45 protein-coding genes and 1 tRNA gene (1 of these 46 running past the window's edge) are annotated in these 57671 nt (G+C 67.6%); 23 read left to right on the top strand and 23 right to left on the bottom strand.

The genetic code is table 11. The annotated features are described in order from the left end of the window. The 3 genes in view from H7290_RS02010 to H7290_RS02000 are tightly spaced (at most 4 nt apart) and all read right to left on the bottom strand, a layout consistent with a single transcriptional unit that may run on beyond the window. Positions 1 to 603 carry the 5' end (the start) of a CDP-glycerol glycerophosphotransferase family protein gene (locus H7290_RS02010; protein ID WP_290512344.1) on the bottom strand. Its footprint begins 1359 nt before the window's first position, so only the first 603 of its 1962 coding nucleotides appear in the window; its start codon is at positions 601 to 603; its stop codon lies beyond the left edge, outside the window. 4 nt (positions 604 to 607) lie between these two features. Continuing rightward, a complete protein-coding gene (locus H7290_RS02005) occupies positions 608 to 964 on the bottom strand; it encodes a hypothetical protein (protein WP_290512343.1) in 357 nt (118 codons plus the stop codon). Beyond that, positions 961 to 3414, bottom strand: a complete 2454-nt coding sequence (locus H7290_RS02000) for a glycosyltransferase family 2 protein (RefSeq protein ID WP_290512342.1) — start codon at positions 3412 to 3414, stop codon at positions 961 to 963. The genes H7290_RS02005 and H7290_RS02000 overlap by 4 nt, the downstream gene beginning before the upstream one ends. A gap of 167 nt (positions 3415 to 3581) precedes the next feature. Between H7290_RS02000 and wecB the strand changes: the two genes are divergently transcribed. Then, complete coding sequence (wecB, locus tag H7290_RS01995) at positions 3582 to 4676, top strand: non-hydrolyzing UDP-N-acetylglucosamine 2-epimerase (RefSeq protein ID WP_290512341.1); 1095 nt, start codon at positions 3582 to 3584, stop codon at positions 4674 to 4676. Positions 4677 to 4702: 26 nt separating this feature from the next. Here wecB and H7290_RS01990 read toward each other — a convergent pair whose 3' ends face one another. Beyond that, on the bottom strand, positions 4703 to 5728 hold the full coding sequence (locus H7290_RS01990; RefSeq protein WP_290512340.1) for a LacI family DNA-binding transcriptional regulator: 1026 nt from the start codon (positions 5726 to 5728) through the stop codon (positions 4703 to 4705). Between the two features lie 89 nt (positions 5729 to 5817). Here H7290_RS01990 and H7290_RS01985 point away from each other — a divergent pair, with 89 nt between their 5' ends. Next, entirely contained in the window at positions 5818 to 6633 is an 816-nt protein-coding gene (locus H7290_RS01985) for a phytanoyl-CoA dioxygenase family protein (protein WP_290512339.1), read from the top strand. A 75-nt stretch (positions 6634 to 6708) separates the two neighbouring features. Here H7290_RS01985 and H7290_RS01980 read toward each other — a convergent pair whose 3' ends face one another. Then, positions 6709 to 8802 (bottom strand): glycosyltransferase, encoded by a 2094-nt coding sequence (locus H7290_RS01980; protein WP_290512338.1) that lies wholly within the window; start codon positions 8800 to 8802, stop codon positions 6709 to 6711. 112 nt (positions 8803 to 8914) lie between these two features. On the opposite strand from H7290_RS01980, the gene H7290_RS01975 reads away from it, so the two are divergent. Next, positions 8915 to 9895, top strand: a complete 981-nt coding sequence (locus H7290_RS01975) for a hypothetical protein (RefSeq protein WP_290512337.1) — start codon at positions 8915 to 8917, stop codon at positions 9893 to 9895. Here H7290_RS01975 and H7290_RS01970 read toward each other — a convergent pair. The 3 genes from H7290_RS01970 to H7290_RS01960 all read right to left on the bottom strand — a co-directional run bounded on the left by H7290_RS01970 (position 9871) and on the right by H7290_RS01960 (position 15306). Next, a complete protein-coding gene (locus tag H7290_RS01970; RefSeq protein WP_290512336.1) occupies positions 9871 to 12441 on the bottom strand; it encodes a glycosyltransferase family 4 protein in 2571 nt (856 codons plus the stop codon). The two genes, H7290_RS01975 and H7290_RS01970, sit on opposite strands and share 25 nt — an antisense overlap. A 105-nt stretch (positions 12442 to 12546) precedes the next feature. After that, positions 12547 to 13332: an exodeoxyribonuclease III gene (locus H7290_RS01965; protein ID WP_290512335.1), complete on the bottom strand. Its 786-nt coding sequence runs from the start codon at positions 13330 to 13332 to the stop codon at positions 12547 to 12549. A gap of 294 nt (positions 13333 to 13626) precedes the next feature. After that, positions 13627 to 15306, bottom strand: coding sequence for a hypothetical protein (locus H7290_RS01960; protein ID WP_290512334.1), 1680 nt, complete (start codon positions 15304 to 15306; stop codon positions 13627 to 13629). A 302-nt stretch (positions 15307 to 15608) separates the two neighbouring features. Here H7290_RS01960 and H7290_RS01955 point away from each other — a divergent pair, with 302 nt between their 5' ends. The 9 genes from H7290_RS01955 (at position 15609) to H7290_RS01915 (ending at position 26890) form a co-directional block, all read left to right on the top strand. Continuing rightward, positions 15609 to 17168, top strand: coding sequence for an amino acid permease (locus H7290_RS01955; protein ID WP_290512333.1), 1560 nt, complete (start codon positions 15609 to 15611; stop codon positions 17166 to 17168). Between the two features lie 28 nt (positions 17169 to 17196). Then, positions 17197 to 18012, top strand: coding sequence for a GntR family transcriptional regulator (locus tag H7290_RS01950; protein ID WP_290512332.1), 816 nt, complete (start codon positions 17197 to 17199; stop codon positions 18010 to 18012). 64 nt (positions 18013 to 18076) lie between these two features. Continuing rightward, entirely contained in the window at positions 18077 to 18994 is a 918-nt protein-coding gene (locus H7290_RS01945) for a phosphotransferase (RefSeq protein ID WP_290512331.1), read from the top strand. Beyond that, positions 18991 to 21477, top strand: coding sequence for an FAD-dependent oxidoreductase (locus H7290_RS01940; protein WP_290512330.1), 2487 nt, complete (start codon positions 18991 to 18993; stop codon positions 21475 to 21477). Before H7290_RS01945 ends, H7290_RS01940 begins: the two co-directional genes overlap by 4 nt. Then, the gene (locus tag H7290_RS01935; protein ID WP_290512329.1) at positions 21470 to 22855 is read left to right on the top strand and encodes a glutamine synthetase family protein; all 1386 of its coding nucleotides are present in this window, start codon (positions 21470 to 21472) and stop codon (positions 22853 to 22855) included. The genes H7290_RS01940 and H7290_RS01935 overlap by 8 nt, the downstream gene beginning before the upstream one ends. Before the next feature lie 112 nt (positions 22856 to 22967). After that, on the top strand, positions 22968 to 24329 hold the full coding sequence (locus tag H7290_RS01930) for an aldehyde dehydrogenase family protein (protein WP_290512328.1): 1362 nt from the start codon (positions 22968 to 22970) through the stop codon (positions 24327 to 24329). A gap of 79 nt (positions 24330 to 24408) precedes the next feature. Then, on the top strand, positions 24409 to 25176 hold the full coding sequence (locus tag H7290_RS01925; protein ID WP_290512327.1) for a 3-oxoacyl-ACP reductase: 768 nt from the start codon (positions 24409 to 24411) through the stop codon (positions 25174 to 25176). A gap of 26 nt (positions 25177 to 25202) precedes the next feature. Beyond that, entirely contained in the window at positions 25203 to 25877 is a 675-nt protein-coding gene (locus tag H7290_RS01920) for a gamma-glutamyl-gamma-aminobutyrate hydrolase family protein (RefSeq protein WP_290512326.1), read from the top strand. 185 nt (positions 25878 to 26062) lie between these two features. Further along, a complete protein-coding gene (locus tag H7290_RS01915; protein ID WP_290512325.1) occupies positions 26063 to 26890 on the top strand; it encodes an exonuclease domain-containing protein in 828 nt (275 codons plus the stop codon). Between the two features lie 36 nt (positions 26891 to 26926). On the opposite strand, the gene H7290_RS01910 is transcribed toward H7290_RS01915, so the two are convergent. The 5 genes from H7290_RS01910 to H7290_RS01890 all read right to left on the bottom strand — a co-directional run bounded on the left by H7290_RS01910 (position 26927) and on the right by H7290_RS01890 (position 31720). After that, positions 26927 to 27766 carry an alpha/beta hydrolase gene (locus H7290_RS01910; protein WP_290512324.1) on the bottom strand — a complete coding sequence of 280 codons (840 nt, stop codon included), beginning with the start codon at positions 27764 to 27766 and terminating at the stop codon, positions 26927 to 26929. Positions 27767 to 27809: 43 nt separating this feature from the next. Then, entirely contained in the window at positions 27810 to 28571 is a 762-nt protein-coding gene (locus H7290_RS01905; RefSeq protein WP_290512323.1) for a 1-acyl-sn-glycerol-3-phosphate acyltransferase, read from the bottom strand. A gap of 10 nt (positions 28572 to 28581) precedes the next feature. Continuing rightward, on the bottom strand, positions 28582 to 29289 hold the full coding sequence (locus H7290_RS01900; RefSeq protein WP_290512322.1) for a lysoplasmalogenase: 708 nt from the start codon (positions 29287 to 29289) through the stop codon (positions 28582 to 28584). Positions 29290 to 29380: 91 nt separating this feature from the next. Further along, on the bottom strand, positions 29381 to 30691 hold the full coding sequence (locus tag H7290_RS01895) for a cation:proton antiporter (protein ID WP_290512321.1): 1311 nt from the start codon (positions 30689 to 30691) through the stop codon (positions 29381 to 29383). 90 nt (positions 30692 to 30781) lie between these two features. Then, complete coding sequence (locus H7290_RS01890) at positions 30782 to 31720, bottom strand: GGDEF domain-containing protein (RefSeq protein WP_290512352.1); 939 nt, start codon at positions 31718 to 31720, stop codon at positions 30782 to 30784. Positions 31721 to 31820: 100 nt separating this feature from the next. Between H7290_RS01890 and H7290_RS01885 the strand changes: the two genes are divergently transcribed. The 3 genes from H7290_RS01885 to H7290_RS01875 all read left to right on the top strand — a co-directional run bounded on the left by H7290_RS01885 (position 31821) and on the right by H7290_RS01875 (position 36742). Next, entirely contained in the window at positions 31821 to 33473 is a 1653-nt protein-coding gene (locus H7290_RS01885; protein ID WP_290512320.1) for an amidohydrolase, read from the top strand. Positions 33474 to 33640: 167 nt separating this feature from the next. Then, positions 33641 to 35320: a SulP family inorganic anion transporter gene (locus tag H7290_RS01880; protein WP_290512319.1), complete on the top strand. Its 1680-nt coding sequence runs from the start codon at positions 33641 to 33643 to the stop codon at positions 35318 to 35320. Positions 35321 to 35353: 33 nt separating this feature from the next. After that, positions 35354 to 36742, top strand: coding sequence for an NAD-dependent succinate-semialdehyde dehydrogenase (locus tag H7290_RS01875; protein ID WP_290512318.1), 1389 nt, complete (start codon positions 35354 to 35356; stop codon positions 36740 to 36742). A gap of 120 nt (positions 36743 to 36862) precedes the next feature. Here H7290_RS01875 and H7290_RS01870 read toward each other — a convergent pair whose 3' ends face one another. Together H7290_RS01870 and H7290_RS01865 are read right to left on the bottom strand one after the other, a co-directional pair. Then, on the bottom strand, positions 36863 to 37165 hold the full coding sequence (locus H7290_RS01870) for a hypothetical protein (protein WP_290512317.1): 303 nt from the start codon (positions 37163 to 37165) through the stop codon (positions 36863 to 36865). 102 nt (positions 37166 to 37267) lie between these two features. Further along, a tRNA-Lys gene (locus H7290_RS01865) sits at positions 37268 to 37340 on the bottom strand. A 486-nt stretch (positions 37341 to 37826) separates the two neighbouring features. On the opposite strand from H7290_RS01865, the gene H7290_RS01860 reads away from it, so the two are divergent. Continuing rightward, positions 37827 to 41126: a fibronectin type III domain-containing protein gene (locus H7290_RS01860; protein WP_290512316.1), complete on the top strand. Its 3300-nt coding sequence runs from the start codon at positions 37827 to 37829 to the stop codon at positions 41124 to 41126. A gap of 107 nt (positions 41127 to 41233) precedes the next feature. Here the strand turns inward: H7290_RS01860 and H7290_RS01855 are convergent, their stop codons facing one another. Beyond that, positions 41234 to 41419: a hypothetical protein gene (locus H7290_RS01855; RefSeq protein WP_290512315.1), complete on the bottom strand. Its 186-nt coding sequence runs from the start codon at positions 41417 to 41419 to the stop codon at positions 41234 to 41236. A 110-nt stretch (positions 41420 to 41529) separates the two neighbouring features. Between H7290_RS01855 and H7290_RS01850 the strand changes: the two genes are divergently transcribed. Then, a complete protein-coding gene (locus tag H7290_RS01850; RefSeq protein ID WP_290512314.1) occupies positions 41530 to 43491 on the top strand; it encodes an amino acid transporter in 1962 nt (653 codons plus the stop codon). A 43-nt stretch (positions 43492 to 43534) separates the two neighbouring features. Here the strand turns inward: H7290_RS01850 and H7290_RS01845 are convergent, their stop codons facing one another. Continuing rightward, positions 43535 to 44545, bottom strand: a complete 1011-nt coding sequence (locus tag H7290_RS01845) for a hypothetical protein (RefSeq protein WP_290512313.1) — start codon at positions 44543 to 44545, stop codon at positions 43535 to 43537. A gap of 90 nt (positions 44546 to 44635) precedes the next feature. Between H7290_RS01845 and H7290_RS01840 the strand changes: the two genes are divergently transcribed. From H7290_RS01840 to H7290_RS01825, 4 genes are all read left to right on the top strand, one after another. Next, positions 44636 to 46072, top strand: coding sequence for an MFS transporter (locus H7290_RS01840; protein ID WP_290512312.1), 1437 nt, complete (start codon positions 44636 to 44638; stop codon positions 46070 to 46072). A gap of 150 nt (positions 46073 to 46222) precedes the next feature. Further along, positions 46223 to 46375 carry a hypothetical protein gene (locus H7290_RS01835; RefSeq protein WP_290512311.1) on the top strand — a complete coding sequence of 51 codons (153 nt, stop codon included), beginning with the start codon at positions 46223 to 46225 and terminating at the stop codon, positions 46373 to 46375. Between the two features lie 87 nt (positions 46376 to 46462). After that, positions 46463 to 47080, top strand: coding sequence for a DUF47 family protein (locus H7290_RS01830; protein ID WP_290512310.1), 618 nt, complete (start codon positions 46463 to 46465; stop codon positions 47078 to 47080). Positions 47081 to 47083: 3 nt separating this feature from the next. Continuing rightward, on the top strand, positions 47084 to 48097 hold the full coding sequence (locus H7290_RS01825; RefSeq protein ID WP_290512309.1) for an inorganic phosphate transporter: 1014 nt from the start codon (positions 47084 to 47086) through the stop codon (positions 48095 to 48097). Between the two features lie 18 nt (positions 48098 to 48115). On the opposite strand, the gene pstB is transcribed toward H7290_RS01825, so the two are convergent. The 5 genes from pstB to H7290_RS01800 form a co-directional block, all read right to left on the bottom strand. Beyond that, positions 48116 to 48895, bottom strand: a complete 780-nt coding sequence (gene pstB / locus H7290_RS01820; RefSeq protein ID WP_290512308.1) for a phosphate ABC transporter ATP-binding protein PstB — start codon at positions 48893 to 48895, stop codon at positions 48116 to 48118. A gap of 17 nt (positions 48896 to 48912) precedes the next feature. Continuing rightward, positions 48913 to 49974, bottom strand: coding sequence for a phosphate ABC transporter permease PstA (pstA, locus tag H7290_RS01815; RefSeq protein ID WP_290512307.1), 1062 nt, complete (start codon positions 49972 to 49974; stop codon positions 48913 to 48915). Further along, entirely contained in the window at positions 49974 to 50918 is a 945-nt protein-coding gene (gene pstC / locus H7290_RS01810) for a phosphate ABC transporter permease subunit PstC (protein WP_290512306.1), read from the bottom strand. The genes pstA and pstC overlap by 1 nt, the downstream gene beginning before the upstream one ends. A gap of 77 nt (positions 50919 to 50995) precedes the next feature. Beyond that, on the bottom strand, positions 50996 to 52105 hold the full coding sequence (gene pstS / locus H7290_RS01805; RefSeq protein ID WP_290512305.1) for a phosphate ABC transporter substrate-binding protein PstS: 1110 nt from the start codon (positions 52103 to 52105) through the stop codon (positions 50996 to 50998). A 148-nt stretch (positions 52106 to 52253) separates the two neighbouring features. Continuing rightward, entirely contained in the window at positions 52254 to 53144 is an 891-nt protein-coding gene (locus tag H7290_RS01800) for an NUDIX hydrolase (protein WP_290512304.1), read from the bottom strand. A 54-nt stretch (positions 53145 to 53198) separates the two neighbouring features. On the opposite strand from H7290_RS01800, the gene H7290_RS01795 reads away from it, so the two are divergent. Next, positions 53199 to 54275, top strand: a complete 1077-nt coding sequence (locus H7290_RS01795; RefSeq protein WP_290512303.1) for a hypothetical protein — start codon at positions 53199 to 53201, stop codon at positions 54273 to 54275. Positions 54276 to 54292: 17 nt separating this feature from the next. Here H7290_RS01795 and H7290_RS01790 read toward each other — a convergent pair whose 3' ends face one another. Continuing rightward, positions 54293 to 56413: an RNA degradosome polyphosphate kinase gene (locus H7290_RS01790; RefSeq protein WP_290512351.1), complete on the bottom strand. Its 2121-nt coding sequence runs from the start codon at positions 56411 to 56413 to the stop codon at positions 54293 to 54295. Positions 56414 to 56504: 91 nt separating this feature from the next. Between H7290_RS01790 and H7290_RS01785 the strand changes: the two genes are divergently transcribed. Then, complete coding sequence (locus H7290_RS01785) at positions 56505 to 57548, top strand: alpha/beta hydrolase (protein WP_290512302.1); 1044 nt, start codon at positions 56505 to 56507, stop codon at positions 57546 to 57548. Positions 57549 to 57671: the final 123 nt, after the last annotated feature.

The raw sequence follows: 57671 nt of genomic DNA, 5'->3' as shown, positions 1-57671 counted from the left end.
GGGCACGGGAGCGTCGAGCTCGAGTCGCAGGGTCCCGGTGGGAAGCTGATCGACCGGGAGGTCCGCCGTGAAGCCGGTCCAGCGCACAGAGCTGTCCTCGTACCGCAGGCGGGGCTCTGTGTGCACCGACAGGCGGACCGCGCCGGCGCGATCGATGACCCTGAGGTCGATGACATCGTCGGGGCGCACCTGTCCCTCGACACCGTCTCTGCGACAGGTGCCGGTCAGGCGAACAGTGTCTCCGCCGTCGACAACATCGACACCGTGGAGGCTGGCGCCGATGCTGCGGAACGGGAGCAGCGCGAGGTAGGCATCGACGTCGGTCACTGCCTCGCGACCCGCCAGCCATGTCCGGTAGGCCACCACGACGGCGTGGTCGTGGGGACCACTCAGCACGAGCAGGGGCACGGCCGGATCGACGAGATCGCACAGCTCGGCGGTCCGGCGCGCGTGGGCGAGGAACTTCGACAGCCCGGGCTCATCGACGCCGTCGTCGGTGAATGTCACGTAACGGGTGGTCGTGAGGTCGAGCTGCCTGGTGACCGACCCGGCGACGTCGCCGGGGGTGACCGCCGCGATGGTCAGGTCGCCGGTGATCTGCACCCGTTCAGTCCTTCGTGCGGGTCTCGTCGAGAGCAGCGAGCAGCTGCTGGCGCACCCTGCTGAGATCGGCGAGGGTGCGGGCCGATGCCTGGTCGACGCGTTGGGCGATGCGGCGTTCGGACTCAGGGACGGCACCACGCTGGTCGAGCACAGCGAGCACCACCACGGCTTGCAGCAGCAGCACCGCGGCAACGGCCCAGCGGGTGTGGTCGGTCATGACAGCGATGAGGCCGACCACGACGAGGATGACCGTCGCCGGCACCACGAGTCGGGTGAGGCTCAGCCTCGACAAGCCCAGCCTCGACAAGCCCAGTCTCGACAGGATGGTGCGCACGCGGGCCTGGGGGGAAGAAGAAGTCATGACGATCGGTCCGCAGTCAGGAGGTGGGCGACGGCCGAGGCGAACGCCTCACCGGAAATTTCATTGTGACAGAACGCGAGTGCGGTTCCCTGCCGCGAGGTGAATGCTGCCGGGTCGCCCCACACCTCGTCGACGATCGACGCCACCGACCGCTCGCCGTAGTAGGTCGCGGCATTGCCGAGCACCGGTCGTAGGCCTTCGTGAACGATCGGCACGCATCCCCGCGACATCGCCTCGAGAACGGGGCGCAGCAGGCTGGCGCCGGCATGTCGTGGCGGCAGGCCGACGTAGAAGTCGCACTGGTCGAGGAACTCCGTGGTGGAGAGCATCTCGGGGGGAAAACCCAGCCAGCTGCGTCCGCCATAGGTGGCGGACCGGTCGGTCGACTCGAGCAGGCGTACGTCGTGGCGGTCGCCTTGCGGCAGGAGGTCGAGCAGGCCACGGCGGTCGGCCCGGTCGGCAGCGAACCGCGAGGAGTCCGAGGTTCCTATCACCGGGCGGTCGGTGTGCAGCCGTGAGGTGAAATGGCTGACCCGGACGGCCTCGGCAAGCAGCGGCTGGTGAAGGTGCCCCGTGATCCCGGCCGACCGGAGGGCCTCGGTCACGTCGCGCGAGGCGGGCAGCCACTCGACGTTGCGATCGAACAGCTCGCGCACGACCCGCTCGACCGCGACGGGATCGTAGGACACTGCGGGCCCGGCGACCACGATCACCCGGCCGGGACGCATGTTCACCGCGCCCTCGACCCGCGTCAGAGCCAACAGGTGCGGGTCGCTCACCAGCAGAGCACGGGGGGTGAGGGAGGCGCCGAGTGGCGCCCACGAGGCGTGGCCGGCGGCGAGGACGTCGAGGATCGCGGCTCGCGGGTAGGTGCGCTTCACTGCGGCGTGCCGCAAGGCCTCCCCGCGGGCGAGGCCGACCCGGAGCCCGGCGTTGGCAAGAGCCTCGATCGCGACGGGCAGGCCGCTGACGTCCACGAGGCCCGCGCGGGTGTCGGCGAGAACGACGACGTCGGGCCGCTCGTCGGGATAGGGCACCCCCTCGAACTCCGGGGGAGCAGGGAAGGCGCGCCCAGCGGGCGACTCCACGACAGGGTCTGCGCCCCTCCTGATGATCTGGCGGTGCCAGTGCCGGAAGCCCGCGTGATACGACACCCGCGCGTCGCGGTGCCAGCCGATGCGGAAATCTGCACGGGACAGTGAGCCGTCAGTGAGCTGGTAGAGGGCAAGGGGCTCCTCGAGCGTGACGACGCTCGCGGCACCGAACACCGCGGCGAGGCGCTCGATGAACTCGGTGTCGGCGGCCTTGCGCATGTCGTCGTAGCGTCCGAGCCTGTCGACCACGAGCTGGCGACGGAAGATCAGCGAGGGCGCGTTCTTCTCGAACGGCTGTGAGCCGACCTTGGTGATGCGCAGGTCTGGGTACAGCCGGATTGCCTTGGACAGGGTGGCCACGAGGGCAGGGTCGCGGTCGAACATCTGCATCTGCCGCTCGACGCGTTCGGGGTGCGACCAGTCGTCGGCGTCCTGGAAGCCGACGAATTCACCGCGGGCCAGTGATACGCCGTGGTTGCGGGCGCGGTAGGCACCGCCGTTGGTAGGCATCCGCACGTACTCGACGCGGTCGTCGAGCGCGCAGGCCTCGGCGAACACCGGTGCGAACTCCTCGGGGCTGGCGTCGTCGACCATGATGACCTGCAGGTTCTTCCACGACTGGGTGACGAGCGAGCGGACAGCGGTGACCAAGCTGGCGGAGGGCGAATAGATCGGCATCACGATGCTGACGAGCGGCCCGTCGACCGTCGCGCGGCGGTCTTCGGCCCCCACGGCGTGCACGCTGTCGAATGGTGCAGCCGGGTCGGCGATGCGCACCGGCGCGATGCCGTGCCTCAGGAAAGGCTCGTCGAAGATCATCTGCCAGTCGTCTGTCGCCTTACCACCGTGGTCGCGCTGGGCGGAGGGTGCGAACGGGTTGGCCAGGTCGGCTGAGATCGCCCATCTGACCCACGGACCAAGACCACGGGTGGTGAGGTGGCGCCGCACGTAGTGAAGGCGGCCGGCCCGCAGGTTGGTCTGGAGGTCGAGGTCGGCGTGCTCGGTGGGGGTGCCGTGGCGACGGGCCACGCGGCGGGCCAGCGCGAAGAGGTCGGCGGCGCGGGCGAGGGCGGCGTCACCGGTGTCGAGCCCGGCGGTGAGGAAGGCCAACGCGTAGAGGCCCGGCGAGCTCAGGGACTTGACGTCGGCGGTGTCGCCTGCTGCGAACGACCGGGCCGCCTGCTGGATGTCGGCGAATGTCTGGGTGCCGCCTGATGCCATGTGGGCGATGAGGTCCTCGCCGCCGGCGTACTCAAAGCGGAGCAGCGTCTTGACGATGGCTGCGGGGGAGACGATGCCCGATGTTGCCAGCGGTACCAGGGTCGGGGGAAGCGCCGCGGCCGTCGTGCTCAGCACCGTTGAATCCACTCCCAGCCCGTTTCCCGGCCCGTTGTTCCCGAAGGAGCCGATCGATGCGGACTTTACCGGACCCGCGCCGCACCCTGGCCGGAGCGCCGACGCTTCGGCGATAACCTTGCGGGGCGATCGCCTCACCGCACCGCAGACCCGACGGGAAGAAGCACATGAGCGAGACCTCCGCGGCACACGTCGTCCACGTGACGGGTGCCCGTCCGAACTTTCCCAAGGCGGCGCCGGTCATCAAGGCGCTGGCCGCCCATGGCATCCGCCAGGTGCTGGTGCACACCGGCCAGCACTACGACCCGGTGATGTCGGAGGTGTTCTTCCAACAGCTCGGCCTGCCCGAGCCCGACGTCAACCTCGGCGTCGGATCGGGCACCCACGCGCACCAGACCGCCAAGGTCATGATGGCGCTGGAGGACATGTTCGTCGCTGAGCCGCCTGCTCTCGTCGTGGTGTACGGCGACGTCAACTCCACAGTCGCCGCCACGTTGGTTGCCGCAAAGCTGCTGATCCCGGTGGCTCACGTCGAGGCCGGTCTGCGCAGCTCCGACCGGACGATGCCCGAGGAGGTCAACCGGGTCGTGACCGATGCCCTCGCCAACCTGCTGTTCACCACCAGCCCCGACGCCAATGTGCACCTCGGCACCGAGGGCATCGCGGCCGACAGGATCCACTTCGTCGGCAACCCCATGATCGACACCCTGCTCTCGAACCTCGACTCGTTCGACGCCGATGCCGTTCGCCAGCAGCTGTCGCTCGAAGGTCCCTACCTCGTTGCCACGCTGCACCGCCCGGCCAACGTCGACGACCCGGGCACCGCGGCGTCGATCGTCAGGGCGTTGCACGCCGCTGCCGACACGACCCGCGTCGTCATCCCGTTGCACCCCCGCGGCCGCGCGAGCTTCGCTGCCGCGGGCCTGATGGACCACCCGGGCGTCACGGTCATCGAGCCGCTCGGCTACGTCGAGTTCATCGGCCTGGTGCGCGGCAGTGTCGCGGTCGTGACCGACTCGGGCGGCGTGCAGGAGGAGACGACGATGCTCGGCATCCCGTGCCTGACGTTGCGCCCCAACACCGAACGTCCGGTGACGATCACCCACGGCACCAACCAGCTGGTGACGGTTGACAACCTGCTCGAGCGACTGCAGCCCGTCATCGACGGTCACGGCAGCGGCGACGGCACGACGCCCCCGCTGTGGGACGGCCATGCCGGCGAGCGCATCGCCACCGTGATAGCCGCGTTTCTCGCGCGCTGAGAGGCACTCGCGGGGCGAGCCGGTGGCTACGGCAGTGGTGACGACCGGCTGCTTTCGCGGATCTCGAGCGTGTGCGCCACGACGACGTTGCGCACGGCACGATGGGGCTCGGTGAGGCGGTCGTCCAGACACTGCAGGCACGACGCTGCGAGTGCGTCCTTTGACGGGGAGACTGTGGTCAAGGACGGGACCGCGTAGCGCCCGTCCTCGATGTCGTCGAAACCCACGAGCGCCAAGTCTCGGGGCACGGCCAGTCCCCGGTCGGCCACGGCTCGCAGGACGCCGAGCGCCAGCTCGTCGGTGAAGCAGAACAGCGCGTCCGGGGGGTTCGAACGATCGTCGAAGAGCTGTGCCACGGCAGCCGCACCGTCCGCTCGGTGCAGTGCCCGGACCGCCACCCCCGCGTGCGCCGACAGACCCGCCTCGTCCATGGCTCGGCTGAAGCCGTCGAACCGCTGTTGCGCCGTGCCGTTGGCCAGATGGGGTTGCAGGCCGACGGCGGCGATGCGCGTGCGCCCGGTCGATATCAGGTGCTCGGTCGCCTGCCGTGCCGCACCCACGTTGTCGATGGCGACATGATCGATGAGGCCGTCGGACTCCCGCTCGCCCAGCATCACCATCGGTACCGCGCCGGGAGCCCGTGCCGACAGGTCGGCCGCCGTGAGAGCCCACGGACTCACGATCATCCCGTCGACCAGCTGGCTGGTGGACCCCTCGACCAGGCGTCGTTCGCGTGCGGCGTCACCTTCGGTCTGGTCGATGTGCACCATCCAGCCACGCTCCGCGGCCAGACGGACGATCGCCGAGGCCAGCTCGCTGAAGTAGGGGGAGTGAACCTCCGGGATGACCAGGCCGATCACCCCCGTCCGCCCGCTCCGCAGCGTTCGTGCAGCCAGGTTGGGGCGGTAGCCGAGGTCGTCGATCGACCGCTGAACGCGTTCGCGCATCGTCGGTGAGACGTGCGCGTACCCGTTGACCACGTTCGAGACCGTGCGCACGGAGACGCCAGCGTGCTCGGCCACCGTACGGAGATTGACGCTGATGGGTCCCACCCGCCTTCTCCTCCGTCGACGGAGGGTTGCGTTCCAGTTTGCAACGTTGCAAACTCATGATAGGTCGAACTCATCGAAAGAGGTATGACATGGACGCCATTGACACGGCAGAGATCTCGCACACCATCTGTACCGACGGCATCATCGGCCGAAGGGGCGCATTCAGCCGGGCGTGGGTGGAGCACCTGGCGGAGGACGTCGACGCAGCCTTCCTCGAGGCGCGGGGTCGAGAGGGCGGCGCCGTCGGCCGCGGACCGCACCGCTACTACGTCGAGATCCACCCTGAGGCTCTGCGCGGATTCACCGAGCTGGTGGCGCATCCGTGGGTCCAGGAAGTCAGCGAGACGATTCTCGGACCCGGGTGGACGGTCGTCGAGGTCGGATTCGATGTGCCCCTGGCCGGGGCGGTCAACCAGCCGTGGCATCGCGACTTTCCGATGCCCGAGGAGACGCGTGCCGAGCGACGGCTGACCTCGCTGGCCTTCAACGTGACCACCGTCGACACCGACGACGACATGGGTCCGTTCGAGATCGCGCCCGGCACGCAGTGGGACGATGACCCGCGGTTCGCCAGCGGCATGTTCCCACCCAAGGAGATGTACGAACGCTATGAGACCCGGGCGGCCCGCAAGTATCCCCGCATGGGGGACATCTCAGCCCGGTCTGCCCTGACGATTCACCGCGGCACGACCAATCACTCGCACAAGTCCCGACCCGTCCTGGTTCTTGGCGTGGACGGCCCGACCGCTGGCAACTCCGAGCACCACGACCTCGCGGTGACCCGACAGTTCTGGGACAGCCTCCCGGCCAACGTCCGGGACCATCTGGCCTGCCCGATCGTCGACGAGCTCACCCCGATCACCCAGAAGCACACGATCGAGGGGCTGGTGATGGGCGAGTCCTGACGTCCCTTCAACGTCACGGTCGAGCGCACGCCAGCAACGAGCACCACACGTGGTCAGGCTCAGGGAGCGTCGAGCCTACGACGCGATGAGAGCCTTCAGCACTGCGATGGCGCCGTCGACGTCACCCAGGTTCGATGAGTGCGCGACGTCGAGCCGGCTGAGGCTGCTGCCCGGCTCGACCACCGCCCAGACGGGCTTGCCCGACCCGGCGTAGTCGCTGATCTTCGAAGGCAGGTAGGGGTTGACCGGATGCGTGTCGGCGGTCCTGGCGTCATTGACGAGCAGGCAGTCGAACAGTGTCGTGAGGTGCAGGAAGTCGAGGTAAGGCACGTAGTGGTTGGCGACGACAGTGTTGTCCATGCCGGCCTTGCGTAGCTCGGTCCGCAGGTCGTCGGGGTCCTTGGTGAAGACGTGCACCTTGAGCTTCGCGCGCGACTCCTGTGGCAGCGCGCGGATCGCGTCGGTGACCTCGGTGAGCCCGCGGGTCGGGTAGAACGCGCCGAAGTAGGCGAGGTGGACGAAGCCCGGCTCGAGCGCGTACTCGACGGTGCTGATCTGGTAGAACTCCGGCGGCAGCGTCGGGTGTGGGGAGATCAGGGTGTGTGCAACGACCCGCTCGCGGAGCGCATCGTCGACGATGCCGGTGAGCATCGTCTGCTGCTGAAGCTCGTTGGTGAACACGATCTCGTCGGCGAGTGCGTAGGCGATGTGCTCAATCCACTGCAGCAGGCCCAGATCCTTGGGCAGCGGATGTCCGGCTGCTTCGAGCCCCTTCTCGATCTCACGGCTCAGGTCGTCGTCATCGCGCTTGCCGGCCTTGCGTGGTCCGCCCTGGATGTTCTCTGACAGCGGGTCGGAGAACTCCGCGATCCAGCTCGTCTCAGGGTGGCGGACCTTGTAGAGCGCTGCGAGGACGTGGGACGACGGCCACATGGCACGGCTGTAGACGGATCGGTAGGTGGTCTGGCGGATCGTTTCCCAGCGCTCGATGGCCTCGATGCCGATGTCGCAGTAGTCGACGACGCCGGCCCAGTTGGAGAACTTCGGCGATCCCTTGATCGACTTGCGGGAGCCGAGGAACGGCTCGACGATGACGGCGGCCGCCGCATCGCGACCGTGGACGCCATCCATGTTGTGCGAGACCACGTCGACGCACACGCCTCGCGCGTGGACGCGACGTGCGGCCACCAGCGCGCTGGTGTTGTTGCTCGGCGGGAAGGCGTAGCAGGTGACGAGATCGCGGGCGCGTCCGCGGTTGAGCGGCTCGAGGACCCATGTGTCGATGCCGCGTGCGGCCATGGCCTGAACCACCCGCCGGTGCTCGTCCGGGTGCTCCGCGAGGTACCGGCCCATCGACACCGCCTGCGACTTGATCGACCGCTGGGCGACCTCGTGGAGGTACTGGGTCGGGTCGTTCGCGATCGGTAGCAGTGCCTCCACGGCGTCGGGTCGCGCCTCGATCGCGGGCTCCCACGGCAGCTCGGCAGGACGGGAGTGCGACCCGGTGCGGAGCGATCGGTAGTACGTCGCGTGGGCGTCGGTCGGCAGCACGGAGATCTCGAGCTCGAACGTGTTGACCAGCTCGTGCCAGTACAGGACGTCGGTCGCGAAGCGAAGGTTCTCGCGAGCCCGCACGGCTCGCCCGTACGGGGTCCAGACGAGCTTCGAGACGTTGAACATCATCGAGGCCGGCGCCGCGATGGGGTGGTCGGTTCTACCGATCGCCTTGGCGAGCGAGCGGTTGATGTACGTGTCGTAGTCGGCGAATCCGGTGCCGTCGGCCTCGACATTGGCGAGATAGGCGTGGGCGATGTGTTCAGGGGCGGCCCGTTCGAAGAGCGCCTCCAGGAACTCCTCGGAGATCTGATCGTCGTCGTCGACCACGGTGAGGTACTCACGTCGGGCCGCCGCAAGGCCGACGTTCATGCTCAGGCCGATGCCTTTGGCCGGTGCTGTGACGACCCGGAGCTCGAGGTCCGGGTGGGTCTCGCGGTAGCGCCGCAGGACGTCGATGGTGCCGTCTGCCGGGCCGTTGGGCACGACCAGCACTTCATACAGATGTTTGTCGAGCGTCTGGGCGCGGATGGAGTCGAGCGTCCTCTCGATGCGGTCGACACCCTGGTAGGTGCGCACCAGGACGGTGACGCCCGCGGTGAGGTCGTCGGGCATAGTCGCGGTCAATGGATGCTCCCAGTTTCACAGGCTTCGGCGACGCCAAGCCTAGACGAGGTGGACTGTAGTCTGAGCACGCCCTGATCCCCACCGCAGAGGACCCAGACACATGGCTGCAGCCACCCCGTCCACGGCGCTCGTGATCGCCGAGAGCACCGAGGCGGCCTACCGCTACGCAACCCAAGACGCGTCCGAGGTCACGATCGTCCTGGCGGGCGACGACGGTTCGGTCGACGTCACGGGCCACTACGATCGGGTCGTCGTGGTGGGCTTCACCAGCGCACCGGCCGTGCTGCGCTCGGTCGTCGACCACGCCTTCGACATCGTCACCGCGGGTGGACGAGTGCTCGTCGGCGGTGCCGCCGGGCAGCTGGCGACAGACGTCACGCCGTGGACGCGTGCCTTCGACCGTGTGCAGGTTGTCACGATCGACAGGGGCTCGTTCCCCTCGGTCGAGGTTGCACCCGGGGCCGGGTCCGACACCGGCGCCTACATCCTTGGCGCGCTCTCCGTGCCCGGTGCCAGCGACCCGCGTCCCGATCTTCGGGCCGCCTCGGCCAGCGCCACAGCCGCCGCCGGTGCGACCGCAGCCGCACATGCGGAGCGGAGCCGCCCGGCCGACATGTCAGGGCCCGGCAAGGCCAAGTCTCCCGGCCCGCTCTCGATGCGCGATCAGCTCGCCGCGGCCGTCGCGCGGCACCGCAGGCCGCTGGTCGCCGCAGGCATCGTGGCCGTGCTCGCGCTCGCGGTGAGCATCGGGCTGGTCGCCCTGCTCGGCGAGTACTTCCTTGCCATGCTGAGCACCCTGACACTGATGGTCATGGTCGCGGTCGCGGTCCGTCTGGAGCAGCGCAACCGCCAGGTCCAGCGGCAGCTCAGCCGGGTCACGAGCTCCGGCGACGGCGTCAAGGGGCTTCGCTCCAAGCTGCGTCCGGCGGTCCTCCTCGACGAGGTCCGCGAGCAGCGCAAGGACATCTCGGCGATTCTCAAGGTGGTGGGCGTCAACCAGCTCGCCATCGTCGACGCCGCCAAGGTGCTCCACGCCTTGCAGACCCGCGACCAGGATCAGCCGACGCCGAGCTCGCGGTAGACCTTGGCCATCTGACGCGCCAAGATCTTCCAGTCACGTTCGGCCACGACCCACTCGCGGGCTTGTGCACCCAGCCTGGTTCGCAGGTCGGCGTCGACGGTCAGCCGGTCGAGGACGTTCTCCAGCGACGTGCTGTCGCCCTTCGCGAACAGCAGCCCGTTGCGACCGTCGTCGATGATCTCGGTCATGACCGCGACGTCGGACGACACCACGGTCTTGGCCATCGCCATGGCCTCGAAGGGCTTGAGTGGTGAGACGGTCTCGGTGACGACGGTCGACAGCCGGGTGATGGGCGCGATGTCGATGAGTGAGTAGTGCGCCTCGACCTGCTCGAACGGCACGCTTCCCGGCATCAGGATTGCGTCCTCGAGCCGCATCTCAGTGCGCAGCCGTTGCAGGATGTCGGCCTGCTCGCCGCCGCCGACCATCAGCAGGCGGGTGTGGGGATGCCGAGCATGCAGCCGGGCGAACGCCTCGAAGAGGAGCTCGTGGCCCTCGTACCAGTTGAACGAGCCGACGTAGCCGATCACGACGGTGTCCTGCAGGCCGTAGTGGGCCGCCAGCGCTTCGTCCCTGGCCCGCGGCACGAACCGCTCGGTGTCGACCCCGTTGGGGACGACGCGGATCTTGTCGGCGGGCACCCCCCGCTCGACCAGGGTGTCTCTCAGGCCGCCGGTGATCGCAATGACCCGGTCGGCCTCCTGCGCGGCAAGGGTCTCGAGGTGGAGTGCGAACTGGTACTGGGGTGTCGCGGTGAACGCCTCGTTCCTGGACCGGCGACCCTCTTCGTAGAGCGCACGCACCTCGTAGATCGCAGGAATACCCAGCGTGCGCGCAGCGACGATACCGGCGAGCGCGTTGTAGGCGTTGCTGGCCGCGTGGATCAGGGCCGCGCTCTCGGCCCGGGCAAGGGCCTCGATCTCGGCGGAGAACGACGCGATGAACCGCTGAACCGGGAACCGTGGCAGGACGACGCCACCGTTGAGCAGATGGTGATAGACGACGCCCTGAATCTCGTGGCGCACCTCGATGTCGGCCTGCTGTGCCTTCTCCACGTCAGCGAAGGGGAATCCGGGCCGGGTCACGGCGGTGCTGGAGAAGCCTTCGGCGACGAGCCCGGCCAGGAGCCCCTGCGACCGGTTGGCCGACCCGGTCTGGCGGTAGGGCAACGAGTTCTGCAGCACGTGAACCACCGATGTGGGAACGACGTCGTAGGCGGGCGCGGCGCGGAGCGGGGGCGGGGTCCAGCCGGAGGCCTGCATGTCGAATGACTCGTGCTCGCCGAGGACGGACTGCACACGCTGGGTCGCGGAGCCCTCTGTTGTCACGGACCGGGCGAGCTCAAGCCCGAGATCGTTGAACCCGCCGCGCCACGCCTGCACCGCGATGCGCGATATCTGCTGCTCGGTGAGCCGCGAGCGATCGACGCGCGGGAACAACAGCCCGACGGCCTCCTCGACCTTGATGGACATCGCGACCTTGAGTGCCCAGAGGTCGTCGTCGGGTGACCCGGTCAACTCGTCGAGGCGATCCTGCCAACCGTCCGGCAGCTCGTCCAGCACGTCGACGAGTGCGCGGAGCCGCGGGAACCGCGACGTGTCCGTCGCGACGACCTCGCCGACGTGCAGGTCGACGTAGGCCACGAGCTGGCCGAACAACCATGGGTTGAGGATGTTGAAGAAGCCCTCGGTCAGCAGGTCGAGGTCGGCGCCCCTGGCGTCGTCGCACTCGAGGGCTCGCTCAAGAAGCGCACGCAGCCGCCCCGGCCGGTGCACGGTCAGGAGCGCCTCGATGTCGGCGAGCCACGGCATCAGCAGGTCGGGTCGATGCTCCTTGACCTCCGCCCGCCACACGTCGAGCCTGGCGTTTTCACCGATGCTGCGCAGGATCGTCTCGACGCGGCTGAACGCCTCGCCGGAGGGGGCCGACCCCACGGCATCGGTGAGCTCAGCGGTGAACAACGAGCGGCGACCTTGCTCAGCGTCGAGCCATGCGCCGAGCTCGATGTCGTGGCCATCGTCGCCGGTGGGCTGATCCGGCAACAACAGCTGCTCGATGCGCGAGCGCACCTCGGTGGTGCTCGTCAGCGTCCGGGTGAGCCGCGACGTGCTCAGCAGGCGCCGCCGCAGCTTGTCGATGCCTCGCCGCGACGCACCAGCAGACACCTCGACGACGGACATGTCGAACGGGGGTGGCATGACCCGCACCGAGGGCACGAGCCGCGGAAACGCGGCTTCGACGGCACGGAGGGTGACCGTCGTCCCCGCCGCCGGGTCGACGAACCAGACAGGATCGCCGGGGGCGAGATGCTCGATGACGTAGGCGTGCGCACGTTGCAGGGCGTCGACGTGGGCGCCGCCGCCCACGATGATCGCCCGCTCGAACGGTCCGCGCACCCGCGCGTCCAGCTCGCCGTCGGAACCCCGGCGGACGATGACGATCTCGGTGTGGCCGAGACCTCGGAGGGGAGGTGGGTCGACGGCCTCGTCGATGAGGAGCACCAGGAGACGAGAGCCGTCGAGGCCGGACAGGGGAGCAGTCATCATGGCCACCGTGAGGGACGGGTCGGGGTGAGGCGGTCCTCGAAGGTCTCGAGGCAGCAGGTCAGCAGGATGAGATGCGCTTGACGGGGCGATGAGTCGGCCATGCGGTCAGCTGATCTCGATCACGACGGGTGCGTGGTCACTCGCACCTTTGCCCTTGCGCTCCTCACGGTCGATCCAGGCAGTGTCGACCCGTGACGCGAGGGCCTGGGAGGCGAGGATGAAGTCGATTCGCAGCCCACGCTTCTTGGGGAATGCCAGCTGCTGGTAGTCCCAGTACGTGTACTGCCCCGGCGTGTGCGGCCGGACGACGTCGGCATATCCCGTGTCGATCATCGCCTGGAAAGCGGCTCGCTCCGGTGCTGAGACGTGCGTTCGACCCTCGAAGACCGACATGTCCCAGACGTCTTCGTCCAGGGGCGCGACGTTCCAGTCGCCCGTCAGCGCGATCTGGGCGTCGGGGTCGGCGGCGAGCCAGTCGGCCCCGACCTGCCGGAGACGCTCGAGCCACGCGAGCTTGTAGGCGTAGTGCGGGTTGTCGAGCTCGCGCCCGTTGGGGACGTAGAAGCTCCATACGCGCACACCGCCGCACGTCGCGCCGATTGCCCGCGGCTCAAGCAGGGCGGGATCGCCGAACATGGGCTGGTCGTCGGCGAACGATGTCGCGATGTCGTCGAGACCGACCCGTGAGATGAGGGCGACACCGTTCCACTGGTTGATGCCCACGTGGGCGAACTCGTAGCCCATCGACGAGAGCTCGAGCCCGGGGAACTGGTCCTCGCGACATTTGGTCTCCTGGATCGCGAGCACGTCGATGTCGTTGCGCTCGAGCCAGCTGACCACCCGGTCGATGCGGCTTCGGATCGAGTTGACGTTCCAGGTCGCGATACGCACACGATGAATCTATCGTGAACGCGCCCACTGGCCGACCGCGGCGTCATGGTGCAAGCAGCCGGGTGGCTCGTTGCCGAAGCCTCGTTAACCGGAGGATGGTTCGGAGTGCGCACGTGCCGCCGTCGTGCCGGGGTGAGCGGCCCAACGCCCGAGAGACAGCACGAAGCTCGTTGAATGCTTGGCCCGCTCGTCATCAGTGTCGCCACCGCCAGAGAGCTGCGCATCAAGCTCACCGCAGCGGGCTTCGAGGTGGAGCGCGGCACGGTGTTCGCCGGCTGACTAGGGCCAGGCTGACTAGGGCGTGGCGGACTTGCCGGCGCCGGTCGAGCAGTAGGGCTGACCGTGGTAGAACTCGAACGCGCGGTAAGCCGAGTCAGTGGTCCGCCCCGAGGGGGCAGTCGGTGGGAGGCCGCGGCGTTCGAGCTCGGCGCTGATCTCGCGACACCGCCGCTCGTCGGCGGTCGTCGAGGTGCCGCCCAGCGCAAGCTCGAGCTGCAAGGTGTCGGCGTAACGGGTCGCCGGTGACTGACGGTTGACCTGGGCACTCATGACGTTCCGCGGGAAGTACATCGCGATCGCGACCGTGATGACGATGGTCAGCACAGCGGCGGAGACCCAGGCGAGCGGTCGCACCCTGGAGCGCAACAAGAGCAGAACAATGACGAGGGCGGCGAGCGCCAATGCAGACCACGTCACCACGGAGCTGCGGTACGAGATCAACGGCGTCTGGATCTTCTCGACCGCGCGCTCGGTGATGCCGGTGAGGACGGATGAACCGGCAGCGATGCACAACGCCAGGAGGATGACGCCGAGCAGACCGCGCGTGTCACCGCCAGCGGGACCAGACGCTGACCCCGGCGTCCGGACGGGAACGCGCTCACGGGCCTTCCATGAGGCCCACAATGCCCACATGAGCAGCACCGCGACGATCGCCAGCACGACGCTGGTGGGGCCGGGATCGGGGAACGGTCGGCCGATGCGGGCCGCCTGTCGGTGCACCAGGTCGGCGTTGTTCCCGGGCATGGCCCCGACGAAGTTGTAGAACACGGTGCGCGGCCTGATCTCGAGAACGGTGCCCGTGTAGCAGGACGTCGTCGCGAGGCATTCGCGCTGGCTCATGAGGTAGCGGATCCAGATGAACAGGGACGTGAAGCTCACGAGAAGCGGCGCGAGGACGATGATCTTGGCCCGCCACCGGTGCCACCAGGTCTTGCCTGCCGCCAACGGCTGCAGCAGGAGCACCAGCACGCTGATCGGGATCGTGAGAGCGACCATCTCGTACGAAAGGTTGATCGCGATTCCACTGATGACCATCAGGAGCGCGACAGGGACGACGATCCAGACCCGGAAGTTTCGTTGCAGGAGGTGCGACAGCTTGAGGACCAAGGCGGCAAACAGGAAATAGCCCGCGAACGTCCCCCACGTCAGCGTGGGGTAGTGGTTCCACCCGTTGAGGCTGGAAAGGTTCTGCGACTTGGCGCCGATCGCGATGGTTACGGGAAGGGCGATCGTGATGAACGCGATGCTGCGGGGAGCAAGGCCTCGGACGTCGCCGGCGTCGTCCCGGAAGGTGACCTGACGCAGAAAGGCCCACACGGCGACGATGCTGAGCGCGAACAGGGTCAGCTTGAGCGCGGCCCACACGATCATCGGTGGGATCGAGAACGTGATCGCGATCTTCATCGTGAGGAGAGCCACGACGGAGCGGTCAGAGATCGCAAGAGCCGTGCCGCGAGGACTTCTCTCGAAGTCGAGTGCTCTCGTCAAGGGCCGCCAAACCGCTTCCCAGGCGGAGCCGTCGTTCATCGGGCCCCGCTCCAGGATCCAGTTCCGGTCATCGACGCCTACGGAGGTCAACAACACGGGGGCCAGCAGGATCACGACCACAGCGACATAGGCGAGCAGCATGAGCGTCCACGTCGTTGTCGAAGCGGCGAGTCGGTCACGTGTCTGCCGGAGGGACGTGAAAAGCACACGGCGAACCTACACGACCAGAATGTGACCCAACGGTGCTCCGAGAAAGACACCTCGAGCAAGCGGGACGACGGCCTGACACATCGCGATGAAGCATCGCAAAAACCAGGTCAAGAAGCTCCGCGGGGAGCGCGACGAGCTGGAGCGGCCGCACCAGAGCAACGACGAATCGAGCTGGGTCTGCCGGGGGGTGCTGCGGTTTCGGGGGTGTGAACTCATCGAGACGATTGCTTCAAAGGTCTAGATGCATGCGGCGTGGCGCGCTAGCATGCACCAACTTCTTCTGAGAGTTGGGTCACTTCATGACAGAAAAACTCAGCGCTGACGAGCAGCACCTTGCGTCGCTCGGCTACAAGCAGGAGCTCAACCGATCGTGGTCGAGCTTCTCGAACTTCGCCATCTCGTTCTCGATCATCTCGATCCTGGCGGGATGCTTCACGACCTTCGGTCAGGCGTGGAACAACGGTGGGCCGGTCGCGATCTCCTGGGGTTGGCCGATCATCTCGATCTTCATCCTGATCATCGGCTTCACGATGGCCGAGCTCGTCTCGGCATATCCAACCTCCGGTGGCATCTACTGGTGGGCCTCCAAGATGGGCGGCCCGGCGGCAGGTTTCTTCACCGGTTGGCTCAACCTGATCGGCCTGCTCGCGGTGACGGCGTCGGTGGCCTACGGCTGCGCGACCTTCCTCGACCTGACGCTCGACACCGTGAGCGCCTCGTGGGCGGACGGCTCCGGGCTCGGGACGGTCTTCGTGCTCTTCGTGATCATTCTGATCGTGGCGGCGGGCCTGAACATCTTCAGCGGACACCTCCTTGCCGTGATCAACAACATCTCGGTGTGGTGGCACGTCGGTGGCGTCGCGGTCATCGTGCTGATCCTGGCCTTCGTCCCGAAGACGCACATGGCGATCAGTGAGGTGTTCGGCGGCAAGGTCAACAACTCCGGCTACGCCGAGGGTGCCATGAACAACGGCACCTACTGGTTCCTCGTCCTCCCGCTCGGGTTCCTGCTGACGCAGTACACGATCACGGGGTTCGATGCGTCCGCGCATCTCTCCGAGGAGACCCACGGAGCGTCAGAGGCTGCGGCGAAGGGAATCTGGCGCTCGATCGCCTACTCGGCCATCGGCGGCTGGGTGTTGCTGCTCGCCTTCCTGTTCGCGGTCCAGGACAAGGACGCGGTCACGAAGGGCGGAGGCGGCGTGGACCTGATCTTCGGGCAGGCGCTCGGACAGGGCTGGCACGTCATCGTGCTCGCCATCTCTGTGGCCGGACAGTTCTTCTGCCTGGTCGCCTGCCTCACCAGCGCCTCACGCATGACCTTCGCCTTCAGTCGCGACGGCGCCATCCCCGCCTCGCACCTGTGGTGCAAGGTGACGGCGTCCAAGGTTCCGGCGAACGCGGTCGTCCTGGTGGCCATCATCGGCGTGATCATCACCCTGCCGGCGCTGATCCAGGTCGACATCGGTGGGGCTCCCGTGCCGATCGCCTTCTACGCGGTCGTCTCGGTCGCGGTCATCGGCCTCTACCTGGCCTTCCTCATCCCGATCTTCCTGCGTTGGAGGATGGGCGATGCCTTCGTGCCCGGCACGTGGAACAACGGCAAGAAGTACAAGTGGATGAACCTGGTGGCCTGCGCCGAGATCATCATCATCTCGATCTACTTCATCCTTCCGTTCACGCCGGCAGCCGTTCCGGGCAACGCGGACTTCTCGTGGAAGTTCGTCAACTATGCACCGATCCTCACCGGCGGGACGCTCCTCGTCCTGACGATCTGGTGGTTCGCGTCGGCCCGCAACTGGTTCACGGGGCCGAAGCACACGATCGACAAGGCCGTCATGGAGGCGTTCGACGACTAACGGTGAGGCGTTGGATACGGTCATGCGCGTGAGAAATCTCGAGGTCGACGGCGAGGCGTTGGGCGACAAGCCCGACCTCTCGTCGTCGACCGACGACCCGTCGCACGCCCGGATCAGCGCCTGGCTCCTTGATCGCATCGGCGTCGGCAAGATCCACACCGACGACAAGCTGCCACCCGAGGAAGAGCTGGCCGCCTCGATCGGTGTGAGCCGCATGACCCTGCGGCAGGCTCTGGGCTCCCTCGAGGCGCAGGGGTGGATCGAGCGCAAGCGCGGACGGTCAGGTGGCAACTTCATCCGTGAGCCCAAGGTCGCGGTCGACCTGTCGGGGCTGCCTGGCTTCACCGAGCAGATGCGCCGGGCCAACGTCCGCGCCGGCGCGCGCATCATCCGCGCCGGACTTGTCGAGGCGTCGGCCGACATCACCGAGGCGCTCGAGCTCGGCAGCAGAAAAGACGTGTTCGAGGTCGTACGCGTGCGGTCGGCTCGCCGTCAGCCACTGGCGCTGGAGGAGACCTACCTGCCGGCTCACCTGTTTCCAGGCCTGCTCGATCGGCGGCTCACGGGTTCGCTCTACGGCCTGATGCGACAGCACTACGACCTGGCCCCTCACCATGCGCAGGAGTGGCTCGAGCCCGAGATCTGCTCGGCAGACCACGCCGAGCTGCTCGGCATCGAAGCCGGCGCGGCAGTCATGCTCGTGACGCGGAAGGCATCGACCGTGTCGGGGGTGCCGGTCGAGTTCGCCCACGATCGCTACCGCTCCGACCGCACGCGCATCAGCCTGAAGACCGGGCTCGACCCGCACATGGCGACGGGGCTCTCGATCGAGCCCGCGGACTGAGGCACAGACTGTTTCGCGCGGTAGAGTCTAGACCTTAAGTCGTTGACGCGGCTAGGCTCCTCCCATGGCTGACGTCGACGCGGTGCTAAACCGGATCCCCAGCCTCGCCGGTCGCCCGCGTTCGGTCGAGGAGCTCCCCGGTGGTCTCACCAACCGCAACGTCAAGGTGACCACCCCTGACGGAGTCTTCGTCGTGAGGTGCAACCGCAGCGACACGAGGCTGCTGGGCATCGACCGTGAGGCGGAGTCGTTCAACACCAGGGCCGCCGAACTGGCCGGTGTCGGTGCGCCGTTCGTGGAGTTCCGTCCCGAGCTGGGCGTGCTCATCATCGGCTACATCGACGGTCGCACGTTCGTCGACGCCGATCTGCGCGAGCCCGGCACTCTGCCGCGTGTTGCCGAAGCTTGTCGCGCCCTCCATTCCGGACCCCGCTTCGCCAATGACTTCGACATGTTCGCGCGGCAGGGCTTCTACCTCCGGACGTGCGTCGAGCGAGGATTCCCCTTCCCACCCGACTTCGGGATGTTCGGCGCCGACTTCGCCCGTATCGAGGCGGCGCTCGCCGTCAGCCCCGTGCCGACCGTGCCGTGCAACAACGACCTGCTCGCCGGCAACTTCGTCGACGACGGCGACAAGCTCTGGTTGATCGACTACGAGTATTCGGGCAACAACGACCCGTTCTTCGAGCTCGGCAACATCTGGACCGAGTGCGGCCTCGACGACGACCACCTTGCCGAGCTCGTGACGTCGTACGTGGGTCACGAGTCGCCGGTCCTGCTCGCGCGGGCGAGGCTCGGCGCGGTGACGTCGCGTTACGGCTGGTCGCTGTGGGGCTTCATCCAGGCCGCCACCCTCGACGACGACTTCGACTTCCGGGGGTGGGGCCAGGAACGCTTCGACATGGCTGTCGCCGACTTCCGGTCGCCACACTTCGATACCTGGTTGTCGACGGCGGCGGGCACGACGGGTGGCGGGCGATGACGACGCTTCCCGCACGGGCGCGCATCGTCATCATCGGCGGCGGTGTCGTCGGCACGAGCGTTGCCTATCACCTGACCCGTGGCGGTGAGGCCGACGTCGTCCTGCTCGAGCAGGGTGAGCTCTCGTGCGGCACGACATGGCACGCGGCCGGTCTGGTCGGTCAGCTCCGCGCCACGCAGAGTGGCACGACGCTGGTGCAGTACAGCGCCTCCCTGTACGAGCAGCTCGAGGACGAGGTCGGCCTGAGCTCGGGCTTCAAGCGGTGCGGAGGTGTCACGGTGGCTCGCACCGCCGACCGCATGGAGCAGCTTCGACGCACCGCCGCCACCGCGCAGGCGTACGACCTCGAGTGTCAGCTGCTGACTCCTGAGCAAGCCCGCGACCACTACCCGCTGTTGGAGATCGACGACCTCGTCGGCGGCATCTGGCTGCCCGGCGACGGCACGGCGAACCCGACCGACCTCACCCAGGCCCTCGCCCGCGGCGCCCGGATGCGCGGCGCCAAGGTCGCGGAGCACGTGCGGGTCACAGACATCCTCGTGGCGGGAGGTGCCGTGACGGGCGTGCGCACCGACCGCGGCGACATCGAGGCCGACATCGTGGTCAACTGTGCCGGCCAGTGGGCACACCACCTCGCCGCAAAGATCGGTGTGGCCGTCCCGCTGCACTCCGCCGAGCACTTCTATGTCGTCACCGACCAGATCGAGGGCGTCCGACCTGACCTGCCGATCCTGCGTGACCCCGACGGCTACACCTACTTCAAGGAGGAGGTCGGCGGGCTCGTGGTCGGCGGCTTCGAGCCCGAGGCCAAGCCGTGGGTGTCGCCCGACCAGATCCCCTACCCGTTCGAGTTCCAGCTGCTCGGCGAGGACTGGGACCATTTCGCGATCCTGATGGACAGCGCGCTCGAGCGCATACCCGCCTTGCGTGAGGTGGGCATCCGCAAGTTCTACAACGGGCCCGAGAGCTTCACGCCCGACAACCAGTTCATCCTCGGCGAGGCACCCGCGGTGCGGGGCTTCTTCGTCGGCGCAGGCTTCAACTCCGTGGGTATCGCGTCGGCGGGCGGCGCGGGTCGTGCGCTCGCCGAGTGGATTCTCGAGGGGGAGCCGACGATCGACCTGCTGGCGGTCGACATCCGCCGGTTCGCGCCGTTCCAGAATGACGTCAGCTACCTCCGCGAGCGGGTCACGGAGGTGCTCGGCCTGCACTACGCGGTGCCGTGGCCCAACCGCGAGTACGACACGGCCCGACCGCTGCGGCAGTCGCCGGTCCACGACCGTCTGGCGCAGGCCAATGCCGGGTTCGGCAGCAAGATGGGATGGGAACGCGCCAACTTCTTCGCTCCGGCCGGGCAGGACCCCGCGATCGAGTACGCATGGGGGCGGCAGAACTGGATGCCCTGGTCGGCCGCCGAGCAGCGGGCGTGCCGCAAGGACGTCGCGATCTTCGACCAGACGTCCTTCTCCAAGTACGTCGTGCACGGTGTCGATGCCGAAGCTGCACTGCAATGGATCTGCAGCAACGACGTCGCCGTGGCGAACGACGAGACCGTCTACACAGCCCTGCTCAACGAGCGAGGCGGCTACGAGTCGGACCTCACGGTCACCCGCATCTCAGCGGACCAGTACTTCCTCGTCGCGAGCTCTGCGACCACCGAGCGCGACCAGGACTGGATTCGCCGCCACCTGCCGGCGGGCCTTGACGCGCAGATCAGGGACGTCACCTCGACGATGTCGGTCTTCGGCCTCATGGGGCCCCGTTCGCGCGAGCTGCTCTCACGGGTGACGGACGCCGACCTCGGCGACGATGCCTTCCCGTTCGGTGCCAGCCATGAGGTCGAGCTGGCCGGCGCCACGGTTCGAGCCACCCGCATCACCTACGTCGGTGAGCTCGGCTGGGAGCTCTACGTCCTGAATGACAACGCCCTCGCGGTGTACGACGCGCTGAAGGTGGCCGGTGCAGACCTGGGGATCGTCGACGCCGGCTACTACGCGATCGAGGCGATGCGGCTCGAGAAGGGTTACCGCGCGTTCGGTCGCGAGCTGACGCCAGAGGTCGATCCGGTCGAGGCGGGGCTCAGCTTCGCCTGCAAGCTCTCGACCCCCATCGACTTCCTCGGGCGCCATGCGGTCGAGAAGGCCAAGACAGCGGGCCCCTCGCGTCGTTTGGTCTCGTTCGCCATCGTCCCGGACAGTTCGGACGACGCAGACGTCATGGTGTGGGGAGGCGAGCTGCTCGTGCGCGACGGGGTCGCCGTGGGGCAGGCGACGTCAGGCGCCTGGGGTGCCACGATCGGCGCCGGTGTCGGCCTTGCCTGGGTCAACGCACCTGATGGTGTGACGGCCGATGCTGCGTACGTCCGGTCGGGCGACTACACGCTCGACGTCGGTGGCCGCCGCGTTTCCGCCCGGGTGACGCTGGGGTCGCTCTATGATCCGTCGGGAGAGAAGCTCCGTCCAGCAGAGGATGTCTATGACTGACAAGGCGCGCAATTCACGGCTGCTGAGCCTCGAGCAGCTCCGGGTCCACATCACCGAGGGGCACGTCGACACCGTCATCGTCGCGTTCACCGACATGCAGGGTCGGCTGCAGGGCAAACGTCTGCATGCGCGCTACTTCCTCGACGTCGTCGTCGAGCAGGGCACCGAGGGCTGCAACTACCTCCTGAGCGTCGACGTCGACATGAACACGGTCGACGGCTACGCGATGTCGTCGTGGGAAAAGGGCTATGGCGACATGGAGTTCGCGATGGACTTCGACACGATCCGGCTGCTGACCCACCTGCCTGCCACGGCCATGGTGCAGTGCGACCTCGTCTGGCTCGACCACACGCCGGTGTCGCAGTCGCCGCGCACGATCCTGAAGGCGCAGGTCGACAAGGCCGCCGATGCCGGATTCGTCGCCTTGGCGGGCACCGAGCTCGAATTCATCCTGTTCGACACGACCTTTGAGGAGGCGTGGAGCGCCAACTATCAGGACCTGCCCGCCTCCAACCAGTACAACGTCGACTACTCGATCGTCGGCACGACCCGGGTGGAGCCGCTGCTGCGCGACATCCGCAACACGATGTATGCGGCCGGCATGAACGTCGAGGGCGCCAAGGGCGAGTGCAACTTCGGGCAGCACGAGATCGGGTTCCTCTACGACGACGTCGTGGTGACCGCAGACAACCACGCCGTCTACAAGACCGTGGCCAAGGAGATCGCCTCGGCTCACGGCAAGGCACTGACGTTCATGGCCAAGTACAACGAGCGTGAGGGCAACTCCTGCCACATCCACCTGTCGTTGAGGGGTGCCGACGGTGGGGTCGTGTTCTGGGACGACGGGCTCGATGAGGGGCGGGGCGGACGGACGCCGGTCTACGACCAGTTCATCGCCGGCATCCTGGCGACGATGCGCGACTTCACGCTGCTCTACGCGCCCAACATCAACTCGTACAAGCGATTTGCCGGCGGCTCGTTCGCGCCGACCGCGATCGCGTGGGGGCTCGACAACCGCACGTGCGCCGTGCGTCTCGTGGGTCACGGACCCAGCGCCCGGCTCGAGAACCGTGTGCCCGGCGGTGACGCCAACCCCTACCTCGCCCTCGCCGCGATGCTGGGCGGTGGCATGCACGGCGTCGCCAACGCGCTGGAGCTCGAGCCGGAGCAGACCGGCAACGCCTACACGTCCGACAAGGCCAAGGTGCCCACCACCTTGCGCGAGGCCCGCGAGGCGTGGGCCGGCTCGGCGCTGGCGAGGGCGGTCTTCGGCGAGGAGGTCGTCGACCACTACACCAACATGGCCGACGTCGAGCTCGCCGCCTACGACGCAGCCGTGACCGACTGGGAGCGGCGGCGGGGGTTCGAGCGCCTGTGACCAGACCCACGCCAACCTGTCCCGTCCGCGCTGGGAGTGACGCTCTTGTTGCGACACGCCGGTCAAGACCACAAGAGCGTCACTCCCAGCGGGGGCGCGACGAGGAGATCACGTGAGCAGCAGCTACACCGTCGTCAACCCGGCGACCGAAGAAGACGTCACCGAGGTCGAGATGTCCGACCTCGCCATGACGGATGCCCTCATCGCGAAGGCCGCCGACGCCTACCCGGCATGGCGTGACGTCGCGCCCGGTGAGCGGGCCCGGCTGCTGCGACGCTTCGCCGCGGTCGTCGACGAGCACATCGAGGAGCTCGCCGAGCTGGAGGTGCGCAACTCCGGGCACACGTGGGGCAATGCGACGTGGGAGGCGGGCAACGTCCGCGACGTGCTGCACTACTACTCTGCAGCGCCCGAACGGCTCACGGGCCACCAGATCCCGGTCGCCGGGGGCATCAACATGACGTTCCACGAGCCGCTCGGTGTCGTGGGCATCATCGTGCCGTGGAACTTCCCGATGCCGATCGCCGGCTGGGGTTTCGCACCCGCGCTCGCGGCGGGCAACACCGTCGTCCTCAAGCCGGCCGAGCTGACACCGTTGACTGCGATCCGCCTCGGCGAGCTGGGGCTTGAAGCCGGGCTGCCCGAGGGTGTGCTCACCGTCATCCCCGGCAAGGGCTCGATCGTGGGCGAGCGCTTCGTGACGCACCCGGCCGTCCGCAAGGTGTGCTTCACCGGCTCGACCGACGTGGGCAAGAAGATCATGGCCGGCTGCGCCGAGCAGGTGAAGCGGGTGACCCTCGAGCTCGGTGGCAAGAGCGCCAACATCGTCTTCGCCGACGCCGACATCGCGAAGGCCGCTGCTGCCGCGCCGGGCGCGGTGTTCGACAACGCCGGTCAGGATTGCTGCGCGCGGTCGCGCATCCTGGTCGAGCGCTCGGCGTACGACGAGTTCGTGTCGCTGCTGGAGCCCGCCGTCAAGGGCGTCAGGGTGCTCGACCCCGCCGACCGTTCCAGCGAGATGGGCCCACTCATCTCGGCAACGCAGAGGTCGACGGTGCAGGGCTACGTCGAGGGCACCGAGGTCGCGTTCAGCGGTTCTGCGCCGAACGGACCGGGATTCTGGTTCGCCCCCACCGTCGTCCTGGCCGACGACCCGCAGCAGCCCGTCTGGCGAGAGGAGATCTTCGGGCCGGTCGTCGCGGTGATGCCCTTCGACGACGAGGCCCAGGCCGTCCAGCTCGCCAACGACACGGAGTTCGGCCTCTCGGGGTCGATCTACACCCGCGACGTCGGGCGTGCGTTGCGCGTCTCTCGCGCCGTCGAGGCAGGCAATCTCAGCGTCAACTCGCACGCCTCGGTGCGCTACTGGACCCCGTTCGGAGGGTTCAAGCAGTCGGGGCTCGGACGTGAGCTCGGACCCGACGCACCGCACTCGTTCACCGACGTCAAGAACATCTTCATCTCCCACGACTAGACCCCCACGTACTCGCTGATCGAGCGCCCGTGAAGAACGAGCGGGTGTATCGAGATCACCATCACGGAAAGCAGGAATCATGGCTGGACGCCTCGCAGGCAAGACCGCCGTCATCACCGGCGGATGTTCGGGCATCGGTCTCGCGACGGTGCGACGGTTCGCCGAGGAGGGCGCCAAGATCGTCATCGGCGACCTCGACGACTCCAAGGGTCCCGACATCGCGAAGGAGGTCGGCGGCACCTACGTCCACGTCGACGTCACCGACAAAGATGAGGTCGACGCACTGTTCAGGACGGCGAAGGACACCTACGGCTCGGTCGACGTCGCGTTCAACAACGCCGGCATCTCCCCGCCGGAGGACGACTCGATCCTGAACACCGATCTTGAGGCGTGGAAGCGTGTGCAGGACGTCAACCTGACCAGCGTCTACCTGTGCTGCAAGGCGGCACTGCCCTACATGCTGGAACAGAAGAAGGGCTCGATCATCAACACCGCGTCGTTCGTCGCGGTGATGGGTGCCGCGACGTCGCAGATCTCGTACTCGGCCTCCAAGGGTGGCGTGCTGTCGATGTCGCGTGAGCTCGGTGTGCAGTTCGCCCGCGAGGGCGTGCGGGTCAACGCCCTGTGTCCGGGACCGGTCAACACACCCCTGCTGCAGGAGCTCTTCGCCACTGATCCGGAGAAGGCTGCACGCAGGCTCATCCATGTGCCGGTCGGCCGCTTCGCCGAACCGGTCGAGATGGCCAACGCGGTGCTGTTCCTCGCCTCGGACGAGTCGAGCTTCATCACCGCCTCGACGTTCCTCGTGGACGGCGGTATCTCCGGGGCCTACGTGACACCGCTGTGAGTGCAGCTGTTCGGCCTGTCATTGGTGTGACCACCTACCGCGAGCGGGCGCGGTGGGGGGTGTGGGACGAGCCCGCCGACCTGCTGCATGTCGTCTATGCGCGTTCTGTGCAGGCGGCCGGCGGCGTGGCGGGGCTGCTTCCCCCGGGCGACCTGTCCGCCGCGGCATCGGTGATCGGGCGCCTCGACGGGCTCATCATCGCTGGCGGAGCGGACGTCGACCCGCACCGCTACGCCGACGAGGCGCACGAGAGCACGACCGGTTGGCGCGAGGACCGCGACTCGTGGGAGTTTGCCCTGCTCGATGCTGCGGCGGCTGCCGATCTGCCGGTGCTCGGCATCTGCCGCGGCATGCAGGTCATGGCGGTGCACGCCGGCGGCACGCTCGACCAGCACACACCCGATGTCGTCGGCAGCGAGCTGCACTCCCCGGGCAAAGACCTCTTCGGCACCGTCGAGGTTGACGTCGTGCCCGGAACCTCGGTGGCTCGCGCGGTGGGAGACAAGGCGACGGTGCGTTGCCACCATCACCAGTCGGTGCGCGAGCATCCGGGTCTCGTCGAGTCGGCCCACGCCCTCGACGGCACCATCGAGGCCGTCGAGGATCCGTCGAGGTCGTTCTGGCTGGCCGTGCAATGGCATCCCGAGACGCAGGACGATGCTGGCCTGTTCCGCGCGCTGGTGGCGGGGGCGCGCCACTAGATGATGGTCTACCCGGGCGTTCCGCGCCGCTGAAGCCGACAGGGCACGGTTCGGCTCCGGTCGGTCGATCTCGCGGTAGTCCCGCCAGTGCTGGCAGGGGAGTCGTGGACACGTCTCCACCGCTCGTGCATCGCGTCGCTTGTCTGTCCGGACCGGCGGCTACCGTGACGTCCAGGAGGTACGTCGTGAGACTCAACAAGTACGCAGGCGGGTGCAGCGAGTGCGGCACACCCGTCGCGGTCGGCAAAGGCCAGCTGATCGGTGTTCCCGGCACCTGGCGCACGATCTGCCTTCCATGCTCCCCGACCCCACCGGCGCGTGGCGCCCATGCCGGCTGGCACCAGGTGGCCTTGGCGTCGCTCGACTTCGAGACCACCGGCGTCGACCCGATCACCGACCGCGTGCTCAGTTATGCCCTGCTGGGTGATGACGGCGGCGAGATCGCCGGGCTGGTCAACCCCGGCATCCCGGTCCCGCCCTCCTCGGCGGAGGTCCACGGCCTCACCGACGCCATCCTGGCCGCCGCGCCGAGCCCTGTTGTCGGTGTCGGCATCGTGATCGACTGGGTCCAGTCCCTCATCGACCGCGGCGTCGGCCTCGTCGTCTACAACGCCGCCTACGACCTCACGATGCTCCACGCCGAGGCCACCCGCTGGGGCCTGCCACAGCCCGACTGGGACCGGCTGCTCGTCGTCGACCCCTACGTCATCGACTGGGGCATCGAACGGGGCGGTCTCGGCCCACGCCGGCTCGTCGACGTCGCCGCCTACTACACGGTGTCGCTCGACAACGCCCACGAGGCGACTGCCGATGCCCGCGCGGCGCGGCAGATCGCCAACGAGATCGGTGCCCGTCACCCCGGTGTCGCGCTCAGCAGCCTCGCCGAGCTGATGCAGCGCCAGCGTGAGTGGTATGCCGCGCGCGCCGACGACTGGAACACCTACGCGCGCACGGTCGGCCGCACCCTCGACGACCGGCACGGCTGGCCCTTGGCGTCAGTGCTCGTCCACTGACCGACCCACCACTTTCTCCAGTCCCACCCGGTGGGGCTAGTCCCTCGTGCGGGCGATGATGGCTTCTGCCAAGGCGGCGGGTGCCTGCTCCGGGATCCAGTGGCTGATGCCCGAGAGCTCGACGAAACGGTAGTCCGCGTCGACGAAGTCACCGCACTGCTCGGCCGGGAGGCGGCCGATCGCCATGTCCTCGTCGCTCCACACGAAGGTCGTCGGCACCTGCACCGTCGGCAGTGACGACAGGTCATTGGTCATGGCGCGATACCAGTTGAGGGCAGCGGTGAGGGCACCCGGCTCCGACAGGTGGGCGACGTATGCAGCGACCTGCTGGGTCGGTACATCGTCGCCGTACATCGCGATGAGCCGGCGACCGTCGTCGGCGAGCAGGAGCTCCTCGGCCTTGCCGACCTGACGGAGCAGCCCGATGTACGACGCACGCTGCTGCTGGTCGGGATCGCTCTGCAACGCAGCGCCGTACGCCGCGAGGTGCGGCACCGACACCGCTGTCAGGCTCCGCAGTCGGCCGGGGTGCTGGGCGGCCACGCACCAGGCGACGGCTGCGCCCCAGTCGTGCCCCACGAGGTGGAACGTGTCGAGGCCCAGCGAGTCGGCGAGGGCGACGACGTCACCGGCGAGGACGTCGGGGGCGTAGTCCGACACCTCGGTGGGCCGGGCCCCGGGCGAGTAGCCCCGCTGGTCGGGCGCGAAGACGCGCAACCCAGCGTCGGTGAGCAGGGGTGCGACGGCCGACCACGACAGCGACGTCTCGGGGAATCCGTGCAGCAGCAGGACGGGTTCGCCGTCGTCAGGGCCGGTTTGGCGCACGTCGAAGATGAGGTCGCCCGCGGTCACGGGTGTCGTCCGGTGGTACGTCATGCGGGCTCCTGAGATTGGCGGACAGGACTGGGACGGGGTCGGCTCACTCGAAGCTGTCGCCGATGCGTGCGACGGCCTCGCGGTCGAGCACCGCCGCCGTCTCGGGGTCGGGTGCGGTGCCACCGCGGTCGTGCGGGAGCCACCACCGGTCGTCGTCGTCCCGCGGGGTGTCGGGGTAAGCGGTGATGGCCTCGTCGAGCAGCGCCTCCATGCGCAGGTGCAGCCGGGCCGACAGCTCGTCCACCCCTTCGCCGTCCGCCGGAAGAAGAGCCTCGCCGACGGCGATCGTCACCGGCATGCGACGACGCAGCGTGCGGTGTCCGTCGACGGTGTAGATGCGGTGACCGCCCCACACGACGACGGGGACCAGCGGCACCCCGCGGTTGGCGGCGAGCCCGGCCGCCCCCCGCTTGAACGGCTTGAGCAGCCACGACCGACTGATCGTCGCCTCGGGAAAGACTCCGACGAGCTGCCCCTCGTCGAGCAGCCGAAGCCCCTGCCGGTAAGCGCGCGAGCCCGACGTGCGGTCGACCGGGATGTGTCCCATTGCCCGCATGAGCCAGCTGACGACCGGGAGGTCGAAGACGGCGCGTTTGGCCATGAACCGGATCAGACGTTTGCGGGGCCGCGCCGCGTAGCCGATGAAGGTGAAGTCGAGGAACCCGATGTGGTTGCCCGCGACGACGGCGGGCCCGCTGGTGGGAAGGTTCTCGATGCCGCGCACGTCGAAGCGGTAGCCCATCAGGCGGAACAACATCCCGAAGATCCGCACCACCGTCCGGTACGGGCGATCAGATTTCGGCACGTCGTTCAGGCTACGCGAGGTGTGCTGGGAGCTTCGGCCAGCAGTCGGTGCGCCTGGTCGGGTCGAAGCCCGGCCCGGCCGCGATGGTCGCCTTCTCGCGGTTGAGGATGCCGGTCGTGAGAAGGAAGATCGCAAGAATGTAGAGGCCCATGATCGCCAGCCCGGTGGTCGTGGCTTCCTTGTCGATGCGGTCGGCCTCCGCGAGCGCGATGGTGCCGTCCGAGAGCAGGAAGAGCATCCCTCCGACGCCGGCCCGCACGTCGGTGGCGAGCGACGTGGCCGCAGTGCCGACGAGCAGTGCCGCGTAGACGGGGATCGGCGCCTTGAGACCGTTCTCGAGGCCGCCCCAGCACCAGGCGACGAGCCCGATCGCGGCAATGACGTACACGGCCAGGATCCACGGTCTGCGTCTCAGCTGGTCGAGGGCGCCGCGTCGTACGAAGAAGGTGATGAAGCAGACGTGCGCGGCGGCGAAGGAGGCCATCCCGACGATGAACAGGTCGCCGAGCTCGAGGAAGAGGTCACCGAGGAAGCAGAAGCCCAGTGCGACGACCAGCAGCCGAGGTCCGTGCTGCTCGACGACCCACGCCGCCAGCAGCGGGGCGATGAGGCACTTGGTGATGCTGTCCCACGGCGAGGCATCGGCACCGTTGAGCACCAGGTGGATGACCGAGACCGTTCCGAAGGCCATGAGCCAGGGGCTCCGCAGGGCTGACATGTGAGCACGGTACCGCCCACCCCGGGTCCCAGATGTGGGGTTTGAACGTACCTGTGCCGCCCCGGTGAGCGGAACATCTCAAGCCGGGGGGTCAGTGCAGGGAGTCGCGCTTGGCGTCCAGCCAACGCATCGCCGGCGTGGCGGTGATGCCGTGCAGCACGACCGACAGCGTGATGGTGAACGCGACGGTCGACCACAGGAGTGGCAGCTGGTCGAAGTCGGCGTGCCCCGCCGCGTAGGCCAGGTAATAGATCGAGCCGATGCCGCGCACGCCGAAGAAGGCGGTCGCAGCACGTTCACGCGGGCCGAGGGTGCTTTGTCCGACGCGGTCCTTCACCCGTCGCGGCCCGATCGTGAGCGCAAGGAGGCCCGACGCAGGGCGCACGACCAGGACGAGGAGCACGGACACCGCGATTGCTGGCACCGTCAGGCCGCTGAGAAGCCCGTTGGTGAGGGCGACGCCGAGCAGCAGCAGGACGACGAGGGTCAGCAGCCGCTCGAGCCGCTCAATGACCTCATGCATCAGCGCGTGGTAATCGCTGCCACGCTCGGCCGAGCGAAGGGTCATGGCGCAGGCGAAGACCGCGAGGAAGCCGTAGCCGTGCGCAACCTCTGTCACCCCGTACGAGAGCAGGACCGCAGCGAGCGCGAGCAGGGGCTCGCCGGACTCAGAGGTGCGCAGCGACGGCCGGCTCGACCCGAACGCCGTCTTGGCCAGGATCCAGCCGATGGCGATGCCGAGGGCGCTGCCCACGACGACCTTGCCGACCAGATCCCATGCCAGCCAGGTGGGCCCCCACTCGGCAACCGTCCCCGTGCCGGCGATGAGGATTGCTGCCTGCACAAAGGGGAACGACATGCCGTCGTTGAGTCCGGCCTCCGAGGTGAGCGCGAACCGCACCTCGTCGGTCTCATCGATCTTTTCGACGTCGTCCGCGGCGGTCGTCGGACCCTCGACCTGCACGTCGGACGCGAGCACCGGGTCGGTCGGTGCGAGCACCGCACCCAGCAGGAGGGCCCCCGCGGGGGCGAGTCCCATGAACCACCACCCGAGGAGCGCGACCCCGGCGATCGACAGCGGCATGGCCACGATGATCAGGCGCCAGGTGGCTCCCCACCGCCGCCATGACGTGAACGACCGCAGACTGAGCGGACGGTCGAGCGCGAGGCCCACACCCATCAGGGCGATGATCACAGTGAACTCGGTGAGGTGCTCGGTGAATGCGCGATGTGCCAAGGGCGAGAAGTTGACGCCTTCCGTCGACGGCAGCAGACCCACGAGAGCCCCCACTCCCAGCAGGACGATGGGCGCCGAGAGCGCAGCCGTTCGCAACGCGTAGGGAAGAACGACCGCCAGGAGCAGCGCTGCACCGCCCAGGAGGTAGACCAGACCGGCGTCCATCGACTCACCTCCCACAACGGCGCTCCGAGTTGAGCACCACCCGAGGTTACGGGGCCACAGGTCCGTGCGCTCGGGAGTGAGCGACCGTGGTCAGCTTGCCTTTCGTTCGTGCTTCGCCTCGTACATGACGGCGTCGGCCTTGGCGAAGGCGTCGGTCAGGTCGATGACGCCGGAGCCAACCGACGCGTAGCCAATGGATGCGCTGACACCATGGTCGGCGAGCGCCTGCATGAAGACGGCGAAATGGGCGTCGAGATCGGCCTTGGCGACGTTGTTGGAGAGGATCGCGAACTCGTCGCCGCCGTAGCGAGCGGTCCGGTCGGAAGGCTGCTCCACGGAGCGCAAAGCGCTGCCAGCCCGGCGAAGCACGTCATCGCCGGCCCCGTGCCCCTCGGCGTCGTTGACCGCCTTCAACCCGTCGAGGTCGATCACGGCCACCGCGACAAGGTCGCCGTAGGCGTCGACACGTTCTTGCGCGTCGGCCACCAGCAGGTCCCAGCCACGCCGGTTGGTCAGCCCGGTCAGTGAGTCAGTCTGCGCGAGCGCTTCCGCCATCTGCGCGTTACGACGTTCGCGATCGGCACCTCGCGCCATCGCGAGCTGCGACGAGAGGAGGCCGCCCATCAGGTCGACGAGGTCCAGATCGACAGCATCAGGACCGGCAAGGACATCGCGGCCGACCCCGCACAGGACCCCGAAGACGGAGCCGTCGTCATCGGTGATGGGCGAGCCCACGTAGGAGCGGAAGGCCTGGGCGTCGGGCAGATCGGCGTAGTCCGGATCGGCCTGCGAGTCGACCAGCACGCGCGCGGCCCCGTTGACCATGCGCCTGCAGAAGGTGTCGTGCCAAGGACGGCGATTGCCGATGTCGGTGATCTCGGCGCGATGCAGGTGGACACGAACCTGCTCACCACCGGCGACGCGCGACACCGACCAGTCCAAGATCGGCATGTGCGCATTGAGATAGTCGACGACCTTGCGCGCAGAGGCCGTGAAGTGCTCTGCACCGTCGACCTCCGTACGTTTCATCACCATATAAGTGTTGCGGATGGAGTCGGTTTTGGCAGGGTTTTCAGCAGATTCTCACGATGACCACGGGTATGACCACGGAATCTGTCACATTGGGCGCATGAGTCTTCGGATTTCGTCGTCGGACCTCTTGCTGACCAATGCGCACTTCTATGTCGATGGGCGTGGGGCCGCCGGTGTCGAATCGATGGCGGTGCGCGGGGGTGTCATCGCCGGTCTGGGACCCGTGTCGCGCATGAGCGACCTCATTGACGCGTCGGCACAGACGGTGGACCTGGGCGGGCGATGGGTGCTGCCCGGATTCCACGATGCGCACGTCCACCCGGTGCAGGCCGGTCTGGAGGTGAGCTCGTGCGACCTGTCGGGTGGCGAGAGGGCTGCCGACTACCTCGACATCATCGAGACGTACTCGCTGGCCAACCCCGATGATGCATGGATCCTCGGCGGCGGATGGTCGATGGAGGCGTTCCCCCGTGGGCTGCCCACGGCGGCCGCCCTTGACCGGGTGGTGGGTGACCGGCTCGTGTTCCTGCCCAACCGCGACCACCACAGCGCGTGGGTCAGTACCGCCGCGCTCCGCCTCGCCGGCATCTCGGCCTCCACGGCCGACCCGGCCGACGGACGCATCGAGAGGGACGTCGACGGCGAGCCGACCGGCGCGCTGCACGAGGGCGCGATGGAGCTCGTACGTTCACTGATCCCCGACTCGCTGCCGGCCCAGCTCGAGAGCGCGCTGCTGACGGCGCAGGCGCGCCTGCACGCCTTCGGCATCACCGGCTGGCAGGACGCACTCGTGGGCGAGGGGCTCGGGCTGGCCGACTCGCTCGACACCTACCTGTCGGTGAAGGGGAGCGAACGCCTGACCGCCAAGGTCGTGGGAGCGCTGTGGTGGGACCGTGCACGGGGGGCTGAACAGATCGAGGAGCTGCTCGAGCGGCGCACCCGGGCGGCGTCGGCAGGGTTCGACGCCGGCAGCGTCAAGATCATGCAGGACGGTGTCTGCGAGACGTGCACGGCGTCGGTCATCGACGCGTACCTCGACCGACACGGCGAACCGACCGACAACCACGGCCTCAGCTTCATCGAGGCCGGCGATCTTGCCCGCTACGTCCAGCTGCTCGACGCCCACGACTTCCAGGTGCACGTGCACGCGCTGGGCGATCGGGCGGTCCGCGACAGCCTCGATGCGGTGGAGCACGCGATCACCGTCAACGGCAGGCGCGGCAACCGGCACCACCTCGCGCACATCCAGATCGTGCACCCGGACGACGTCTCGCGGTTCGCCGAGCTCGACGTCACCGCCAACGCGCAGCCGTTGTGGGCGTGTCACGACGAGCAGATGGTGGGGCTGACCCTGCCGTTCCTCAGCGGGCCTGCCCGCGGGCAGCAGTACGTCTTCGGGTCGCTGCTGCGCTCGGGCGGACGGCTCGCGTTCGGTAGCGACTGGCCGGTCTCGTCGCCTGACCCCCTGCTCGGCATCCACGTGGCGGTCAACCGGACCGAGCCGGGAGGGACGTACGAGCCGCTGCTGGCGGAGCAGGGGCTGACCGTGGTCGAGGCCATTGACGCCTACACGTCCGGTAGCGCGTGGGTCAGCCGTCGCGACACGACCACGGGCACCATCGCGGTGGGCAAGGCTGCTGACCTCGCCGTGATCGACGCCGACATCCTCGCGATGGACAGCAGCCAGATCGCGTCGGCGCGGGTCGCGCAGACGTGGGTCGATGGCGTGAAGGTGTTCGACCGCAACTGAACAGCTCGATCGACCTTGGAGCGGACGCGCACGTGTCCGTGCCCTGATGCTGGATGAGAGCTGGTTGTCGGACGAGGAGCAGGCGACATGGCTGACGATGCTGGCGTCGAAAGGGGGACCGCGGCCGATCGGCGTTGGCGGGTTGACGCAGCAGCGATGATGGGCCGGTGAGCCCCTCACCCGCACTCTTCACGTCGATGAGGGGCTACCGACGCTCGTGGGCAGTCGCCGATCTGGGTGCTGCGGCCGCGCTTCTCGTGATCGCCGTGCCCGAACAGCTGGCCACGGCGCGGCTCGCTGGCATGCCACCGGTCACCGGGCTCTACGCCTTCATCGCCGCCACGGTGGTCTTCGCGATGCTGGGGTCCAGCCCACAGCTGTCGGTCGGCGCCGACTCGACGATCGCCCCGCTCTTTGCGGTCGGCATCGGCAGCCTGGCCGTGGCGGGCTCGTCGTCCTACATCGCGCTGGTGGGCATCCTCGCCGTCGCTGTCGGGGTCATCGTGGCGCTCGTGGGGCTCATGCGCCTCGGGTGGATCGCGGAGTTCCTGTCCGCCCCGATCATCAGCGGCTTCCTCGCCGGGGTCGCGGTGATCATCGTCGTGCGCCAGCTGCCCGACCTGCTCGGACTTCCCGGTGTCAACGGGAGCACCTTGCACCGGCTCCGCTTCGTCGCCGGCCACATCGACGAGGTCAGCGGCGCGGCGGTGGGCATCGGTGTGGGAATGCTGGCGATCGTGTTCGTCGCCGAACGCCTCGACCGCCGCATACCGGGCGCGTTGATAGGACTCGTCGTGACGACGGTCGGGGTGGGCATCCTGGGCCTGGAGCGCCACGGGGTCACGGTGCTAGGCCCGCTGGCACACGGTGCGCCCGACATCGGAGTGACGGGCGTGTCGTGGTCGACGCTGCGCAGTGTCATCCCGGTGGCCGTGGTCGTGGCGCTCGTCGTGGTCAGCCAGACCGCAGCGACGACGCGCGCCTTCGCCGGTGGGGGAGGGCACGAGGCCGACGTCAACCGTGACTTCGTCGGCGTCGGGTTCGGCAACGTGCTGGCGGGTCTCCTCGGCGCGTTCCCGGTCAATGCGAGCCCGCCGCGGACGGCGGCCGTTGCCCTTGCGTCGGGACGTTCACAGGTGGCCGGCCTCGCCGCTGCTGCTGCGGTGGTGCTGCTCATCCCGGCGGCCGGTCTGCTCCAGAACCTGCCTCTGGCAACGCTCGCCGCGGTCCTGATCATCGTCGCCTTCCGCATGTTCCGGGTCGGGGACATCATCGACATCGCCCGGTTCGACCGCATCGAACTCGCCCTCGCACTGGTCACGCTGCTCACCGTCGCCCTCGTCGGCGTCGAGCAGGGCATCGGCGTCGCCGTCGCCCTGGCCATCCTCGACCGGACCCGCCTCAGTGCACGCCCGCAGCTGCACGTCCTGGGTCGTATACCGGCGACGACGAGCTGGGCGCCGGTCAACGATGCCGATCGCGCGGCACCCACTCCAGGCGTGCTCGTGGTCCTGTTCGCGACACCTCTCTGGTACGCCAACGCGATCCGCTTCCGCACCGAGATGATCGCCGGGATCGACCGTGCCGACGCACCCCTCGACCTCGTCGTGCTCGACGTCATCGGGATGAGCGACCTTGACTACACCGGCAGTCGTGCGCTGCGGCAGGTGCTCGACCACCTCGAGCATCGCGGCATCACCTTCGCGATGGCCAGGACCGGCGACCACGTCCGCGGCAGCCTCGAACGCAGCGGCTTGCTGCAGCGCATCGGTGAAGACCATCTGTTCGCCTCGGTCGACGAAGCGATCGTCGGGCTGCACACGCCAAAGCCCCCGCCGCATGCTTGACTTCTTCGTGAACCCTTCCGAAGGAGCAATGCGATGACGAGCACGAGTCCGACCTACCAGGTTGTCAATCCCGCGACAGGCGAGGTGGTCGAGACCTTCGACACTGCGACCGACGCTGAAGTCGACGCGGCGATCACCTCAGCGCACGAGGCCTCCACGATCTGGAAGGACGTGCCGATCGCCGAGCGCGCCGAGGTCGTCAAGCGCGTGTCCGCCTTGTTCATCGAGCGCGCGGCCGAGCTTGGCGCGATCGCCACCGAGGAGATGGGTAAGCCATTGGCAGAGGCCGTCGGCGAGGCCGAGTTCAGCGGTGAGATCTTCGGCTACTTCGCGACGGAGGGTCCGACCCTCGCGGCCGATCAGCCGATCAAGACCTTCTCCGGTGGCACTGCCGTGGTGCAGAAGCTGCCCGTCGGCCCGCTGCTGGGCATCATGCCGTGGAACTATCCCTTCTACCAGGTGGCACGGTTCGCGGCGCCCAACCTGATGCTGGGCAACACGATCATCCTCAAGCACGCTGAGTCGGTGCCCCGTTCAGCCCTGGCGATCCAGCAGATCATGGAGGATGCCGGGCTGCCGCACGGCGCCTACGTCAACATCTTTGCCTCGCACCCACAGATCGAGCAGATCATCTCCGACCCTCGCATCCAGGGTGTCTCGCTCACCGGGTCCGAGCGCGCCGGCGCCGTCGTGGCGTCACTGGCGGGCAAGAACCTGAAAAAGTGCGTCCTTGAGCTCGGCGGTTCCGACCCGTACGTGATCCTCGACAGCAACGACATCGACGAGTCTGCTGCCACCGCGTGGGAGACCCGTATCGGCAACACGGGCCAGGCGTGCAACTCCAACAAGCGCATGATCGTGATGGACGACATCTTCGACGGCTTCGTTGCCAAGCTCACCGAGCACGCTCGTGGCCTGCGCCCGGGCAACCCGGCCGAGGACACCGAGGGCACCTTCGCGCCGATGTCGTCGCGCAGGGCGGCGGAGAGCCTTGCCGAGCAGGTCGACGACGCCGTGAGCAAGGGCGCCACGCTCCATGCCGGCGGAGAGCTGGGCGAAGGCCCCGCCGCGTACTACTCACCCGCGGTGCTGAGCGGCATCACCAAGGACATGCGGGCGTACAGAGAAGAGCTGTTCGGTCCGGTCGCCGTGGTCTATTCGGTCTCGAGCGACGAGGAGGCCCTTGCGCTGGCCAATGACACGACCTACGGACTGGGCGGTGCGGTGTTCAGTACAGACCCGGCCCGCGCAAAGGCTATGGCCGAGCGGCTCGACGTCGGCATGTCGAATGTCAATACACCCGCTGGGGAAGGTGCCGAGGTGCCCTTCGGGGGCGTCAAGCGTTCGGGCTTCGGACGCGAGCTCGGCCCGCTCGGCATGGACGAGTTCGTCAACAAGCGGATGTTCTACGTCGCCGACTGAGAAGGCTGCAGGCCGCACCGAGCAGCCATTGCTCGGTGCGGCCCATGCCGTCGGCCGCACGACGTTCCACGCGATCACCGGATGTTCCGTGAGCCAGGGCTGGTGTCAAGACCGCTTGGATCAGCGTTCCCCGTCGAGGTCGGCGGGCTTGGTCAGGGCCTCATGCGCGCGACGCAGACGCGCTGCCCCATCGTCGTCCCACCACGCGGGTCCCCGTTCGCCGAGACCATGCTTCGCGAGGTCGACGCGCCGTCGCGCCATCACGACCCCGCCCTCGTCGTCACGTAGCTTCGCTGAGCGGACGCCGGAGCGACCTCTGCCGAGGTGGGACTTCAATGCGTCGACGAGCTCCGTCGGCAGGCTCGGGTCGGTGCGACGCCAGCGGCGAGCGCCGATCACCATCCATCGCTCGGCGTCTGTCACGTCTTCTGGCTGAGGCTGAGGCATGCAGGAATCAGACAACAACTGCGGCCCCGCTGCAAGCGGTGACGCCGCGGACAAGATCGGAACAGTCGCGGTTGCGGGTGGGCCCCGTCGGACTCGAACCGACAACCCGCGGATTAAAAGTCCGCTGCTCTGCCAATTGAGCTAGGGGCCCCGGGACACAGCGACAATGATCCGAAGAACCTTCCGGAGAATTCCGCCACGCCCGAGAGCGAGTATCGCAGAAGGGGCGGTCTCGGCGGGCCGGTGCCCACGGAGAACCCTCACGACAACAGGCAAGTGGTTCTCCACCACCTTCGAGTGACCGAGTCGATGTCGAACGAGGCTGGGTCGGTGGTGGTCTCGCTGCCGTAGTACAACGCCACTGTGACAGTGCTGGCGCCGCGCGCTGGGGCAGGCACATCCGCCTGGTTGGGGTCAGTACTCCCGAACCGCTACTCGGTGACCCGCTGTCGTGTCACCCTAGGTGCGCGTTCGCGAACACGGCAGCACAACTCACAGCACATCACTGATCTGGGGCCGACTGCGGGCACAGTCACAGGCACCCCTTCCTCAAGAAAGTCCCGAAAGGATTCCTTCGCTCGTGTTGCCCGCAACAGCTCGAACCATTTTCGGTCTCGCACTCTCCAGCCTGCTACTCGTGTCCGCTCTGCCGGCCGCCACCGCATCCGCCGCCACCACCTCCGCTACAGACGGGGACGGCGCACCCGCACTCGTCACGATCAACGAGGAGGGCCTCCCGGTCGGGGTGCACGCCGATGACCCCACCGACACGGCTTCCCTGCGCAAAGCGTCCGGCATCGACGCCGAGGAGACCTCCACGGACGGGACGCCGCCCAGCTCCACCGCCCGGTCGTCATCGTCATATTTTCCGTCCGGACCTTCCGTCATCCCCGGGTACCCCGCCCATGTGGCACCAGCGTGTGTGGGCGACGGGACAGACGGGCGCAGGGTTCAGGTCCTGTACGTACGCGAGCCCGGCGACACGTCGCGGATGGAGGAGCTGAGGGCGTCGTTCCTCAACGAGGTCGCCCAGGTGGACGACCTGTTTTCGTATGGGTCGGCGGTGGCCGGTCAGAGCCGGCGCGTGCGCTGGTACTCCGACAGCACCTGCCAGCCGGTCATCCAGGAGGTCGTCCTCGCCTCTGGCGGCCTGTCCGCGGACCACGCCTCCTTGTCGCAACAGCTGAGGTCTGCCGGCTACAACAACGGCTTGTACAAGTATCTCGTATTCGCCGAAGGCACCCGGCTGGGCGGCAGGACGTGCGGTCTGGGCAACTTCTACCAAGACGTCACCCCAGGGCCTTCCAACTACAACAACGGCGGCGTCGGGTACATCCCGACGGTTGCGCGGGTGGACGCCATCTGCTGGTTCAGCAACTCCTCACAAGCCGTCACGACGCACGAGCTCATCCACACACTCGGCGGTGTCATGGGCGGCGCCCCGAACGCCACCCTTCACGGTCACTGCACCGACGCTGGGGACCCGATGTGCTATGACGACGGATCCGGCATGCCGATGCGTTCGGTGTGCTCGCAGACCGGTGCCGCACTCCAGCTCGACTGCAACAAGGATGACTACTTCAACGTCGCACCCCCAGCCGGTTCATACCTGGCAGCGAACTGGAACACCGCGAACTCGATGTTCCTGACGACGGTCGCCGACCCCGGTGACCCGTGGGCGTCGGCGCAGATGAGTGTCAACCCGTCCCCTGCGATGACCGGTGTGGACGCGTCCGTACTGATCACCGGGGCGCCCGAGGGCACCACCGTCTCCTGGTCGCAGAGGAACACCGGATGCACCCTGAAGGACGGCGGGTCCAGCACGTGGGGAATCCGAGGTGTCCTGAACTGCTCGGTGTTCGCGCTTCCCTCGTCATCATCCACCGGCACGGTCCCGGTCGTCGCCACACTGACGAACCCGACTCTGCCGACCACGAGCCGCACCCTGAACGTGCGAGTGGACCGCAGCGCCCGACCTGTCCCGGTGGTGACTCCCCCGGCCGAAATCAGGGCGAACGTCCCCACCACCATCACCGCCACCGCCCCAGGTGTTGGCCCGCTCACCTGGACGTGGACCGCCTTCGATGGGGGCTCCTGCATCCTGTCCGGTCAGAAAACCCCCTCGGTGACCATCACCTGCCCTGACGCGTCGGCCGGCAAGACCTTGTCCATCAATGTCACGGCTGAGTCTGCCGACTACCAGAACGGGGGCGTGCTCCTGCAAATCCCGGTGACGGAGCAGTATCAGACGTCGGCGGCGATAGTCGGCCCGACCGGTGTCAAGACCGGCACCGAGTACACGTACACCGCCGTCGTCAAGGACCCGCCGCCTGACCAGACTGTTGCTTACTCGTGGACGGACTCCAAGGGCGCCATCATCAGCCGAGCCGACCAGGACACCGTCGTCGTCAAGCCGACGTCCGACGGGCTGGGCACCCTGACATTGACTGCCACCGTTTCGACGACGAGCAGTCCGAAGACTCTCACGACGACCCGCGACTACACCGCCACGACCGCGTACACGGTGGCCGTCACCGCCAGCCGTGAGTCGGTCACCTCCGGGTCGTCGGTCACGTTCACAGCGACCCCGTCCGGTGGGCCCCTCTATGCGCGTTCTGACTATCAGTGGAAGCTCAGCGGCGCAGCATTCGCTGCCGACTGCGCGACCAGCACGAACACCGGCTCCCCTCTCCCCCTCCTCCGTCCGGCCCCTTATTCCGGACAGATGACTCCAACCGTCACCGCCACCAATCGCCAGAGCCAGGAGACCGCTACCGGGTCGCACACTGTCCAGGTCACTGAGGTGCCGTTCACGGCGAGGTTCTCCATGGCCCCGACCAGCGTGGTCGCAAACAACCAACCGGGGACGTTCACCGTCTCCGCCTCGGCCCCTGCCACGTTCGGCTGGGTGGCCACCCCGGCGTCCTGCGTCGTGGTCGTCTCGAACGTTTATCAGACTCCGACCTCCGCCAGCGCCCAGGTCACCTGCCCGGTGTCGGTGTCCGGCGCTGTTGGCCTGCAGGTGACCGCCAAGGAGTCCGGTTCGGCCCGGTCGCAGACCATCTCGAGTTCGATGCAGGTTGCGGAGGCTCCCCGGGCCCCGTTGGCTCCGGCGAATGTTTCGGTCACGGCCGCCACCACCACCACGATGAACATTTCGTGGTCCAAGTCTGCGGGCGCGTCCGGGTACGTCATCCGGTACGACAACAGCGCTGGGGTGACCACGGTCCGCACAGTCGGCGACGGGTCCTGGACGTCCCTGACCGGGCTGACACCCTCGAGCACGTACGTCGTGAGCGTGTCAGCGGTCGGAAACGGCCAGGAGTCACCGCGGTCGCCCACGGTGACGGGAACGACCTTGACGCCTCCGCCTCCTCCGCCGGTGCCAGCGGCGCCGGGCGGTGTGAAGATGAAGACCCGCACTGTCACCACGATGACCCCGCAGTGGTCGAAGTCTGCCTACGCGACCAGCTACATCGTCTACTACGGCACGAAATCCAACGGGGCAAGCGCCGCGTACAAGACGGTCGGCAACGTCGCCTACTACAAGCTGACCGGTCTGCGAGCCGGCACCCGCTACTACGTGCGGGTAGTTGCTGTCTCGGCGACTGCGAAGAGGTCCGGCTACTCCAGTCTGGTCGGCATGACGACGGTGGCGGACCACCGGCCGGGCAAGCCCGGAACCCCGAGGTTGCTGTCTCGGTCCGGTTCGACGTTGAAGTTCTACTGGGCGAGGCCTTCGTACGCGTACAGGTACCGGTTCTACTACGGCACCCGTTCCGACGGGCGGTACGCGAGGTACAAGAACGTCAAACTCAACTCGTACACGTTGTCTGGCCTGTCACGACACAAGAAGTACTACGTGTCCGTGGTCGCCTACTCCGAGGGCGGCCTGGCTGGTCCGGCATCGACCCGGGTGTCGGGGACCACGAGTTGACGTCCCACCCTGTTCAGGGAGTTAGAAAGCCCGACGGTTTGCCGCGCCGCTCACCTCCTCTGCCGAGACACCCAGGGGACACTTCATGGCCCTGGTTGTTTCCCCGCTCAGGTGAGACGGGCCTGCGGCTTGAGTTGGTGCGCGAGGTCGGCGTCGGCCCGGGTGCCGGTGTGCCAGATGCCGACTCCCCTCTGTCGCCGTGGGACGTTCTGCCCCACTGGACCCATGGCGCGGAGCGGATGAGTGGCGTCCCACCTGGCGTGCACGGCGTCACTGGGTGCGTGGCCAGTCATCGCAAACCTGTTACAGCGATCGACCACGTCGGCCCGGCGGGCTGACGCTCGAGTGGCCCCAGATCGAAGTTCGCCACGCGGGCGCAATGTGCCTGACGTAACCTTCCCCGGTGACAACTGCTCAGACGTCCAGCCGATTCCGCTCCTGGTTTCTCCAAGCGGAGCAGCAGCCTGACCCAACCGGGTTCTACGAGAATGAGCTGAAGGCCAGCAGCAATCAGCACGTCAAGCCCTGGTGGAAAGTCATGTGCCTCACCGGGGTGGACTACTTCTCGACCCTTGGATATCAGCCGGGCATCGCGGCGCTGGCCGCTGGTGCTCTAGCCCCATTCGCGACTCTGGTGCTCGTGCTCGTCACGCTGTTCGGCGCGCTGCCGATGTACCGGCGAGTCGCTGAGGAGAGCCCCCATGGCGACGGCAGCCTCTCGATGCTCGAACGACTGCTGTCGTACTGGCAGAGCAAGCTGCTGGTGCTCGCGCTGATCGGATTCGTCGCCACCGGCTTCATCATCACGATCACGTTGTCGGCCGCAGATGCCAGCGCCCACCTCGTCGAGAATCCGTTCCTGACCAAGGCCCTGCACGGTCAGGAAGTGCCGATCACGCTTGTCCTGCTGGCGCTCCTGGCGGCGGTGTTCCTGAAAGGATTCGGAGAAGCCATCGGCATCGCGGTGGGCCTGGTCGTGCTGTACATCGGCTTGAGCGCGGTGGTCGTCGCCAATGGATTTGCGCACATCTTCGCGAACCCGTCGACCTTCTCGGGCTGGACCTCGGCGGTCAGTGATGCTCAGTCGTCCCCACTGGCAGTGATCGGGGCCTCTCTGCTCATCTTCCCCGCCCTGGCACTCGGTCTCTCGGGCTTCGAGACCGGCGTGGTGGTGATGCCGCTGGTCAAGGGCGACCCCGACGACACCCCGGCCAATCCGCGAGGCCGAATCAGGAACGCCAAGAGGCTGCTCACGACGGCGGCGTTGATCATGAGCGTCCTGCTGATGGGGTCGGCCATCGTGACGACGTTGCTCATTCCGGCGCAAGAGTTCAAGCCCGGCGGTGCGGCAAACGGACGGGCTCTGGCCTACCTGGCACACAAGAACTTCGGCGACGGTTTTGGGACGGTCTACGACGCGGCCACCATCGGCATCCTGTGGTTTGCCGGCGCCTCGGCCATGGCGGGACTGCTGAACATCGTCCCGCGGTTCCTTCCCCGATACGGGATGGCGCCGGACTGGGCTCGCGCCACCCGCCCTCTGGTCGTCGTGTTCATCGCGATCTCCGCCGTCGTGACGATCTTGTTCAAAGCCAATATCGAGGCGCAGGCTGGTGCGTACGCCACCGGAGTTCTCGCGCTGATGACGTCGGCCGCGATCGCGGTGACCCTGAAGGAGTTCAGGCAGTCACGACCCGGTCATCGCGCGGCACCGCTGTTCTTCGGCGTCGTCGCCGCTGTCTTCATCTACACCCTCGCGGTGACCATCGTCGACCGGCCCGAAGGCCTGCTGATCGCCTTGATATTCATTGCTCTCATCATCGTCATCTCAGTCGTCTCTCGAATCACTCGCAGCACCGAGCTACGTGTGCAGCGCGTCGAGTTCGACGAGTCCGCTGAGGAGTTCATCGAACGCGCTGCTCATGAACAACAGCCCGTGCGCTTCATCGCGAACAGGCTCGACTCCGGCGATGACGACGAGTACAGGGAAAAATCGATGGAGGTCAAGCTCGACAACCATCTACGGGACGGCGACAACGCACTCTTTCTCGAAGTGGCCATCGACGACGCCAGTGACTTCGCCACCACCGTGATCGTGACCGCGGCGCGCGTCGCCGGGCACGACGTCCTGCGTGCGACCGGATCCAGCGTTCCGAACGTGCTCGCAGCGGTCCTCCTCGCCGTCCGCGATCGTGTTCCAGAACCACCTCATGTCTACTTCGAGTGGAGCGAAAAGGGACCAGGGCGAAACGCGCTGAGATTCCTGTTCGCGGGGGAGGGCGACATCCCGCCGCTGACGCACGAGGTGTTGCGTCGCGCCGAACCCGATCCGGCACGTCGGCCGGTGGTGCACGCGGGAGGGTGAGCACGCACGAGAAGAACGGCGGGCCGCGGTTGGCCCTCCAGGGTCAGCGGGTGATGCGCTGCACTGTGCCGTCCTTCGTCCCGGTGACCCACAGGGTCTTGCTGCCGGGGTCGACAGCGACGGTGTCGGCCTGGCGCACCGTCGCGTAGGTCGCGATGACCTTGGGCGTCTCGCCACTGACATCGATACCGACAAGCTCGTTCTTGGTGATCAGAGTGACCCAGACGGTGTCGGTGGCCGGGTCGCTCGTGATGCCGTACGGGCGTCCGGCGAGGGGCAGCGCGGCCACCTGTCTGAGCGGGTCGAGGTCGTAGAGCAGCACCTCGCCACCCCGGGTGTCGGTCACGGCAAGCCGTCCGTCACGTGTCAGCACACCGTGTGTCGGGCCCTTCCCCGCCGCTACCCGCCCCGTGCGTCTCATGGCATCGACGTCGTACGTCGTGACGGTGTAGTCCTTCACGTCGATGACGGCCGCGACGTTGCCATCGGTGACGACACCGCCGGGCTGCAGCAGGTCGTCGAACGTCCTGATCACGGTGCCGTCCCGCACCACAGAGATCGACCCGCTGAACTCGTTGCCGACGACGAGGTCTCCGTTGGCAGCTCCGGCGGCATCGTGGGGCTGCTTCTCGACGTCGGTGGCGCGGGTGTCACCGCTGGGCAGCGACACCTCGATGATCTGGTTGGCGCTCTCCGACGGCACCAGCACCGGGCCGCCGGGGCGGGCCAGCTGCAGGTGGCGGATCTTGCCCGGCATGGGCACGGACTTGCGCACGGCGAGGGTCGTCGGGTCGAGCAGGAGGAGGCGGAACGGGTCGCGGACCGCGACAGCGAGCAGCGTGGACCTGGCGTCGTAGACGATTCCCTGCGGCAACGCGCCGACGTCGAACGTCCGTCCGGCCGGCGTCGTCGCGGTGGCAGGCGCCCGACCGGGCTCCGCGGCCTTCTTCGCGCTGACGGCAGGCGCATCGGAGCCCCCGCCGCACGCGGCAAGAACGAGGGCCATACACGAGGCGAGGGTTGCGACGAGCAGAGCCGGTCGACGGGAGTACATGGGCTCGAGTCTGCCGGTTGTGACCCGGAGCCGCTGGGTGGACATGGCTTCCGCCGAGCGTCCCAGCCCACTGCCGCCTAGCGTGGACGCGTGCCAGATCAGCAGGTTCCCGAGCTCACCGAAGAAGAGCGATCGATGCGGTGGCGCGCCCTCGCGGTGTGTCTCGTCGCCGGCGCCATGACCCTGCTCGACGTCAGCATCGTCAATGTCGCGCTGCCGTCCATCCGCGAGGGTCTTGATGCCGGCAACGACACCATCCAGTGGGTCGTCGCGGGTTACGGACTGGCCTTCGGCATCCTGCTCGTGCCGGCCGGAAGGCTCGGTGACGCCCGGAACCGCCGCACCGTCTTCATGTGGGGTGTCGTGGTCTTCACCATCGCCAGCGCGTGCTGCGGGGCAGCGCAAGACCCGTTCTGGCTCGGCGTGGCCCGCGTCGTGCAGGGTCTTGGTGGTGGGCTCATCACCCCGCAGGTCTCCGGCTTCATCCAGAACCTCTTCAAAGGCCCGGAGCGCGGACGGGCATTCGGCCTCTTCGGCGCCACGATCGGCGTCTCCACCGCCGTCGGCCCGCTGCTCGGCGGGCTGCTGGTGCAGCTGGGTGGGCCGGAGCACGGCTGGCGCCTGGTGTTCTACGTCAACGTGCCGATCGGTATCCTGCTGCTGTTCCTCGCCCGCCGCTACCTCCCCGTGGCCGCCCGCGGGCCGAAGCAGTCGCTCGACCCCGTCGGCGTGGTGCTGTTCGGCACAGCGATGCTCTTCGTCCTGCTCCCGCTCGTCCGCGGAGGTCAGAGCTCGTCACTCTCCGAACGCCCGTGGTGGATGCTCGGCATCTCTGCGGCACTGCTGGTCGTCTTCGTGCTGTGGGAGCGACGGTGGGCGGCCACGAGCCGCGAGACGCTGGTCGACCTGTCACTCGTGAAGGTCCGGTCGTACATGCTGGGTCTGGGGCTCGGCACGTTCTACTTCGCCGGATTCACCTCGATCTTCATCATCCTCACGCTCTACCTGCAGCAGGGCCTGGACTACACCGCTCTCGAGGCGGGGGCCTCGCAGCTGCCGTTCGCCGTGGGATCGGCGACGTCGGCGTGGCTGGGTGGACGTCTGGTGGAGAAGTACGGGCGCGGCCTCGTGGTCGTCGGGCTCGTGCTCATCAGCGTGGCCCTGGTCCTGATCGACATCGTCGTGCCGCTGTTGGAGGGCGATGTCGGGCTCAAGCTGGCCCCGCTGTTCCTGCTCGCCGGGCTCGGTGGCGGCCTGGTGATCACGCCCAACATCACCCTCGCGCTCAGTGAGGTCGAGCCGGCGCGTGCCGGTGCCGGTGGTGGTCTGCTCCAGACAGCGCAGCGCGTCGGGTCAGCAATCGGTGTCGCGATCGTCCTGGCGCTGTTCTTCGAACGGGTGGCCTCGAGTCGCGGCGACTACGCCGCCGCGCTGTCGTACAGCTTGCACGTGACGATCAGCTTCGTTCTCATCGCCTTGGCCTTCGGGCTGGCCGATGTCGTGCGTCGGGCCCGCACCGACGAGTGAGCGTTACAGTTCGCATGAGTTGCTGCGCACCTTGGCGTGAGCGGCTAACCTCGAAGGCAGAGGGGAATTCTTGACGCGCTGGGACCCAACGGTCCATGCCGCCAGGTTGAACACTTCATGTTGACGCATAGAAACCTGGGAGCCCCCTTGATGCCAGAACCCTTGGACAGTCGCCTTCGCGACGACCAGGCACTCGACGAGATCGAGCTGACCAGCCTGCTCATCATCGCCGCGTCGTCCCAGGACGTTCACCTGACCGAGCTCGAGGTCGATGAGATCCTCGGCGTCGTTGTCACTGGCTGACTGTCGCCTGACCCCCCGCGATGAACCTCGATGGCCGAGGTGGACTTAACATGAACGTGGCCTACTCAGCGTCGACGGGAGCATGACGTGCGGTTTCGCATACGACCGGTTGAAACCTCGTTCTACGAGTTGTTCGCAGAGATGGCGAACCATCTGGTCCAGGGTGCCGACCTGCTCGCGCAGATGCTCGATGTCGACACAGACAAGCAAGCCATCGGTGAGCGGATGCGTGAGGCTGAGCACCAGGCCGACGAGACGACGCACGCCATCATCAGACGCACCAACAGCACGTTCATCACCCCTTTCGACCGCGAGGACATCTACCGGCTCGCGAGCAGCCTCGACGACGTCATGGACTTCATGGAGGAAGCCGTCGACCTCGTCGGCCTGTACGAGCTCGGCGGCCTTCCGGCAGACTTCGCCTCGCAGGTCGAGGTGCTCCAGCGCGCTACCCAGCTGACGGCAGAGGCAATGCCCCGGTTGCGAACCATGAAGGGTCTCGACGAGTACTGGATCGAGATCAACCGTCTGGAGAACCAGGGCGACCGCTCCTACCGGCGCATCGTCGCCCACCTCTTCAGCGGCAGCTACAAGTCACTTGAGGTGATGAAGCTCAAGGACGTCGTCGACTCGCTCGAGCACGCCATCGACGCTCTCGAGTCGGTCGCCAACACGGTGGAGCAGATAGCCGTCAAGGAGTCCTGAGCGGTGGACCTCACCCTGGCGCTGGTGATCGCCACTGTCTCCATCGCCCTGTTCTTCGACTACACCAATGGCTTCCATGACGCTGCCAACGCCATCGCGACATCGGTGTCGACTCGGGCGCTGACGCCCCGTGTCGCGCTGGCGATGGCGGCGGTCCTGAACTTCGTCGGGGCGCTGCTCGGCGTGGGCGTCGCGAAGACCATCAAGGACATCCTCACCGGCTTTGACGACATGTCGGCGAACCATGCCCTCACCGTCGTGCTCAGCGCCCTCGTCGGGGCCATCGTCTGGAACCTCATCACGTGGTACTTCGGCATCCCGTCGTCCTCCTCGCACGCACTGATCGGCGGCCTCATCGGCGTCGGACTCGCCTCCGGCGTGATGGTCGACTGGGACAAGGTCATCGACAAGGTCGCGATACCGATGGTGCTCAGCCCGGCCCTCGGGTTCGGCGGCGCGTTCCTGCTGATGCTCTCGATCATGTGGATCTTCCGGCGGGCCAACCCCCACACGGTCAACCGGCGTTTTCGGCACTCCCAGATGGTGTCGGCGGCAGCATTGTCGCTCGGTCACGGGCTGCAGGACGCTCAGAAGACGATGGGCGTCATCGTCCTCGCGCTCATCGCCGGCGGTGAGCACACCGGCGACGACATCCCGCTGTGGGTCATCGTCGCCGCAGCGAGTGCCATCTCGCTGGGCACGATGTCAGGCGGAATGCGCATCATGCGCACGATGGGACGGCGCATCATCGCCCTCGACCCTCCGCGCGGGTTCGCTGCGGAGTCGACAGCGGCAGTCGTCCTCTACGGCATGGCCATCGGCCTGCAGGCGCCGGTTTCCACGACGCACACCATGACGTCGGCCGTGATGGGCGCCGGCGCCACCAAGCGCTTCAGCGCCGTGCGGTGGGGAGTGGCTCGCAGCATCATCACGGCGTGGATCCTGACGATCCCCGCGGCGGCTGCGGTGGGCGCGGCGGTCTACTTCGTGCTGCGCGTCGTCATCCCCGGCAACTGAGGCCCGGCAACTGACTCGTCATCCGAATCGGCCCTGGATGTAGGCCTCGGTGGCGGGGTCCTGCGGGTTGGAGAAGATGGCCTCGGTGCGACCGACCTCGATGAGGCGGCCGGGCTTGCCGACACCCGACAGGTTGAAGAACGCGGTCTCGTCGGAGACGCGAGCGGCCTGCTGCATGTTGTGGGTGACGATGACGATCGTGTACTGCGTCTTGAGCTCGTGGATCAGGTCCTCGATGACGCTCGTCGAGATCGGGTCGAGCGCAGAGCAGGGCTCGTCCATCAGCAAGATCTCTGGCTCGACCGAGATGGCGCGAGCGATGCACAGACGCTGCTGCTGACCACCGGAGAGGCTCGAACCGGGCCGGTCGAGGCGGTCCTTGACCTCGGCCCACAGGCCGGCGCTGCGCAGCGCCCGCTCACAGGTGTCGTCGGACTCGGCCTTCTTCATGCGCTTGCTGTTGAGCTTCTGCCCGGCGAGGACGTTGTCGTAGATCGACATGGTCGGAAACGGGTTGGGTCGCTGGAAGACCATGCCGATCATGCGGCGGACGTTGACCGGGTCCACGTCGTCGCTGTAGAGGTCCTGGCCGTCGATGAGGACCTTGCCCTCGACGCGCGCGCCACGAATGACCTCGTGCATGCGGTTCAGCGACCTCAGGAAGGTTGACTTGCCGCAACCGGACGGCCCGATGAACGCGGTCACCGACTTCGCGGCGATCGGGATAGTCACGTCTTCCACTGCGAGGAAGTCGCCGTAGTAGATGTTGAGGTCCGAGACGTCGATGCTCTTGGCCATTTCAGGTCCTTCCGGGTTTAACGCTCGCCCTTGGGCGAGAAGAAGTAGGAGACGAGGCGGGCGATGAGGTTGAGGAGCATGACGATCATGAGCAGCACGAGGGCGGCGCCCCAGGCCCGGTCGATGCTGAACTCAGGCGGCACACCGGGGCTGCGCACCGATGCGTACGCGAAGACCGGCAGCGAAGCCATGCGGCCGTCGAGCAGGTTGAAGTTCACCGAGTCGGTGGTGCCGGCGATGATGAGCAGGGGAGCGGTCTCGCCGATGACGCGGGCCACCGACAACGTGATGCCGGTGACGATGCCGGCCAGTGCCGTCGGCAGCACGACCTTGGACACGGTTCGCCACTTCGGCACACCGAGGGCGTAGGCCGCCTCGCGCAACTCGTTCGGCACCAGCTTGAGCATCTCTTCAGTAGAACGCACGAGTATCGGAATCATCAATACCGAGAGGGCAACGGCTCCACCAATGCCCAGCCGCACGCCCTCGCCGAAGAACAGGACGAAGAGGGCGTAGGCGAACAGCCCGGCGACGATGGAGGGGATGCCCGTCATGACGTCGACGAGGAAGCGGATCCAGCGTGAGAGCCGGTTCTCGTCGGAGTACTCGACGAGGTAGATGGCAGTGAAGATGCCGATCGGGATCGAGATGACCGCCGCGGACGCGGTGATCAGGAGCGTGCCGACCAGCGCCTGGTAGATGCCGCCGCCCTCACCGACGACGTTGCGCATCGAGAAGGTGAAGAACTCGACGCCGAGCACCTTGGTGCCCTTGCTGATGACCGTGTAGAGGATGCTCACCAGCGGGAACAGCGCCAGCCCGAAGGCCGAGGTGACCAGAACCGTGACGAGGCGGTCGGTGGCCTTGCGCCTGCCCTCGACGAAGACCGACAGGATGGGGAGGCACAGGCAGATGGCCCACCCGATCAGGATGGCGATCAGGGGGGCGGCGCCGAGCGCATAGGCACCGGCACCGGCGACGACGGCGGCGAGCACGAGGCCCCGGGGGGCCCAGCTGGGCAGCTGGGCGCCGTAGAGCTCGTCCTGGATGTCGACGGGTCGATCAAGTGTGGTCGTCATCAGTTGGCTCCGGAAAATTCCTTGCGACGGTCCACGATGGCCCGCGCAGCGAAGTTGACGAGGAAGGTGATCACGAACAGCACCAAGCCGCTCGCGATGAGCGCATTGACCGACAATCCGCTGGACTCGTTGAAGCTGAGGGCGATGTTGGCCGCGATGGTGCTCGGGTTGGTGCTGCTGATCAGATTGGCAGTCACTACTCCGACGCTGACCGAGAGCACCATGGCGACGGCGAGGGTCTCACCGAGCGCGCGGCCCAGGCCGAGCATCGCGGCGGACACGATGCCCGAACGTGCGTAGGGGAAGATCGCCATCCGCGCCATCTCCCACCGGGTGGCACCGAGGGCCAAGGCGGCCTCCTCGTGCAGGCGGGGTGTCTGCAGGAAGATCTCCCGGCAGATGGCGGTCATGATCGGCAGGATCATGACCGCCAGCACGATGCAGGCCGTCATGATCGTGCGGCCAGTCGCGGAGGCGGGCCCCGCGAAGAAAGGGATGAAGCTCAGGTGCTTCGCGAGCCACTCGTAGAAGGGGACGAGGTGGGGTGCGAGGAACTGGATGCCCCAGAGGCCGTAGACGACGCTCGGCACTGCGGCGAGCAGGTCGATCAGGTAGCCGAGGGTCTGGCCCATCTTGCGGGGCGCGTAGTGCGAGATGAAGAGCGCGACGCCGATGGCGACGGGAACGGCGATGATCAGCGCGATGGTGGCGGCGATCAGCGTGCCGTAGACGAGTGGCCAGACATACGGCAGGAAGCTCTTGCCGCTCTTGACCTCGTCGGGGTGGGCGAGGATGCCGGGGATGCCCTCGATCGTGAGGAAGGCAGCGACTCCGGCGAGGACCAGGAGGATGATCAGGCCTGCGCCGGTCGACAGACCGGCAAAGATCCGGTCGCCGCGGCGGCGGACGACCCGACGCTTGCGGGGAGCCAGCGTGCTGGTCACAGATGGTGCCTTTCGAGAGGTGGAGCGTCCACGGGTCCCGGCGGGAGGTCGTCCCGCCAGGACCCGTGGAGCAGGGGTCAGGCTGCCTTGATCGTCTCGATCGCGGCCTGGACCTTGGTGCCGAACTCCGGGGTGAGCGGTGCCGAACCGGCGCCGCTGGCTGCGGTGGACTGACCCTCGGTGCTGGTCACGTACGTCAGCCATGCCTTGACGAGCTCGGCCTGGGCCTTGTCCGAGTTGGTCTGGCAGGCGATCTGGTACGACACGAGCACGATCGGGTAGACGCCGGGCTCGGTCGACTTGCGGTCGACGTCGATCGCAAGGTCAGTCGGCGTGCGGCCGGCGACGGGGGCCGAGCTGTCGAGGACCTTGGCAGCAGCCTCGGGGGTGGGAGCGGTGAACTCCTTGCCCACCTGGACCTTGGCCTGTCCGAGGTCGCCGGCCTGGCTCTCGTCGGCGTAACCGATGGTGCCTTCGCCGCCCTTGACCGCGGCAACGACGCCGGAGGTGCCTTCGGCTGCCTCGCCGCCCTTGATCGGCCAGGTCTGGATGGCTCCTCCGCTCCAGCCGCCGGCTGACGTCTGGTCGAGGTAGTCGGTGAAGTTTTCGGTGGTGCCCGAGTCGTCGGAGCGGTGCACCGGCGTGATCTTGCTGCTCGGCAGCTTGGCGTCGGGGTTGTCAGCCTTGATCGCGGCGTCGTCCCACGTGGTGATCTTGCCCTCGAAGATCTGACCGATGGTCTTCGGCGTGAGGTTGAGCTCGTCGACACCCTTGAGGTTGTAGACGACAGCGATGGGGCTCACATAGGTGGGAACCTCCACGACGTCGCTCTTGCAGAGAGTCTTGGCCTTGGCGAGCTCTTTGTCGTCGAGGTAGGCGTCCGAGCCTGCAATGGCCAGGCCGCCGCTGAGGAACTGCTCACGCCCGCCACCCGAGCCGACCGGATCGTAGTTGACCGTGGCGTCGGGATTGGTGGTCTGGAAGGCCTTCTTCCAGGCGGCGACTGCCGCCTCCTGGGCACTGGATCCACCGGCGTTGAGGGTGCCGGAGACCTTGGCGCCTCCGGCGCCGGTGCCCGACCCGGAGTTGTCGGAAGATGATTCGTTCGCTGCACCGCAGGCGCTGAGGCCGAGTGCAAGTGCGAGCGCGGCCGCCGGGGCGGCAGTGCGCAGAGAAATGCGGTTCACGAGGTTCCCTCTCTGGGATTTCAGTTGCTTACCTCGACGACGGTAGGAGTCGCAGGTGTATCGACGTCGGGTCGCGAGTGAACAGGAGGTGAACGGTGATGTAACGCTGGTCGTGCGAGGCTGTGCTTGCAGCGAAATGAGACGTGTGTCACGCCAACGTCTCGAGGGCCAGCACGATGCCCTTCCGATGATGCACGACGACGCCCTCACCCGGTGCCAGGTCTTGCACCGGGATGCCGATCGTCTCGAAGACGGCCCGCAGCGTCGGACGGTGAGTGCACAGGACGACGGGCTTCTTGCGATCGAGCAGCGCCATGACAGATCTGCGCACCTCACCGGCGTGGGTGCCCTCGGCCAGACGATCGTCGACCTCCAGGAACATGCTGATCGCGTGCGCGTACGGATCGACCGTCTGCACGCACCGGATGGCGGGGCTGCTCACGATGCGATGCATTCCGTAGGCCGACAGTTGCGGCACGAGCGAGGCGGCGCGGGCGGTGCCTGCGGTGGTGAGCGGTCGGTCGAGGTCGGTGCCGTCGAAACCTGCGCGGTCGACGGCCTTCGCGTGCCTCAGCACGATGAGGGTCCGTGAGCGGTGGGCCTGCTTGTCGCGCAGCGCAGCGAAGGCGTCGAGCAGCGAGACGTCGTGGACGTACGTGAGGAGCTTGCTGGCGTCTCGGGCCGAGACCCACCGGATCTCGTCGACCTCCCTGTTGGGACGGAACGGCTTGCCGACCTCGTCGGTGGACAAGCGCGCGCACCAGTAGGAGACGCGCTTGGTGCCGCCGCTGATCGGATACCTGATCTGAGGCAGCGGATGGCCGAGCCGGACACGGGTGCCGGTCTCCTCGGCGATCTCCCGGACGGCGGTCTCCTGCAGCGTCTCCCCCGGATCGACCTTGCCCTTCGGGAAGGTCCAGTCGTCGTAGGAGGGCCGATGAACGACGAGGACCTCCAGGCGCGTCTCGGGTCGGCCGCGGGCCGAGCGGTTGCGCCACACGATTCCACCCGCAGCATTCGTGGTCCGTTCACTTGCCATGGTGCGTATTGTCCCCTGAGGAAGTTGCCGGCGGCTGAAGGAGGCGTGGACGGGATGCGTCTACGGTTCGCGCTCGCCTCGGTGCTCGCCCCTTTGCTGGTCGTGGTCGCTGTGGTTGCCGGCGGTTGGTGGGCGTCCGGGAAGGCCGCCGACACCCGCTCGTCGCTGACGTCCGCGCTCGACTCCCTCCCGGCCGACACGGCGGTGGCGGGGTTCACTGACTGGTCGTCGATCCGCCGCGCGCTCGACCTCGGGTCGGTCTCGACCGCGTCCGCCCGGGAGTCTCTCGCCGCCGACGCGCTCACGCGCGACCTCTCGACGCGGTCGGTCATCGGGCAGTTCGTGCAGGAGATGCACCGCGTGTACGGGTGGTCGGCAGCCGATGTCGACTGGGAGTCGTATGGGCAGGCACCCGACGGCGCCGTCATGGTGGCCAAGCTCGATGACTCGTTGTCGATGTCGACCGTGCGGGACGGGCTGCGCCGGTTGGGCTACGTGCAGGACGGCGACGTGTGGAACGGCGGCCCCGGCACCGCCGGCAAGGTCGGCTCCGACCTGGCGGCGACGCTGGCGTCGGTGGCCCTGGTGCCGCGCCAACGCATCATCGTCGCCTCGAACCGTCCGGCGTACGTCTCGTCGGTCCTGGGCGTCGTCGACCGGCACCAGCCCTCGCTGCTGAGCGTCCGTCCGGCCGCCGACGTGGCCGCCGGGCTGGTGGGGCTCGACTCGGTCCTGATGCAGCGCAGCTCCCTGGTCTGTGAGTCGACGGGCGTCAAGGAGCAGGGGCCGGAGATCGTGTCGCAGGCGAAGGCCGCAGTGACGCGCGCCGGTGGCCTCGAGGAGCCGACCTTCTCCGGTCGCGGCATCGACGACGGCACCCGGACGAACCAGCTCATGCGATTCGTCATGTCGTTCGGTCCGACGGTCGACATCGCCGGACAGCTGCGGGCGCGCACAGCGCTCGCAACGGGTCCGTTCATCGGCAGGTCCGGCCGCGTCGAGGACTCCCTCGACCTCACCGGGACGGACGCCGACTCCAGCACCCTCACGATGCGGTTCGACCACGACCCCGACTCGGCGGTCTACATGACCGGCGACGGACCCCTGCTGTTCGCCGGTTGCGGCAGCTGAGGCGCGGCCTGCGCTGCTCAGGTGCGGTGCCGCCGCGACTTCGCCCGTTCGATGAGTGCCGACTGGATGTTGGCGCCCTTGTGCCGGGTCCAGGAGCCATCGGCCTCGAGATGCCACGACGCGGTGTCGTCGGAGCCGATCGTCGCGAGCAGCTCACCGAGGAAGGTGATGTGCCCCGGGGTGGGGATGCGCACGAGCACCTCGACGCGTCGGTCGAGGTTGCGGTGCATGAGGTCGGCCGAGCCGATCCACGCCTCCGCCTCGCCGCCCCCGGCGAACCAGTAGACCCGGCTGTGCTCGAGGTAACGCCCGAGGACGCTGCGGACGCGGATGTTGTCGCTGAGACCCGGCACCCCGGGTCGGAGTGTGCAGATGCCGCGAATGATCAGGTCGACCTGGACGCCTGCCCGCGAAGCCTCGTAGAGCTTGTCGATGATGGCCTCGTCGACCAACGAGTTGACCTTGATGCGGATGCCGGACGGCTTGCCCGCGCCATGGTGCTCGATCTCGCGATCGATGCGCTCCACCAGGCCGTCTCGCAGCCCGGCGGGGGCGACCATCAGCCGACGGTAGGAGAAGTCCTGCGCAAAGCCCGAGAGGTTGTTGAAGAGGTCGGTCAGGTCGTGCGCGATGTCGAGGTCGGCGGTCAGCAGCCCGAAGTCCTCGTAGAGGCGGGCGGTCTTGGGGTTGTAGTTGCCGGTGCCGATGTGGGCGTAGCGGCGCAGGCCGTCGGGCTCGTCGCGCACCACGAGCGCCAGCTTGCAGTGCGTCTTGAGGCCCACGAGGCCGTAGACGACGTGGCAACCGGCGCGCTCGAGCTTGCGGGCCCAGCGGATGTTGGCCTGCTCATCGAAACGGGCCTTGAGCTCGACCAGCACCAGCACCTGCTTGCCTGCCCGGGCGGCATCGACGAGGGAGTCGATGATGGGTGAGTCGCCCGAGGTGCGGTAGAGGGTCTGCTTGATTGCGAGCACGTGCGGGTCTGCGGCGGCCTGCTCGATGAAGCGCTGCACGCTCGTCGCGAACGAGTCGTAGGGGTGGTGCACCAGCACGTCGCGCTTGCGAAGGGCGCTGAACATGTCGGCCGGGTTCGACGTCTCCACCTCGGCGAGGTGCTCGTGGGTGCCGGGGATGAATGGCTCGAAGCGAAGCTCAGGTCGGTCGAGGTCGGCGATCTCGTTGAGGCTGCGCAGGTCGAGGGGACCCTGCAGCTTGACGACCTCCTCGCGCCTGATGCCGAGCTCGGAGACGAGCAGGTCGAGCACGCCGGCGTCGATCGTCTCGTCGACCTCGAGGCGTACGGGCGGCCCGAACTTGCGTCGCAGGAGCTCTTTCTCGAGAGCCTTCAAGAGGTTCTCGGCGTCATCCTCCTCGACTTCGAGGTCCTCGTTGCGCGTGACCCGGAACGTGTGGTGCGCGATGACTTCCATGCCGGGGAACAGCAGGTCCAGATGCGCGGCGATGACCTCCTCGAGTGGCACGAAGCGACCCGGGTCGGCCTCCACCCAGCGGTTGATGATTGGCGGCACCTTGACACGGGCGAAGTGATCCTTGCCGGTGTCGGGGTTGCGCATCACGAGTGCCAGGTTGAGTGAGAGGCCCGATATGTACGGGAACGGGTGCGCGGGGTCGACCGCCAGCGGGGTCAGCACCGGGAATACGCGGTCGCGGTAGCTCGAGCTGACCCGCTCCTGCTCGTCAGAGCTCAGCTTGTCCCAGGTCAGGAGCTCGATGCCCTCGGCGTACAGGGCCGGGATGATCTCGTCGTGGAAGGTGGCGCAGTGCTGGACCATGAGGTCCAGGCTCGCGGTGAGGCTGCGTGAGAGCACGTCGCGGGGGTTGAGGCCACTCGCTGACGGCACGGCGACGCCAGCCGCGATGCGGCGCTTGAGGCCGGCGATGCGCACCATGAAGAACTCATCGAGGTTGCTCGCGAAGATGGCCAGGAAGCGCGCACGTTCGAGCAGCGGAACGGCGTCGTCCTGCGCGAGCTCGAGCACGCGGGAGTTGAAGGCGATCCACGACAGCTCGCGATCCAGGAAACGGTCGGTGGGCAGCGAACCTTGCTCGGGGTCGAACGGCGGATCGACGTCGAACTCATCGGGCGAGGCGGGGTCCTCGATGTCGGCGACGGCCATGTCGTGTGTATCCACGTGTACAGGGTGTCAGACAAACATGAATGGAGTTTGAACGCGCGTCAGCGCGGGGGCCAGGCGATACCGTGACCGCATGGCTCTCCTACCTCAGCTGCTCGGTGCCGTCCGCGGCACCACTGCCCGCACGCTCATGAAGCTGCCCCGCCCCGTCATCGCGCGGCTGGCCGGAGCGCCCGTCGTCATCAACGGCCGGACGCTCGACCCCGAGATGCAGCTGCTGCTCAGGCTGCAGCAGCTCGAGGGCCCCGCCGTCGAGACCCTGGCCATCCGCCGAGGTCGCAAGCAGATCGTGGCCGGCTCCAAGGTCGTCGGCGGCTCGCCCCCCATCGGGGCTGTCACCGACCGGACGATTGACGGCCCCGGCGGCCCGCTCGCCCTGCGCTTCTACACGCCGCGCGGACTCACCGGCCCGGCCCCGGCGCTCCTGTTCTTCCATGGCGGGGGGTGGATCTACGGCGACCTCGAGAGCCACGACGCCATGTGTCGTTTCCTCGCCGAGGAGGCGCAGGTCAGGGTCGTCGCCGTCGACTACCGGCTTGCCCCCGAAGCGCCGTTCCCGGCCGGGTTCGACGACTCCTGGGCAGCGTGGAAGTGGGTCACCAGCCATGCGCAGGGGCTCGGCATCGACGTCGACCGCCTTGCCGTCGGAGGCGACAGCGCCGGTGGCAACCTCGCGGCGATCGTTGCGCAGCAGGCCGTCCGCGAGGGTGGCCCGGCGCCGGCCTTCCAGCTGCTGATCTATCCGGCGACGGACTTCCTCAACACGAGCGAGAGCCGCATGACCTACGCGGAGGGGTTTTTCCTCTCCAAGGCGTTCATGGATCTGGCCGAGGAGAACTACCTGCTGGGCAACGAGGACAAGTCCGAGGCGCGCCTGTCGCCGTTGCACCAGGATGTCGCCGGCGTCGCCCCGGCCTACGTCGTCACAGCCGGCTTCGACCCCCTCATCGACGAGGGCAAGGCCTACGCCGACAAGCTCCGCGATGCCGGGGTGCAGGTCGAGTACGTGTGCGAGGAGGGGCTGATCCACTCCTTCGCCAACATGGTGTCTCTCGGCAGATCGGCACCACGGGCGATGCGCCGCGCCGCCGCCGCCCTGCAACGAGGGCTCTCCTGACCACTGCCCTAGGAAAGTGACTCGCGAGCGGGGGTGGGGGAGTAGAGGGTGTCTCGTGCATGGTCCGTGAAGCCCAGGGTGCGGTAGACCTTCAGCGCCGGGGCGTTGTCGGCCTCGACATAG

It is taken from the genome of Aeromicrobium sp. (assembly GCF_014378035.1).
Taxonomy (GTDB): domain Bacteria; phylum Actinomycetota; class Actinomycetes; order Propionibacteriales; family Nocardioidaceae; genus Aeromicrobium.
Note: the sequence above shows the minus strand (reverse complement) of the source record. Positions and strands in the feature narration are given on the sequence as shown.

Bases quoted from the DNA above. Each gene is read 5' to 3' on its own strand.
- H7290_RS02005 (WP_290512343.1), bottom strand. From the start codon at position 964: ATGACTTCTTCTTCCCCCCAGGCCCGCGTGCGCACCATCCTGTCGAGA.
- wecB (WP_290512341.1), top strand. From the start codon at position 3,582: ATGAGCGAGACCTCCGCGGCACACGTCGTCCACGTGACGGGTGCCCGT.
- H7290_RS01985 (WP_290512339.1), top strand. From the start codon at position 5,818: ATGGACGCCATTGACACGGCAGAGATCTCGCACACCATCTGTACCGAC.
- H7290_RS01980 (WP_290512338.1), bottom strand. From the start codon at position 8,802: ATGCCCGACGACCTCACCGCGGGCGTCACCGTCCTGGTGCGCACCTAC.
- H7290_RS01975 (WP_290512337.1), top strand. From the start codon at position 8,915: ATGGCTGCAGCCACCCCGTCCACGGCGCTCGTGATCGCCGAGAGCACC.
- H7290_RS01970 (WP_290512336.1), bottom strand. From the start codon at position 12,441: ATGATGACTGCTCCCCTGTCCGGCCTCGACGGCTCTCGTCTCCTGGTG.
- H7290_RS01955 (WP_290512333.1), top strand. From the start codon at position 15,609: ATGACAGAAAAACTCAGCGCTGACGAGCAGCACCTTGCGTCGCTCGGC.
- H7290_RS01945 (WP_290512331.1), top strand. From the start codon at position 18,077: ATGGCTGACGTCGACGCGGTGCTAAACCGGATCCCCAGCCTCGCCGGT.
- H7290_RS01940 (WP_290512330.1), top strand. From the start codon at position 18,991: ATGACGACGCTTCCCGCACGGGCGCGCATCGTCATCATCGGCGGCGGT.
- H7290_RS01935 (WP_290512329.1), top strand. From the start codon at position 21,470: ATGACTGACAAGGCGCGCAATTCACGGCTGCTGAGCCTCGAGCAGCTC.
- H7290_RS01925 (WP_290512327.1), top strand. From the start codon at position 24,409: ATGGCTGGACGCCTCGCAGGCAAGACCGCCGTCATCACCGGCGGATGT.
- H7290_RS01910 (WP_290512324.1), bottom strand. From the start codon at position 27,766: ATGACGTACCACCGGACGACACCCGTGACCGCGGGCGACCTCATCTTC.
- H7290_RS01900 (WP_290512322.1), bottom strand. From the start codon at position 29,289: ATGTCAGCCCTGCGGAGCCCCTGGCTCATGGCCTTCGGAACGGTCTCG.
- H7290_RS01895 (WP_290512321.1), bottom strand. From the start codon at position 30,691: ATGGACGCCGGTCTGGTCTACCTCCTGGGCGGTGCAGCGCTGCTCCTG.
- H7290_RS01890 (WP_290512352.1), bottom strand. From the start codon at position 31,720: ATGAAACGTACGGAGGTCGACGGTGCAGAGCACTTCACGGCCTCTGCG.
- H7290_RS01885 (WP_290512320.1), top strand. From the start codon at position 31,821: ATGAGTCTTCGGATTTCGTCGTCGGACCTCTTGCTGACCAATGCGCAC.
- H7290_RS01875 (WP_290512318.1), top strand. From the start codon at position 35,354: ATGACGAGCACGAGTCCGACCTACCAGGTTGTCAATCCCGCGACAGGC.
- H7290_RS01855 (WP_290512315.1), bottom strand. From the start codon at position 41,419: ATGACTGGCCACGCACCCAGTGACGCCGTGCACGCCAGGTGGGACGCC.
- H7290_RS01845 (WP_290512313.1), bottom strand. From the start codon at position 44,545: ATGTACTCCCGTCGACCGGCTCTGCTCGTCGCAACCCTCGCCTCGTGT.
- H7290_RS01835 (WP_290512311.1), top strand. From the start codon at position 46,223: ATGCCAGAACCCTTGGACAGTCGCCTTCGCGACGACCAGGCACTCGAC.
- pstB (WP_290512308.1), bottom strand. From the start codon at position 48,895: ATGGCCAAGAGCATCGACGTCTCGGACCTCAACATCTACTACGGCGAC.
- pstA (WP_290512307.1), bottom strand. From the start codon at position 49,974: ATGACGACCACACTTGATCGACCCGTCGACATCCAGGACGAGCTCTAC.
- H7290_RS01800 (WP_290512304.1), bottom strand. From the start codon at position 53,144: ATGGCAAGTGAACGGACCACGAATGCTGCGGGTGGAATCGTGTGGCGC.
- H7290_RS01795 (WP_290512303.1), top strand. From the start codon at position 53,199: ATGCGTCTACGGTTCGCGCTCGCCTCGGTGCTCGCCCCTTTGCTGGTC.
- H7290_RS01790 (WP_290512351.1), bottom strand. From the start codon at position 56,413: ATGGCCGTCGCCGACATCGAGGACCCCGCCTCGCCCGATGAGTTCGAC.
- H7290_RS01785 (WP_290512302.1), top strand. From the start codon at position 56,505: ATGGCTCTCCTACCTCAGCTGCTCGGTGCCGTCCGCGGCACCACTGCC.